Below are 57,671 nucleotides of genomic sequence, written 5' to 3'. Positions count from 1 at the left end.
TTTCGACAAGGTCCCGCGCAATCCAACCGGTAAGATTGAGAAACCGCGTTTAAGGGAAAAATACGGAGCAGCCACCCTGATTGCCGCCCAGACAGAAAATGGTCTATAATCAATGAGATGAAATAGCATCATTAATAATCATTGATAAAATTAATCATAGCTAAAAGGAATTATCCATGAAATAAAACGAGGGGATTAACGTGTTGAATGATTGTGTACTCAATTTTCTCGTGAAAGATTTTCAGGAGAAAACAGCCGAACTGGCTCAAACCGCCATGGGTATCCTGAAAGCGGACACGGTGATCAGGGGCGGCCGGATCATCAATGTAAATACTTGTGAAATCGAAGAAAACAAGGACATTGCGATCAAACACGGCCGGATTGTCCTGGTCGGTAATGCCGCGCCTGCCATCGGGGAACAGACGGAATTCATCGATGCCTCAGGCTATACACTGGCACCGGGTTTTCTGGACGGACATCTGCATGTTGAGAGCAGCATGGTCACGCTGAGGGAATTCACCAGGGCTGTTCTGCCGCAGGGAACGACGTGTATTGTTATGGACCCGCATGAAATTGCCAATGTCTTCGGCCCGGAAGGCGTTAAGATGATGGTCGAAGAAGGACAGGCCATGCCGCTTAAAGTATTTGCCACCATGCCGTCCTGTGTACCTGCTGCCCCGGGTTTTGAAGATGTCGGAGCGGTGATTGGTCCGGCTGAAATCAAAGAAGCGCTGCAGGACAGCCGGATCATCGGACTCGGGGAAATGATGAATTATCCGGGAGTCATCTCTGGTGATGTGCATGTTCATGCCGAATTAAAGGTAACGCTAAGCACCGGCAAGCCGGTTACCGGGCATTACGCTTCTGCTGATCTCGAAAAAGGATTGCAGGCTTATGCAGCAGCCGGAATCCTGTCCTGCCATGAAAGTACGACCAAGGAGGATGCCCTGGCCCGGATGCGTCTCGGTATGTATGCCAAACTGCGGGAAGGTTCAGCCTGGCAGGACGTTAAGGAAACCGTCCGGGCCATTACTGAAAACAAAGTAGATTCCCGGTATGCCGTGCTGGTGACGGACGATGTGCATCCGCATACCCTTTTGGCCAAAGGACATCTCAACCATGTGATCCGCCAGGCGATTCGCCAGGGTGTCAATCCGGTTACGGCGATTCAAATGGCAACCCTTAATCCTGCTCAGTGTTTCGGGCTTGACCGGCATCTCGGGAGTATCTCGCCTGGCAGATGTGCAGATATTGTTTTTCTGCGTGACCTCGCGGAAGTCACCGTAGAAAAAGTAATGATAGACGGGGAAATCATAGCAGAACAAGGACGGATGCTGGCTGAAATTTCGTCCGTCAGCTATCCGGAGAAGTTCCGCAGTTCCGTTCATCTGTCCAATAAACTGAAATCCGGAGACTTCATCATCAAAGCTCCGGAAGGAAGAACGACGGTCAGGGCACATGTCATCGAGATCAAAGAAGCCCAGGCCGGAACCCTTCATCGCGTGATCGAGATGGGAATAGCGCAAGGGCAGGTATGTCCTGACATTACAGCCGATATTGCCAAGGTTATGGTCCTGGAAAGGCACGGCGGCCCGGGAAATTATGGCCTCGGGTATGTCAAAGGTTTTCAGCTGAAGAGCGGGGCAGTCGCATCAACAGTGGCTCATGACAGCCATAATCTGATCATTATCGGTGTAAATGACGAGGATATGGCGCTTGCCGGCAACATACTGGCTGACCTTGGCGGCGGGATGGCCGCAGTGAGAGACGGGAAAGTGCTGGCCATACTTCCTCTGCCGATTGCCGGCTTAATGTCGGACAGACCGGTCGAAGAAGTGGCTGGAATGGTAGCTCAGCTTGATGAAGCCTGGAAAGAGCTTGGATGCAGTTTGGTCTCGCCGTTTATGACCATGGCGCTCTTAAGTCTGCCTGTTATCCCGGAACTGCGCCTGACGAACCGTGGACTGATTGATTGTCTAAACTTCACATTCCTGTCTTTGCTCGAATGATACGCTTCAATGATTCGCTCCAATGATACGACTTCACCCAATGAACATTTCATGTTAATAATCCAGGGATCTGGTCCATTTAATAGCTTCCACATATAAAAGCATAAAGCGCTTAATGCTGAGCTTGTCGATTAGATTCTGATTCTCAACTTTGCTCCATTGCGCATTTTCAAAGTCGAAACATCCATTGATCTATCCTCCATGACAACGAAATATATTTCCACAATTGGCCAGTACTACCATTATATTTAAAATTTACGTATAAGTAAATTATCTGATAGCTGCAGAAAATGTCTTAATCGAGCGTAGAGCGTATGCTGCCGTAACAGCTGCCGTAAAAGATGGTTGACACATCATTATTCCTTCTATATAATACATTTCGGAGTATTTTTACGGATATCAAGATTTCATTTACGTCATTGTATAACTGAATTCTGAAATATTGAAGTAACACTCCCTGAAGTATTGGAGCATGTGAGAAGGAGGTGTTTTTTTTATGCGTTTTTGTCATGAACTTAAAAAACTAGCGAATGCTTTTGAAGCGGATCAATTTGTGGCCGTCAAAAATGACGTACTCCTTGTCCTCAAAAGTATGTATGGCGAAACTTCCAGAGAGTATAAAGTTGTCAAACAGACATCTTCTCCTGCAACCATTATCAAGGTTTTGAATCATATCGCCGAAAGGTCAGAGGATTTATCCCTTCATGCGCTTGCTGCAAATATGTAATCTAAATCCATGACGCGGACTACGGCCTCCTTTCTGCAAGGAGGTCGTATTTATTTAGGTTGCTACTATGCATTTAACGTTAATAAGGCACTTGGAAGAAAGAATAAAGGAATTGATTCCTGATCTGCAGAAATAATACTGTATAGAATAATAATAGTAGATCGATTCGTAAATCGCATTACTATTTTTAATATCATTTTGTTAGAGCTAATCTGTGGGGCACAATACCGCTTTCCGGCTGTTGCGCCATCCTTGGCGAGTCCGCTCCTTGCCATCCATGGCATCGCGACATTAGGCCATCCGTGGCCGTCAAAAAGCCGCGCTTCGCATCGTGCTCCGCTCACAGCGGAACTGTGCCCCCCAGACTGATCACTAACTCCAGACTAAGTCAACGTAATGGATGGACAGCGTCAAGCGGAGCATGGATTGCGAAGCGCGGGATTTTGTGTCAGGATGACACAACGACCGAAAGCGGCCATCCATTACGTTGACTAACCCGAGTAAATCTAAAAATTTATACATATTCCTGATGAGAAAGAGATGATCGTATGCATGAGGCTTCTTTTCAACGCTATCCGTTAAGTCCGGAAATATTAAAAGCCCTTCACCTGCTGAATTATAACAAGCCTACCAACGTCCAGCAGCAGGTCGTCCCATTGTTTCTGGCGCAAAAAGATGTGATTGTTAAATCTCAGACCGGCAGCGGCAAGACGGCTGCTTTTGCTATTCCGCTTTGCCAGCTGGTGGATTGGGAAGAAAATAAACCTCAGGCCCTGATCATCACGCCAACGAGAGAACTGGCCATCCAGGTCAAAGAGGATCTGTTTCATATCGGCCGTTTTAAAAGACTAAAAATTGCTGCAGTATACGGTAAATCTCCTTTCTATTATCAGGAGAAAGAGCTGAAGCAAAAAACGCATATTGTGGTGGGAACGCCTGGCCGGCTGATCGATCATCTTCAGAAAGGAACGCTGGATACTTCTTGTGTCAAATACCTGGTTATTGACGAAGCGGATGAACTGATGAATATGGGCTTTCTGGAACAGACGGAAACCATCCTTGGCAGCTTGTCTGCCGACCGCGTTACAGCCCTGCTGTCGGCCACGATGCCTTCTGATGTCAGAACACTGTGTGATCACTATTTGCGCGAGCCAGTCTATGTAGAAACGCAAGAAGAAACATCCGCCGCGGAAAGAATTTCCCAGGAAAGATACCTCCTTACCCGACAGGATAAAATAAAGCTTCTTAAAGATCTTTCAGTCACTGAGAACCCCGATAGCTGCCTGATCTTCTGCAATACCAAACATCAGGTGGATGAGGTCTATGCGGAATTGAAACTGCTTGATTATCCCTGCGCCAAAATTCATGGCGGAATGGAACAAGGGCACCGTCTGAGTGTCATGGATGATTTTAAACGGGGTTATTTTCGGTACCTGATTGCAACAGATGTGGCAGCCCGGGGGATTGACATCGAAGATATTTCACTTGTCATCAACTTTGATCTGCCGCAGGAAAAGGAAAGCTATGTACACCGGATTGGCAGAACAGGGCGTTTGAATAAAAACGGCAAAGCAATCTCCTTTGTGACCGAAGAAGATGACAGTTACCTGCAGGATATACAGAAATATATTGGACAGGAGATCCCGCTGAAACAAAGACCGTCTCAGGATACTGTCCGCAATGCAGAAGTCGGCTTTCAGGAAAAAATAACCGTTTTGCCGGATAATAAAGCCATGAAAGGCACCCGGATCAATTTGGAAATCATGAAGCTCCAGATCAATGCCGGAAAGAAATCCAAGATCCGGCCGGCAGATATTGTGGGCGCACTGACGAACATTGCGGGTATGACTGCAGCTGACATCGGGATTATCAATATTTTGGATGAATTGAGTTATGTGGAAATCCTAAACTTTAAAGGGCCACTTGTCCTTGAAGCCTTGCAAACAACGCCGCTCAAAGGTAAACTGCGGAAAGTAAGAAAAGTGAATCGCTGAATGCTCAAATGGCACAATAAAACTGTATTTATTGAAATAAACCGAAATAATTAATTGAAGAAAAGACGAATTCTGAAGGATTTTGGAACTTCTTTAGCGAAAAATACAAGATATAAATACTCCAGGGAAGAGGAGACAGACGATGCAGGACGATAAAGGAATTTTGCTGGAATCCGGAACCAATGAGTTTGAAATTATCGAGTTTACCGTAGACGGGAAATTCTATGGGATTAACGTCGCCAAAGTAAGGGAAATTATCAACAATGTCAAGGTGACACACCTGGTAGGTTCACATCCATATATAGAGGGACTATTTACTTTACGGGATAAGATCATTCCGCTTGTTGATCTGACGCGATGCCTAACCGGCGTTAAGCAGGCCACAGATAACCAGCAGATCATTGTTTGTGAAATCAATGGTGAAATGATCAGCTTCAGAGTTGATGAAGTCACGAGGATATACCGCGTATCCTGGACCCAGATGGAACCTTTGTCGGATATTGCCGGTTCGGACTTTGCGGTCGGTGTCGTTAAGCTGGAAGAAAAAATCATCGTTCTGATCGATTTTGAAAAGATTATTTCTGAGATTGATCCGACCATGAACAAAAGGTTATCAACGATACCCGCGGTAGCTGAAGAAATGGACGACCTCAGAAAGACAAAAACGATATTAATCGCAGAGGATTCCCGTGTTCTTAGGGAACTGTTAATCAGAACACTTAGCGCTGCAGGTTATCATGTGGTTCCTAACGATAATGGTCTGGAAGCATGGGATAGTCTGAACAAAATGATTGCTGACGGCAGCTCGATCGAAGATAAAGTGCAGCTGGTCATTACAGACATTGAAATGCCCCAAATGGATGGTCATCATTTGATCAAAAAAATAAAAGAGGATGACAAGCTTAAAGAGCTGCCCGTCATTATCTTCTCCTCGATGATCAGTGAAGAGCTAAGAAGGAAAGGGCAGTCGCTCGGTGCCTATGCCCAAATCACGAAGCCGGAAATCGAACAGTTGATCGTGTTTGTTGATAAAATACTGCTTTCTTAACAACAAAAGATGCATGTCTACGGTTTGATTACATTCCGTAATAGAATGAACACGCATGATTTAAATTAGAAGTGGTGCTTCCTGGTGAACTTTTCGTCCGCCGGGAAGCACCACTAAATATTAGACATATGATTTATTCTTCACTGCATTTTTGATCTTTGACTTTATTCACGATCTCGGGAACCATATCGATTAGTTTTTCGAGCCCTCCTGATTTTTCAATCGGCAGCAGTTCGACCTGATCGCCTCTGATAACCAGAACTGCTGTTGGCGAAATACGGCCGCCACTACAGGCGCCGCCACCCGAACCCTGGTTGCTTTTCTGTTCAATGCCGTTTCCGCCGCTCGTACCCAGACCGAATGTAAAATCGATGAATGGAACAAGAATGATTTCTCCGACCTGCATAGGTTCGCCGACGACGGTCTTGGTCTTCAGAAAGCTTTCCAGTTTTTCAAAGATGTTGGTGATATTTTCGCCAATGTTAAAACTATCCGACATAGGGCGATCCTCCTTTAAATTTGATTTTTAAGTTCGTTAACATGATATTGCGAATTGGTTTCGTGACCAGAAGCCCGATGATTACAGAGAGCAAATAGGGCAGCCAGATCCTTCCGCCAATGAAAAACCTTCCTTCCAGCATTTCCTGACCAAATACAAGTTCGACAGCGATATCAAATCTGTCATACCAAAGGTATCCCTGAGTCAGCAGTACCGACAGGAAACCGGTATACATTGGATCAGAAAAGCCTATTTTGGCGTTCACGATCAGCTGATCCGGCAGGATATGCCTGGCGATTTTCCTCAGGGATGCCAGGATTTTTTTCAAAACATCGGTCCGCAGGAATTGACGAATACCAAATTCATTTTGATGTCTTTTTTGGGCAGATATTGAGTCTTTTACAGAATCAGTGTGCAGATTTTTTTTGGCATTGTTCTTGGACGCTATTCCGAATTTTTTTTGATCTTCTTTCTTAGAGTCTGGCCGTTCCTGGAATTTTTTAGTCAGACCCAAAATTATCAACGTCGTTTCAGCCTTGCGTTTAGGATATTTGATAAACTCCATCCTGATTCCGCCAAAGAGCCAGGAAACGGACCCCTTCATTTGAGAATGGCCAAGATTCTCCGCAACAGCCTGATAATGGTACGGGATAAAGATCATAGCTGCCAGAATCATCACGAAACCCAGCAAAATATAGCCAATAATTGTTAACAAAAACATAGCACCTGATCATCCCTTTTCTTATTTACATTTATTAATACACATGAAATAATAAAAAGTTTCAGCTTTCAACAGAAAAGCTGACATTTTCTATCCCAAAGTACCGGTTAATTTATGCTATACTGAGTATTATGGAAAATTAAGCTAAACTTTTTCTCAGTGTTACATGCATTTTAGAGCTAATAGGGTACTTGATGTCTGTAAGATTCATAGGCAAAGAAAATGATACGGAAAGAAGATCCTATGGAAAGAATACTGATTATTGCTGAAAAACCGGCTCAGGCCCGGGAATATGCTGCAGCCCTGGGGGTAAAAGGCAAAGGACAAGGCTGGCTCGAAAATGACCAGTATGTGATAACCTGGTGTATCGGTCATCTTCTGGAGCTGGAAAGGCCGGAAGGCTATATGGATCTAGAACGCGTCGGGAAGCGCTGGAGTCTTAAACGTCTGCCCGTTCTGCCAGCTGTCGATTCGTTTCGGCGTACAATCAAATCCCAAACGCGCCAACAATTTCAAGTTTTACAAAAATGGCTGAAATCTTCTGAAATCAAACAGGTTATTTGCGGAACGGACGCCGACAGGGAAGGGCAGCTTCTCTTTCAGGAAGTCTGGGACTTAGTGGGATGTACAAAACCGCTCTCCCGGCTCTGGATTTCTTCGCTGACGCGAGAGGCTATCCTGGAAGGAATGAATCAGTTAAGGCCGGGTCAGGCCGTGGAAGGTCTGTCAGCAGCAGGCAATGGCAGAGCCTTTGCGGACTGGGACTTTGGGATGAATCTGACCGAAGGCTTCACCTCTTTGTTTGGCAGCTTCGATACAGTCCGCAAAAAGCCAAATGTGATTTCCATCGGCAGGGTACAGACACCGACACTGGCGCTGATCGTCCGTAGAGAGTGGGAAATTGAGCAATTTGTTGCTGAAGCCTATTTTGAAATCAGTGCAGCCTTCTCTGCGGAGCAGGGACAATACACCGGACGCTGGTTTGATCCCGCTCAGGAAAACAGACGCCTGACCGACAGGGAAACTGCCGAACACATTGCTGCGAGAACACAGGGGCAGCCAGGGAAAATCATCCGGGCTGAACAAAGAAAGGTTTCCGAAGCTCCGCCCTTGCTTTTCGATTTGACAAGCCTGACTGTCACAGCTTCCAGACGATTCGGATTTAGTGCCGAAAAGGTCCTGGAACTAGCCCAGTCTCTTTATGATAAAAAGGCCATCACCTACCCACGTACGGATTGTGCTTATTTGCCCGCGGATATGATTCCAAAGCTGCCAGCCCACCTGAAAGCCCTGCGTCAGGAGCCTTATCAGGAAAATGTAGATGAAGCAATGACCTATGGTGTGCCTCAAAACAAACGGGTCATCAACACGATTACGGCTCACCATGCGATCATTCCAACGACAGAAACTGTTCATTTGAATAAGCTGCCGGAAGCCGAACGTCAGCTTTTTGACCTGATTGCACGGCGTTTTCTGGCTGTCTGGTTTCCTCCTGCCTGGTATCAGCAGACGGAAATCATTACGGAAGCGGCCCAGGAACATTTTCGTACCAAAGGCAGGATTCTGCTCAGCTCAGGCTGGAAAATGGTCTACGATTTCGAAGACGCTCAGGATCCTCAGGCTGAAAGCAGCGGAACAACAGGAAAGACCAGGAGAAAAAATAAGAATCGCGAGAACCAGCAAGAAGAAAACACAGAACTTCCGGCGGTCAGTCAGGGTGACTCTGTTCAGATAACCGAGGTCCGGATCGACGAAAAGAGTACCAAACCTCCGAAACGTTTTACCCAGGGTGATCTGCTTAAAGCGATGGAGAGTGCGGGTAAACAAATTGAAGACGATGTTCTGCGCCAGCAGCTGAAAGGGAAGGGTCTCGGGACAGTGGCTACCCGGCCCGCGATCATTGAAAATCTGCTTCAGCGTGGCTATATCAGACAGGAGCAAAAAACGCTGCGGCCGACAGAAAAAGGGACCCAGTTGATTTCTTTAATTCAAAACAGGCTTCCGCATGCCGCCCTTCTGATCAGCGCGGAAATGACCGGTCAGCTGGAGTATGACCTGGCGCAGGTTGAAAAAGGCGAACTGGCACTGGAAAAATACATGTCTGAGGTCGAGGAAGCGGTGATACGAATCATCAATGAACTTCGGGCTTATGAACAAAAATATGGCAAAACGCCGTTGGCCCAGGCTCCGGCCAGGTCTGCCAGATCTGCCGAATCTGCGAAATCTTCCAAGAAAGTTCACACATCTTCGGAAGATCAATCAGATCAAACAGACAAGTCGGCTAAAAAAACAAAGGGCGCCAAAAAAGAAAATGGCTCTTCAGCAGCCCGGGAAAGCGGACCTGAAAAACTGGGTCCCTGTCCGCGGTGCGGGGAAGGTGTCATTGAAGGCAATAAAGGTTATGGCTGCTCCAATTGGAAAAGCGGCTGTGGATTTGTGGTCTGGAAAACACCGATTTGCGGTAAAACACTTAGCCAGACCCAGATGAAAAGCCTGCTAAAGAAAGGTAAAACACCCTTGATTAAAGGATTCAAATCCAAAAGCGGAAAATCTTTCAACGCCTGTTTGGTTTGGGAAGATGCCGCCAATGGAAAACTTAAATTTGAGTTTGATCATTAAATTAATATCATAAATTCTTTCAAGGAACGGCCGCTAACAGGCCGTTTCTTTATAAAAAACTCCTTACAAATTTATGCTATAATGGTACATAGGATATCTAAATCGGAGGAATATGCATGAAATCGTTGGTCCTGGCTGAAAAGCCGAGTGTGGCCCGGGAAATTGCCCGGGTTCTTAAATGTAATATTAAAAACAAGGGTTTTATCGAAGGACCACAATACGTCGTTACTTGGGCTTTAGGACACCTGGTCACTTTGGCCGAACCTGAGGATTATGACCAAAAATATAAAGAATGGCGGATGGAAGATCTGCCAATGCTTCCGGAACAGTTAAAGCTCAAGGTGATTCGCCAGACTTCCCAGCAATATCAGACGGTAAGCAAACTGATGAAACGAAACGATATCAAAGAACTGATTATAGCCACCGATGCCGGACGAGAGGGCGAATTGGTCGCACGCTGGATCATGAAACTGAGTAATTGGAAGAGACCTTTCAAACGTCTCTGGATTTCATCCCAGACCGATGCCGCCATCCTGGAAGGCTTCGCGAGATTAAAGCCCGGACCCGAATATAATGATCTTTACGATGCCGCTGTTTGCAGAGCCGAAGCGGATTGGCTGATCGGCCTGAATGTGACCAGGGCTTTAACCTGTAAGTATAATGCCCAGCTGAATTCCGGAAGAGTGCAGACCCCGACGCTTGCCATGATCGTTCAGCGGGAGGACGAGATCAGAAAGTTTGTTCCGGTTGATTACTGGACAATCCGAGCGGACTTCGGCGACTTTTTTGCTGACTGGCGTGGCAAAGACGGCAGCCGGATTTATGATTACCAGCAGGTTGAAGCCCTGCTGGGCAAGCTGGAAAAGCAATCTGCAAGAATTATGCAGGTCAAGCGCGAGAGCAAAAGCGAACCAGCCCCACTGGCTTATGACCTTACTGAACTGCAGCGTGATGCGAATCGCAAACTTAGCTTTTCCGCCCAGAAAACTTCCAGTACGCTGCAGAATTTATACGAACGGCATAAACTGGTTACCTACCCGCGTACAGATTCGCGCTATCTCTCCGCCGATATTGTACCGACTCTGCCGTCCAGGCTCAAAGGGCTGGCCGCAGGGCCTTATGCCGAAACGGCCAAAAAGCTGTTGGCACAGCCTTACAAGCCGACGAAACGACTAGTGGACGACAGTAAAGTAACGGATCATCATGCGATCATTCCGACTGAGCAGCCTTTGAAGCTCGGGGATCTGACCCATGATGAAAAATCTTTGTATGACCTGATCGTACGGCGTTTTCTGGCCATCCTCTCTCCGCCGTACCGCTATGACCAACTGACGGTTATCGCCGGTATTAATGGCGAAATGTTTTATGCAACGGGAAAAGTGATGAAAAACCAGGGCTGGCGCTCTATCACTTCCCATCAGACGGAATCAGAAGAAAGCAGGGAGGACGCTTTGCCTGAACAAACGCTCGGGAAACTGGAGCAGGGCGAGGAACGGACGATCAAAAGCCTGAAGCCCCAAAAGGGGAAGACGAAACCACCGGCACGCTATACGGAAGCCACCTTGCTCACAGCAATGGAAAATCCGGGGAAATTCATTGAAGATGAGGAGCTCCGGGAAACGATGAAGGGGAGTGGTCTCGGTACTCCGGCTACAAGAGCGGAAATTATTGAAAAACTGCTGCATACCAGTTATATTGAACGCAGCGGGAAAGAATTGGTGCCTACATCCAAAGGCCGTCAGCTGATCAGCCTTGTGGCTCCTGAGCTTCGGAGTCCCGAGCTGACTGCCCAGTGGGAACAAGCTTTAACAGACATTGCTAAAGGGAACGGAAGCAAGACTGAATTCATTAAAGGGATCCGGACCAAAGCCAGTGAACTGGTTCACAGTGTCGCCTCGGACAGCGCCACATACCATGCCGACAATATGACAAAAACCAGATGTCCGGTCTGCAAAAAATACATGCTGCTGGTCAATGGTAAACGCGGCAAAATGCTGGTTTGTCAGGACCGGGCCTGCGGCCACCGTCAGCCGGAAAAAGAACGGGACACCGGCTTTACCAGTTCCAAGCGAGCAAGCCAGGTCAACCAAAAACTGATTGCCCAATACAGTGACCAGCAAAATATTGGCAGCAATCTTGGCGATTTGCTTAAAGAGGCTTTGAATAAACAGAACAAAAATCATTAACAGCGGCACTGTGCCCCCCAGACTGATAAAAGTAAATTAATAAAATAAGATATATGAAAAAATGTAAGGAGAATGCGTATGGAAAACGATAAAAAAATTGCCGTACTGATTGACGCAGACAACGTCTCAGAAAAATATATCAAATACATCTTCGATGAAATTGCGAATCACGGCACCCCAACCTATAAACGGATCTACGGAGACTGGACAAAACCGAACCTCGCATCCTGGAAAACCGTGCTTCTGAATTATTCGATCACACCGATACAGCAATACAGCTACACAACAGGGAAAAATGCCACCGACGCTGCCTTGATCATTGATGCGATGGACATTTTATATTCCAAAAGCGTTGATGGCTTTTGCATCGTCTCCAGCGACAGCGATTTTACCAAACTAGCCTCCAGGCTCAGGGAAGCCGGCATGTATGTGATGGGTATGGGCGAGAAGAAAACGCCGCAGCCGTTTATCGCTGCCTGTGAAAAGTTCAAATACCTTGAGGTTCTAGGTGTCATTCCGACAAGTCCTTATGAGACAAACGAACAGGTTAAAACGCGGGTGCAGGGGACACCTCAGGAAGGAATGGCCAGCATTGATGAACTTATTGAAGCAATCAAAATTATCGTCACTGAAAGTTCCGATGAAGATGGCTGGGCATTTTTAGGTGAAGTCGGCATCAAGCTGAATAAGCGCTATCCTGATTTTGATACCAGAAACTACGGCCACGTTAAGCTGACACCGCTGATTGCTTCCTTAAAACAATTTGAGATTCAATCCCGCAGAACCAGCAATCCCAACATCAGCCATAAATATATCCGTAACAAGGCTGAGGCTGAAACAGGCATCAAAAAGACACGAACGCCCGAAGCAATCGTGTCTCCTGAAGACTATCGCGTCAAACCGAATGTCCGCTCCCGCATGAAGTCCATCAAACGTTAACCTGAATATTTTTTCTCCCGATACATGCGGAGATCAGCTGTTTTCAAAAGTTCGTCAGGGGTCATTCCATCGTCCGGACATATACTAATCCCAAACGACATTCCAACCCGGCAAATCTTATTGTTTATCATGATGGGTTTGACAAGCTTTTCCTGCATTCTCTGCATAATTCCGTCAAGCTCTGTCTTATTCTGCAATCTGGAAAACAATAGAACAAATTCGTCGCCGCCCAGACGCGCTATCACATCCTGCCGTCTGACCACCCCGGCCAGGAGCGACGAAACCTTCATCAGCATTTGGTCACCGATGTCGTGGCCAAAGGTATCGTTAATGACCTTAAACCCATCTAAATCGATAAATACCAGCGCAAATTGCTGATCATGCTTATGGTATTTCTCAATGGCCTTCTCCAATTTATTGTAGAACATCCTGCGGTTCGGAAGATTGGTCAGTTTGTCGTAATTGGCCATCTTTTCCAGTTCTTTGGACATAGCTTTGTATCCTGTAATATCATGAAGATTGCCAACAACGCCGACAATTCCGTCAAGCTCGGTTTCGGTCACCGAGAATGATGCCATAATACTGATAACTTTGCCTGACGAATCAACCATATCAAACTCAATATTACGCAAAGACTTGTTTTTAAACAACAAATCTGTTCTTTGCAGGTTATACTTTTGAGCTTTAAAAAAATCGGAGAATCTCCGGCCGAGCATTTCACTGGCATCATATTTCAGCAGGTCAAATGTCGCCTGGTTGCATTTACGGATAATTCCTTTATTATCAAGCAGAACGATCGGATCCATCACTGTCTCCAAAATAATGTCCGGTGTCACCGCTATATTCACATCCATCAGTTTATACCTTCGGATCATATAGATGCCGCCTAATCCCCAGAAGATCGAGAAAAAATGAAATAAAGGCGGAATAAACGGGGTGATCAAAGGGAGGATCAAATCAGTGCCGATCCCGATCAACATCATGACGCCCGCCAGAATCGAAATGCTTTTGGCTTGTTTAATGAACCTCGGTCTTTGGCTGTTTTTGCCCCACCTTATGGTAAAGAACAGCGCAACGCCTAAGTAAGCAAAAAGCATAAGCCAATACAACCAGAACCAGACTGAACCAATATTGAGTTCATACGTCCAGCCCAGGCCACTTGTACTCTGGACAAAGACTTTGGCCACCAGTGATTCATTTGTCAACAGTGTTTTAAACAGTAAAATTGCCGGCAGGCCATACAAGGGGATATACCAGTGGATACCATGAATATTTTTTGTTTTTTCCGATAGAACCAGAAAAAAGTGAGTGGCCAGCGGACAGAACATCACCCAACCAATCGCAGCGATCCGATGCCAGAATAAAGCACTCTCGGGACTTGGGGCGAGATAAAGGAATGAATAAATGAACGACCAGTATGCAAAACAGAAATTCAGAGAGGCTGATAATCTGTTTAAGGTTTCCTTATGATTCAATTTTAAAATATAGAAACCAAATAAGACAAAGGTATACGCCACAATCATCGATATATAAGACATGGCCAACATAAATCTCACCTGCGCTCTCACCTGAATGCAATAATTCGACTAATTCCAGGATATTTCAACATTATACTGCTGTCAAGTAGATTTCATTTTCCTGAATATATTAAAAATACGATTGCCTGAATGCAATCGTATTTTTTCAATAATCATATTTTCTCAGATCAATTCAATTTTCTTATTATTCTGCAACGGGATACTTACGAAGAAGGAAGATCTCGACGCGCCTGTTTTCTGCCCGGCCTTCCTCAATCGTATTATCGGAAATAGGGGAGTACTGCCCGTAGCCCTGGACTGAAAATCTTTCAGGATTCATTCCGCCCTGATCAACCAGGAAATTCATGACGTTGATCGCGCGAATTACGCTTAATTCCCAGTTGGAACGAAACTTCTCAGTATGGATGGGCCGGTCGTCCGTATGGCCTACGACTTTTATATCGTTGTCCATACCATTTAGCATTTTCCCGATCTGCAGAAGGAGAGGGGAGAACGCATCGAGGATTTCCGCGTCACCCGACGCAAACAGCATCACATCCTGAATAACGATCTGCAAACCTTCCTTATCCAGATTTACTTTGACGTTATTATAATAACCGCTTTCATAGATTTCCTTTTCGAGTTGTTTCTTTATCTCCGCCATCTTATCCTGTTCAAGAGCAGAAGCAGAAACATTCTCAGAACTGGATGGTTCAAGTTCTACCACTTGGTCGCTTTCCTTTTCTAAAAAGCTGGCCCCGCCTGCAAAAATTTCTTTGAAAGACTCGCTCAACTGCTGCAGTTTTACTTTATCAACTTGACTAATGGCAAACATAACGATAAAAAGCGCAAGCAGAAGCGTCAGTAGGTCGGAATAAGGCAGCAGCCAGGATTCATCAACATGTTCTTCATGGTGTTGCTTTTTCTTCGACATCCTTATTCACCGCTGCCTTGTTTATTTTTTTCCTTTTCCTCTAGGATTTTTCTTTCTTTCGGATCGAGCATGCCAGTCAATCTTACTTTAATACTGCTGGGGTTCTCTCCGGCCTGAAGAGCCAGAACTCCTTCAACAATAATGCGCATATTCTTAGTTTCGGCAGCTGATTTTCTTTTTAAGCGGGAAGCGATCGGGTGACAGACAACATAGCCGAGAAAAATTCCGAACAATGTCGCGACGAATGCGGCGGCGATCATATGGCCAAGTTTTTCCGTATCATTTAAATTGCCGAGCGCTCCGATTAGGCCCACGACTGCACCTAATACTCCCAGCGTCGGAGCATAGCTGCCTGCCGCCGAAAATATCGAGGCATTGGCACGGTGACGATCCTCCATATTATCAATTTCCATTTCCATGATCTCTTGAATATAATCATGCTCCAATCCGTCAACTACCAGGCTTAGCCCTTTTTGCAAGTAACGGTCTTCAATTTCCATAATCGTCTGTTCAAGGGACAATAAGCCGTCTTTACGGGCTGTCATCGCCATTTCAGTGATAAGTTCAATCAACGACACAGCATCATATGGTTGTTTTTCTCGAAAAAGGGCAGCTAATACTTTGGGAATGTTCAAGAATTCTTTTCTTGGAAATGAGTTCATCACGGCTGCAGTTGTCCCGATCAGAATAATAATGGCCGCAGCTGGATTCAATAGCACAGCTACATTGGCTCCTTTGACAATCATGCCTACGACTACGGCAAGAGCACCTACAATGATTCCAATAATTAAAAAAATGTCCATTCTTACACCCTTTATCAAATTTTTATCTACAAATAATCTGCGAAGGATAAAAATATTGTAACATTATGCGGATTTTTTAACCAGATAATTAATTAAAATTTTTAATAAACCCGTTATCAGATCAACACAACAAAATGCGTCTAATTAAAAAATATCCTTAAAAATATGATAGCAAAACTATTCTTCTATTAAAAAGAATATATTATGGAGAGAATATATATAAGAATATATGAACGGTGAATGAAGAAATTTATTGTATTTCGCGAAAGGGGATTGAGGTATCCAGGAAATAAATATATGGGAAGGGGTGGGCATCATGTTTATGAGAGGAGGTTTTATTTGCCGTTTATCCGTTATCATCCCTCTCGTTATCCTTGTATCCGTTTGTGTTCATTCCGTTCAACAAGCAGAAGGTAAGTCTGCTGCCGTTCAGGAGATTCCCGCGAGTCAGGGCATCCTGCCAGAAGACCCGCAGGGCACGATCCGGAATCTTTGTGAGGAAAACGATTTATCGTATGCGTTGGTTTTAGCAGTTTATCAGGCAGAAGGAATTGATAATATCCCAATTGACACCACCGCAAAGTCAGATATTGAAAAGTTGGCATACTACAGGAATTACTGGGCTGCTCAGGGGTATGCCGATGAGTTCGTCTTTGATCTGATGCTGCTGTCTAATCACTACGGCCTTGAAGGCTGTCAAAAGCAGATGGAAGACGGCGGCTCAGCTGATCCAGATAGTTATGTCCAGCGCGTCGCAGATTTCAAATATAATCTTGAGCAAAACCAAGGTGTGCAATAATAAATAGCATAATAATAAATAGCATAATATCGAGATTAACGCCACGTAATAAATACGAGGCGTTTTTTATATCCTCATTTCATGTAGGACTATTATGTAATTTCAACAAACAATTTAGCAGGAAATACCAAAGGTACATAGAATTATATTATATTTAGATGGCTATATTTTCTACATTATCCACAGAAAGGTAATTGATCTTATCATTTTCTAAAACAAAGACTGGAGGATGGGTGAACAATTGTTTGATCTCGAGGGTGTTGCACATCATTTGACAAATCGTATGGTAAAAGGTGAAGAAATGGACGCCGTCCATAAAGTGAAAATAGAATATAGTTTAGCCTTGCTTCTTGGGGTAATGATTGAATTAGTTCTAACCGTAGGGGTATCTGCAATATTCGGTACCATTGTGTATACGTTCGTGATAATGTTTTCTGCTTTGGCTTTACGGGTGTTTACCGGCGGTTCTCATTGTTCCAGCTACCGGCGCTGTCTGTTTTTTTCCATGGTTTTCTTTACCGGGTTGTCATTAGCTGCCAGATGGATCGCATCTCAAATTAACGTATATCCGTTGATCGAAGTGATCCTTATCCCTGCAAACCTCGGAATTCTTTTTCAGGCGTTTATGCAGACAGCTATCGGCAAGAATTTTGTATTAGCAAGTGACAAGCTGATGCAAAAGATTGGGATCTAATTAAACTATCAAGAGTTTCCATTATCGATGATTATGCAAAAAAGACATGCACGGATTATGCCGTACATGTCTTTTTTATCTTTCTTTGCAGATTTTAGAAGTCTCCGGTGGTAACTGCAGCTTGTTCAAATGTAGCCATTTCATCAGCGACTTTAAGGGCTGCCTCCACCATCGGGAACATTAGGGCGGCACCTGTGCCTTCTCCAAGTCTCATATGGAAGTCAAGTCTGGGTTTAAGCCCAAGCTGATGAAGCGCTAGATGCTGTCCAAGCTCTTCTGAACTATGAGAAGCAATCATATAGGAAGTGGACAGGGGTGCTAGTTTTGCTGCGGTTATTGCTGCAGCAGATGAAATGATGCCGTCGAGGATAATCGGTACATGTTGATAGGAAGCTTCGAGGATTGCTCCAACGAGCGCAGCAATTTCGAGTCCGCCGATTTTAGCCAGGGTGTCAATTGGCGCGGCAGGGTCACACTGATTAATTTCGATTGCGCATTTAATCACGTTTTGCTTATTAATCAGGGCATCATCTTTTAAGCCTGTTCCGCGGCCGGTAACATCCTCAACAGAGTGACCGGTAAACACAGAGATCAAGGCGGCGCTCGGTGTTGTATTGCCAATACCGACTTCACCTGTTGCTAACAGATTAACACCAGAGTCAATCGCATTGGCGGCAATTCTTGCACCTGTCAGTATTGCAAGCATGGCCTCTTGACGACTCATTGCCGGTCCTTTCGCCATATTGTCTGTTCCATTTTTAACCCGGTAGGCCATAAGCTCAGGAGCATCCAACGGGGTGGCAATGCCGATGTCCGTACTGATAACATCTGCTCCGGCATTCCGGGCGAGGACATTGATACCTGCACCGCCATTCAGGTAACTATAGAACATTTGTTTCGTGATTTCCTGAGGTGCAGCACTGACGCCTTCGACGACAACACCATGATCTCCGGCCATAAGCAGGACTGCTTTTTTATTGATTTTTGGATGCGTGGTGCCAAATATGCCTGCGAGCTGTTGTGCAATATCCTCTAAGACACCTAAGCTTCCGAGGGGCTTGATTTTCGCGTCTACACGGCTTTTCATGCCTGCCAAGGCTTCCTGATTGAGCGCTTTGATTCCACCCATCAGTTCTTGCAAGGCAATTTCAAGTTCCTGCTCAGTCGCATTTTTCAGATTTTCCAAACCATGAAATTTTGTAAGGCTGCTCATTTAAAAACCTCCAATTAAATATTAAAAAATAAATAAAACCCCACCACAAATATGCTTGTGGTCGGGATTTTGCCGTCATCACCGCCGCTTTCCATTACCCAGGAAAGACTTTTACCTCTTAGGCAGGCCTCCTGACTCAGACTCGAACGTCCTGAACGCACCTTCCCAGCATACGCCAGTGGATCAGCGAGGACTCGTCTACACAGTGGTGGGTCCGTATCGGATTATTACCGATTTTCCTATTCTCCCCTTAGTGGGGCACCTAAGATTATATAAATATATTCAACTTCTATTAAGATAACGAAAATCATAAATAAAGTCAAGTCAAATTAATTTTTAAATAATCACTCAATCTGGCAATTGCTGTTAAATAATGGTTATTTGCAATGATCTATGGTATAATATGATTTGCTAAATCATCCAAAGAGATATTGGAGAAGAAATGTTTAAATATGACTTAACACCAAAAGTTTTCCGTATCTGTGACATGATTATCGGTGGCCAACCTGGAGATAATCCGCCTCTGCTTATATCCTCAATGTTTCATAACGGAGACCGTATTTTGGAAAGCCGCCGTGACAGGAAATTTGATCGTGAAAAAGCCCGCTCATACATTCTCAGGCAGGAAGAGCTGTCCGATCAGACAGGGATACCTGCCATAGTAGCTTTGACAGCGGTTTCCGCAGATGAGATGAAGGAATATATTGATTTTTACCTTACAATCAGCAACCACCCTTTTGCTATTGACATTTGGGGAGAAAAAGCGCGTCTTGATGCGGCAGAATATGCTGCCGGTCTTGGTATTCAGGACAAAATTTTATATAACAGCATTACACCCTGGGATAAAGACATGATCGGCCAGGCAGCGGCATTAAAAGAGCTGGGAATTAAACACGTGGTCCTGCAGGTCTTCGATGAAACGAACCAGACTCCTTCCGGCAGGGTACATACATGCCGTGAAATGCTGACAGCCATTGGAGCGAAAGATTTTGCCTCGGTCTTGATCGATACGACAGTCATGAATCTTCCGTCTATTTCTTTTTCAGCCTTGGCAGGTAAACAAATCAAAGCGGAAACCGGCTGGCCGGTTGGATCAGCTCCTGCTAATGGGACGTATATGTGGAAAGAAAGCCGGGAAATGTGGGGTGGGGAAGGCTTTTCCGCCATGAATGCTGCAGTACATGCAGTATCGGCCGTCCTGTGGAGCGATTTCTTATTCTATGGTCCGATCAAAGCGGCGCCAAGCGTACTGCCTGCTGTAGCGGCAGCTTCAATGATAGTTTCAACTTTGGCTTATGACGAAAGCCAGGAGCTGCCGGCTAATCCAAAGCATCCGCTGTATAGATTTTATGGTGATTTTGCTCAGAAACTGATAGAATTTGATAAGACCAAATAAAATACAATATTGTACATTTTGTAAGTGAATGTATTAAACAAACAGCTCCTTTCTGAAGTGGATCCTGTGTTAAGGATACTGCCTGGAAGGAGCTGTTTATATATTTGTATATTAGAAATTATTTAAAATATTCCACAAGGAGTAATTTTTGACTATATCTTACCATATATTGGTACTGATGTTGTAATCGGACAAAAGTGAGGACAATAATTTGATTGCAAAATGCGGAATCTTAATAGGGATAGCTTGTGGTACTGTTTTAGGAACCATTTTAGGAGCAGTGATCATAACATGCTTTGGCACATTTGAAACGTTTTTGTCTAAAACACTTTATCAGGTAAAACGGTTAAATGCCAGACAAATATGGGGGATATTCATCGCACTGATCGCAATATTTATTGGCTTTTATTTCTGTGAGGAGTTATTTCTAAGTAATCCTGTAGGGATAAATACAAATCATTTAGGTGTCTTTGCCCAAATTCTTCAAGCACCCGTATTTCAAGGGATAAGAATCGTCTTATATATTTTATTATGGTTATTAATGATTAAACTGCCGTTTCTAAGTTTTAAAACGATTGGCATTAAAACACCTTACGGAGAGCTTAGCATGGAGGCTATATTGTCTGAGTCTGCCGTTATTAAAAATGCCATGCTGAATGAAGTCAGTGTTGCCTTGATGGGGATATTAAGAATCTTAAATAACGCATCGATAATGGAAATGATTGAAGATATCAAAAACATTGGAAAAGAAATTACGGATCCATATTTTATTAAAAGTATAACAAAGGTAATCAATATCCAATTTAAACTATATACTATTAGAAAGACACACTGCGATTATCTGATTGTATCTGAAGAGATTGCCTCATATCATAAAGTACCGATTGTGAATAGAGCCACATTAAAGGAGCTGGCTCAGGAATCGATTATTAATAAGGACTTTAGGATCAGCGACGACGCATCAATCATGGCTGTTCCCTTATTCTTTAGAAGTGAGATATGCGCCATCATCTACGTTCAAAGCGAAAAGTATCTGTTTCAGCAGGTCGATGCTATGATCATCGATAGTATCTGGAACAACATCTGTCATAACAACGAAGCCTATACGGAATTGGTAATTAATCGTGAACGAGATATTTAAGAGGGGGAGGGGATTGATGAATATGCGAAAATCTTATAAGGTAAAGGAAATGATCGGAACAGCTGAAAAAGAAGACTACGGGTTCCTCAAGATTCTGCCTCAATTGCGCGAAAACAAGGTAACCGTGAAGCCTAATCTACAGTTTAAGAAACAGTTAAAAGAAGAATTCAAGCAAATTCTAGGTTTATAATTAAACTAATAGGCTCTTTTTACCCCAGTTAATTCAGCAGAGAACGTATCAAGCGCCACTAAGTCGCTAGGGCTTAGCTCTTTGATAGAAGTTTTCCCCAAGCCACGAATGGCTTGTTCCATTTCGACGGCCATAGAGCGTAAGACATTGGATACCCTTTCAGCGCTTAAGTTTATGTTCAGCTTTTTGTTATATTTCGATGCATAGCTAACAAGGACCGTAGGAGGTTCCCAGGGGATTACTTTTTTATGCTGCTTGTTGGCTAAGGCATATAAGGGGACGGTACCCAGATAAATAGCATCAGCACCAAGCGCAAGTGCTTTTAAACAGCTTCCAGGATTAAAATAGCCGCCAGATACAATCAGACTTATCTGTTCTCGAATTCCGCGGTTTTGTAAGTAACGGACCGCGCGGACTAACACATGGAGACTGGGAATTCCAAAGTCATCCTGCATCGTGGGGTTGGAAACAAGAGATCCGCCTTGCGTTCCGTCGACTGCAATGACATCAAACCCTGCATCTACAGCTAAACCTAAATCTTCTTCAATTTTGTCCGTGGCCATCAATTTCAGAGCAATGGGTATTCCATTCGCTTTATTACGCAGGTTATTGACCAATATGGGCCAATCTGCGGCACTTTGTACACCTGGAGGAGCAGGTAGACCCGATATCCCTTGATTGCGGGATAAACCCATGAGTTTACGTGCTTTGCCTTTAATTTCATCCGGAGCTACATAGAAGACGCCTTTCTGCCCTCCTTGCGAAATATGTACTTCCAGCATGTCCGCAGAAGCAATCTCTTGATCCGTGCGTAAGCCCCATGGCCAATTGGCAATTTGCAAAATATATTTATCCGCTTCGTCGCGTTCTTCTTTCAGATAGGGGCCTTCACCGGAGTTTGTAGCTGTCCCTGCTAGCTTTGCTCCCCTGGCTAAAGCTATTTTTGCGGGCTCACTTAGAGCGATTCCATAAGCCATTCCAGAAATAAGAAGAGGTATATTGACTGTAAGAGGCTTGGCTGCCTTAGGGCCCAGTGTCACTTTCATATCAACTGCGGTCTCGCCTGATTTAGAGAGCATCGTCATTTGAGGTGGAACAAACATAAGATTATCGAACCCGTCAAACCTTTTTGAACTGCCAATTGGCCTGTTAATCGTTGTCCCTTGTGTTGCCCTTAAGTTGTTTTCAACAATGTTTTGAACACCGGCCCGATGAATGGCAGTCCATAGCTCCATGACGTTTTTGCCGTATTCATCTGTTGTTAAAATAGTAATGGCTTTTGCTACATTTTTTTGAATTAACTTACGCGTTAGTGGTCCGGTAGTTAATAAAGCTAGCGGCAAAGATGCCAGCATTATTCTTCGATTTCTTGCCCGGCGTATTATTACGGACTTTTGCTCTTTGTGATGTCCTATGGCGTAACCAGCTGTTAAAATGGCTGCAATAGAGCCGAGAGCCTTAAAAGAAAAACTGAAGTCTCGCGAATCTTTATTCATGTAATGTCACCTCACGTGTAATGCTTAGTTCAAGAGTTCAAATACCTTTTTATTATTTTTGATGAACAGTATTATTCTTATCCTAAATTTTAAAAAAATACCTTTTTATTATTTGTCACTTCTAGATATCGATAATATTTCGTGTTTAGATACCAGTAAGGAAGACTTGTCAAAAAACATAACAAAATAATAAATAACATAATCGTCGGCATACTAGAATGTTCATTGATTAACGAAAGCCCGGCTGTTATAGTAAAGAAAATATTTTTATGTTATAATGAACTTAGATTAATAAAGCAAAGCTAAGAGGTTCGATTCCGAACCCTTTTTCTTTTCCCTTATTAAAGAACTTGGATTTTGGATAAAATAACATTAACTTTTTTTGTGGAAGTGAAAAAATGAGACATCAAAAATTAAGACGACGTAATGCTCAAGGCTATCTTAAAGGTCATCAGGATGCTGAATTTCAACGATGTGAATTATGTAATGTACCGATATTCCGTAACGCTTGCAGTGATGAAAGAAGTATTCGTGCTTTTCAAGGTAAAGGAAAGATACTATGTAACAAATGTGCTGCCTTAATTGAGAATATGCCTGAAGAACAAGCACTTCAGGCTTTGAATAACGCATCTGAGACCTACCCCAAAAGAGTACCCTAACCCAAAAAATAGCACCGTATAAAAATAACAGTGCTATTATAAAGATATTTTTTTAAGAAAGCGTTACATTTGTTGCCTGGAGTCCGCGTTGTCCTTCTTCTACATCAAATTGTACTTTTTGACCTTCATTGAGTGATTTATATCCTTGGGATTTAATGGATGAAAAATGAACGAACACATCCTGTCCGCCATCTCCCTCGATAAATCCAAATCCCTTTTCGGAGTTGAACCACTTAACAGTGCCATACATGGAATACACCTCCAAATTATTTTGTTTCATTATTATTATTATTATTATGTTGATCGTTGTAGTAAGTTATTCTAGGGATAATTAAGACATCTTACAAAAATATAGAAAGGCAGACTCAAAATGAGAAATTTAAGAATGACAATCGCCTATGATGGGACCAAATATAAAGGTTGGCAAAAACAAAAAGATACCGATCTGACGATTCAAGGTAAAATCGAAACAGTCTTAGCAAAAATGGCAGAGGAGAAGATTCAGATTATCGGTTGTGGAAGGACAGATGCCGGTGTACACGCCGAAAATTACATCGCTAATTTCCATACAACTTCTACCTTTAAGACTAAGAGAATCTTAGCCTATTTGTATGAATTTTTGCCAGAAGATATTGTTGTAAAATCAATGGAAGAAGTATCTGAAAGATTTCATGCCAGATATAACGTTAAAGCAAAAACGTATGTTTATACCATCAATAATAATAAATTCAGGGATGTATTTAACCGAAAATACACCTATCATTTAGCGGATAAGCTGGATCTGGAACAAATGAAGACCGCTGCGGGACTGCTCATTGGAACGCATGATTTTCAGAGCTTCACCAATGAGCGCAGTCATAAATCCACGGTAAAAACGATCAATTCTATTTTGATTCACGAAAATAAAGGCCTTATTAAAATCGAATTTAACGGCAATAGCTTTTTATGGAACATGCTCAGGATTATTGTTGGAACTCTGCTCGAAATAGGAAAGGGCACGCTGCAGCCAAATGATGTCGAAAAAATCTTACAAGAAAGGAAACGTTGGGAAGCCGGACCTTTGGCTCAAGCCAAAGGTTTATGCTTAACCGATGTTCAGTACTAACCATTATTATGGCAAAGAGGATAAAACCGAAGATTTATATAAACTGAGGAAACAAATATAAACCGAGTAAGCAAAAGGCAAGAATCAACTGTATGGTTCTTGCCTTTTTTACAGATGGCCTTATACCTCACTACCATGGATGGTAAGGAGCGGCGATTATGTAATCATAATGAATTAATTGAATTGAACTTTTTCGCTCATACTAAGCGAATGAACAAAAAATATTTAAATATTTGAATGCTTCTAAATAAATGGAGGCACTTGCTAAACGGGAGGCACCTGAAATGAAGACAAAAAGAAAATCAAAAATTCGCAAATGGATGATTTATAGCTTGATCACCCTTGTCGTTATTAGTGCTGCGTCGGCTTACCTCTTACGACCAGAACCTTTTTCCTATGATAGTGTAACTGCCCAAAAGAGGGATATCACGACCAATTATACATTTTCTGGAAATATCGAAACAAAAAACCGTCAAACCGTCATGTCAGAAAAAATAATGCAGGTTACAAAGCTTAATTTTCAAGAAGGAGATACGGTTAAAGAAGGAGATATCTTACTTAAAACAACAACCGGTGAGGCGATAAAAGCCAAAATTAATGGTGAAATAACAAACCTGACCGTGGAAGAGGGGTCCCAGGTCATGGCCGGTACAATTCTCATGGACATCGTTGATTATGACAACCTTCAAATTAGTATCAAAGTCGATGAATATGATCTCCCTGCCATAAAGACAGGCAATGAAGCAAATATTGAAATTGCCGCTATTCAAAAAAAACTGAAGGGAACAATCTGCAGTATTTCCAGAGAAGGTACGGTTGCAGGTGGTGTGACCTACTTTACGGCAGCTGTAGACATTAATAAAGATCCAAGTCTACGCATCGGCATGACGGCAGAAGTAACCATCCAAAATCAAAAAGCAGTCGGAGTGGTTACCTTGCCCATGTCCGCGATCCAGTTTGACGCTAACAACACGCCCTTCGTCTTCAAAGAAGGGGAACGCAATACCGTCGTGCATACGGAGATTACTACCGGTGTTAATGACGGCCAAACCGTAGAAATCAAAAAAGGGGTAGCCGTAGGAGAAACCATCTATTATCCCAAAACAACGACAGCAAATAATTTGACCTTTGGCGGCAGAATGCAAGGAGGCCAGATCAATGACGGAAATCTTTAAGATGCAAGATGTTTGTAAAAGCTACTTCATGGGAGAAGAAGAACTTGAAGTTTTGCATCATGTCAATCTTACTGTCCGTTCAGGCGAATCCTTATCCATTCTTGGTCCCTCCGGTTCAGGAAAAACTACGCTGATGAATATCATCGGCTGTTTGGATGTCCCGTCAACCGGCAAATATTTTCTATCCGGCAACGATATCGACGATTTGAATGAGGTTGAATTGGCCAGAGTACGGAACAAAGAGATTGGCTTCGTTTTTCAAAACTTTCAACTTTTGCCGCGCATGACTGCCCAGCAAAATGTTGAGCTTCCACTCATTTATAGCGGTCTGTCTCCCGTGGAACGCCTAAAACGCTCCAAGGCCATTCTCACGCGTGTTGGGCTTCAAGACAAGCTAGAAAGCCTCCCCAATCAACTTTCCGGCGGACAACAACAACGGGTGGCCATCGCCCGGGCGATCGTTACCGACCCGACTATTCTGCTTGCAGATGAACCAACCGGAGCCTTGGACCAAAAAACCGGCAATCAGGTCATGGATCTTTTCGAAAAATTAAATCATGAAGGCAGAACCATCATTATGATAACCCATGATCAAAATATTGCGCGTCACGCCAAACGCCTTGTTCATATTTTGGATGGAAACTTAACAGAGGGGGAGGGAGCTTGATATGCTTTGGGAAAGTATCAGGATGTCCTGGAAAAACATCGTCACCAATAAACTTCGCTCGTTCTTAACTATGCTGGGTATTATCATTGGCGTGGCCTCAATCATTGCCCTTATAACCATTGTTCAGGGTGCGACCAACAGCATCAGTCAACAAGTGACCTCCCTCGGCGCTAATAAAATTACGGTCAATGCAATGGGTACTCCGCTGAAACAAGGACTAAACGAGGATGATATGAAAAACATTGCTCACCTTAAAAATATCAAAGGCGTATCACCAACTGTGTTAACCAAAACCAATATTGTTTACCAGGACCAAGTCAAAGAAGATATCAATGTTCAGGGAAAAAATGAGGTGTACTTTCAATCGAATAAAAGTCTGCTCAAATCTGGCAGAGCCATCAATATCCTGGATATTCAGAGTAAAAACCAGGTTGCCGTTATCGGGCAGGAACTTGTAACCGCACTCTTTTATGGAGTCGACCCCCTTGGAAAAAACCTGATCATCAACGGGACAACTTATCAGATCATTGGTACAATGGCTCCATCAAGCGGTTTTAGCGCCACCTCCACAAATGACACGATCGTGATCCCGTATACGACTGCACTTCGCAGTCTGGGTGTAAAAAATATCACTGCTCTTGATGTCTTTTTAGTGGATACAAGCTTAGCCGATGATACGGTATTGGACATTAAAGGGGTTTTAAACGCTGCTTTTAACTATAACGATCAGGCTTACTCTGTGTTTAACATGGGAGATATTATTGCTTCTTTTCAGTCTATGATGGGGATGATGTCACTGCTCTTAGGAGGAATTGCCGCTATTTCCCTGGTTGTAGGCGGGATTGGGATCATGAATATGATGCTGGTATCGATTACCGAGCGCACGACGGAAATCGGTTTGCGCAAAGCCCTGGGAGCCACCCCGAATAGAATCCAGGTGCAATTTTTAATCGAATCGATCTTTCTCTCCATTTTTGGCGGGCTCATCGGCTTGATTTTGGGAAGTGTCATCGCCTTTATTGCTTCTACCCTGATTGGTGTCGGTTACACCATGCAATTATCCACCGTTATCTTAGCGGTAGGGTTTTCAGCTGTCGTCGGAATTATCTTTGGCTATATGCCTGCGAGAAGAGCCAGTAAATTAAATCCGATTGACGCTCTGAGAAGTCTTTAGTTAAAGATTAGAGTCTCGCCAAACGCGCAAAGTCAGGCAGCGGAGACTTCCTCCCCCAGCTAATAAGGCTTCAGGATGGAAGGGAATCATTTCCACCCCTCTGCGGCTCAGCTCATTTTGAGTCCTAAGATTTAAGGCAATATCATAATGGATGAGAATATTGGCATCCACAGAAACAAAACTGCAGCCCCATAACTGCTGTTCTTGGTCGGAAATATCAATAAGTTCCATTTCCCGGCGAGCAAGATAATCCCGTATATTAATTTCCGTGCGCTGCTTTTCGGTTATCAGATATGTTTTCAAAAAAGCCGGCAAATAAGCTAAGGCTAGACTTTCACTGATTCTGCCAAAAATCATATCAGGGTGCATATACCGTCTTTCCTGGGGAATCTCCGCATAGATGATCTGCGGAAAAAGATGGAGTGCTTTATTAAAAAATTCTTCCAGTGTTTTTTGAGCATGCCGCTCAGTATCCGCTAAAAAAAGAATTTCAGGCGAAATTGCCAGACACCCTTCAAATTGATCCTCACCCTCAAAGGCATGAAAGATGGGAATGCCGAGATTCTCCAGAGCTTCTCCGACAACCGTTTCTTCGCCTGCGCGGCTACCGGGGCACATCTTGGAGAGGATAGCTCCTTGACTTGTAATCAGGCAAGTATCATTAAGATAGGGTAAATTTGGTAGAGAATCCATGAGCGTTCTATTCTTCTGTACATAATCCTGAAGGTTAAGTACCTCAATTCCTTGAGAGCGCAGAAGGTCGGCATACCGGTCATGTTCCAACTGATATTGAAAAATATCAGGGACAAAATTAAATAAGCATTCCTGATAATTTGCCGGATTGACTAAATTCAGAGACTGTTGGGGCTTATGAAGAATGACTTTACGTAAACGAGCTAATTTTTCCGTACCAAATACTTCAATATGTTTCAAACGGAATTCCCCCTTAAAAAGCAAAATTATATGGATGTAGTATTCACAATAATAGGTATTTTAGAAGTGTATTTTGAACAATAATAGACAAGTGGTGTTTAACATTATATGATAAAAAAGAAAAATAATTGTCGAAATAGAAAATAGGCCAATAAGAAAGTGAGATAAACAGATGGCAGTACAGGTTCTAACTGACAGTACAAGCTATATAAGTAAGGAAATCAAAGAAGAACTAAATATTAGAATGGTATCTTTGAGCCTTTCATTTGGGAGTGACAGTATACGAGAAGCAGATATCGATAACGATCTGTTTTATAAAAAAATGGCTTCTTATGGAATTCCGACATCTTCACAGCCTTCTATTGGCGAGTTATATAATGAAATGCTTGCGGTAATCGAGAAGGGAGATAGCCTCTGCTGTATTTTCTTATCTTCAGAAATGAGCGGTACCTTTTCAACAGGTCAATTAGTGAAAGAGATGGTATTAGAGAAGCATAAAAATGCCAGGATAGAGATCATTGATTCTAGGTCAAATTCCATGCAGTTAGGGTTAGCGGTCATTATGGCTGCAAGAGAAGCAAAAGCGAATAAAACGTTGGAGGGGGTCAAAGAAGCAGCGTTAGAAAATATTCAAAGAAGTAGGTTCTTATTCATTCCTGAAAATCTCAAATACCTAAAAAAAGGCGGCAGAATTGGTGGGGCCAGTGCTTTAATTGGTGATTTATTTGGGATTATTCCGATTCTGACTGTGGAAAACGGCATAACAACCGTTGTAACAAAAGTAAGAACGAAGAAAAAGGCAGTTTTATCGATGATTAATATCATGCTGGATAACATAAGCAAATATGGTTTAGGAGAGATCATTATTCATCATATCGATTGCCTGGACGAAGCAAAGGAACTTGCACAATCGATTAAAGATAAGTTGAAAGTTAACATAGATATCATAGCTATCGGACCGGTCATTGGTCTTCATGTTGGTCCAGGTACCATTGGCATTGTTTATTACACGCAAAAAGCATTAAGGTAATAAAAATAGCTAACTAAAGCCAAAAGATTCTTGAAAGAGCATTATTTACTCTTTTCATGTTTGCCATCATGTACACCAATTTTATTGCCGTCAATAATTCCTACATCTGCGTTATCTTTTGGTTTCATTTTTCTTAATTCAGCATTGCTTTTTTCTCTGTCTTTGATTCTATTTTTATTATTATCCATAATAATCCCTTCCTTTCAGTGAATGAAACTAAGTCAATTTAATATTCGTATAAAAGAAGTGAATTATTCAAAGGAAAATAACAAGGAAACTTGATAGGGCAGGGGCCTTATATTATTTTATTTTGATAAGCCAGGGAAAATATTAATAATTTCATTTTTATATAGATTTGAAAGTAAAAAGACATATTGAAATTCAGATGAAAAGGAAGTATTATTAAAATAAGAACTTGTGAAATATATCACTTATAAAAGAGGGGAAACTTAAAACAATGAGATCTCTTAATCAAAATATAATATCCTTTTTGATAATTTATCTAATTGACCTATAACGATGAAATAATTAATCCTATCGACTGGCGTGTTTATATGAGGATTAAAATTACTCTATATTTAATCTAACGAAAATTATCAAACTATATCCTAAAGTTTAAGCGTTGCAATTAGACCAGAATCTGGTTACAAATCACAAAAGAACTAAAATTGCCTCGATATTGATTAACTCAAATAAGCGTACAAAAATCCCAAGGTACAAATACCTTACCCAATATATTTTAATGCCTTACAAGGCAAATATGAGGCTGCTATTCAGAAGCATTTTTGGGCAAAAACAATAAGCAAACAGAACAGCAATTAATACGATAAAATTACAATAATAAAAAACTGATAAAGTAAAACAGGCAGATAAAGCAGAGATGAATATGAAAAATACAAAAGCTATGAAAAAGATATGCGGGCGACAAAATATAAGCTATATAATTTAGTAAGTCATAAAATAAACAGAAGCTGAGTGAAACAAGAATCCAAGCAAGAGCAAAGAATAATATTTATGACAAACAATAAATATAAAACACTGGAACAGTGCGATCGCTACTGATTTATTGCTGAATACAAACCTAAACGCATAACCCCATCTTTGCATTACACTTTACTTTACATAATATTTATTATCGGACCCAGATAGTTTTAAATAACACCTTACACCATCAACAAACCTTTTTGGTGAATTATAAAAATCTCAAAATACAGGTAGCAATAATCTTAGGTTGGCTGTATACCGATCTATCTCCTATCTGTTTAGACGACTGTTAAATTCCCAGACTTTTAACCAAGAGTATGGATTGATCCATTTGCCATTCGGCAGTTCGATCCCGAAATGCAAATGATCAGGAGTTGTAATTGCATCACCTGTGTTCCCCATTGTTCCGATCAGTTCTCCTTTGGAAATACTGTTCCCGACAACCAATGCTTCATTGACCGTGTCCAGATGGGCATAGTAATAATAGTTTCCGTCCTGGCCTCTTACGCCGACCCTTTCTCCACCAAGCCTATTCCATCCAATTCTTTCAAGAGTGCCATTGCATACACTGAATATTAGCGTACCCTTTTGATTAAAAATATCTGTACCTTCATGCTTTCGCTGTCCCCCCTCCCTATCGGCACCATAGGTATCTGTATAATGCGAAGATTCCTGAAGCGGGAACTGATATTCTCCCGGGGTAAAGAATAGATACTGATCAAGTAAATGACGGCAGTATTTTACTTGTTTGAATTCTTCACTATTTAGTTCGGACCAGTCAAGGTTATTGAAGTTAATTCCATTATCCAGCTGCTGAACGAGGTGATTTGCTGTTGGACCGCAAACATGAATAATAGCCACATAATCCTTCCATGAGTCCGGTTTTACTTTCTGGAAATGAATAACAACTTCCGAAGATATAAGTGAAAGATCGCTATAGGCGTCTGATTTTGATTCATCATGGATAACTACTTGCTTGACAATAATGGCGGTGATAGCAATCATCACAAAAATGATCAATATGATAGAATTAGGCCATATTGTCTTTCTGAATTGTTTAATGAGTTTCATATGACAATAACCTCCATAGTTGTATATATGGAGGTTATATTAAAATATAGACTAAAATATAGACTAAAATATAGACAATATAGAGACATAATTAAAGTTCGTAAGAATTGAAAGATCGTTATCGTTAATGATAAACTAAATTCTAAATTATGACCGAACCGGAATATAGATCACCTGTCCTGGTTCAATATACGTGCTGCGTAGGTTATTATAGCGCATGGTTTTATCCACCAGTGCACTGATATCACTGCTGTAGTTGGATTCTGCAGCAAGTTCCCACAACGTATCTCCCTGTTGTATTATGATCGCCTTATATGATGTAGGGTTGGAATTTTCAGCAGTTAGATAATTTACCACCAGAGACATTAAAAGTGCAGCAATAATTGTTAGGCACAGCCCCAATACAAATACAATTTTAGTTGAATTTCTTCTATAACGCATATAGGATCTGGATACCGCAATCATGATCATCAACCTCCATTAGATCAAACATATGTTCTATTTATATTTCGATTATAATACGAACAAATGTTCGTGTCAAGAAAAATCACGAACATTTGTTTGCTTTTTTCCAATTTTTATGTTACGATCTAGCTAGATCAAATATGGATTCAAAATAAATAATCAGGAGGGATGTCATGACTTCGGATCTGTCCTCACGTCAAATGCAGATTTTGGATATTATCAAGAAGGAGATTGCCTTAAAAGGTTATCCCCCTTCGGTCCGTGAAATAGGCGAAGCTGTTGGGCTCTCATCAAGTTCGACTGTGCATAATCATCTGAACATTCTCGAAGAAAAAGGATATATCAGACGAGACCCTACGAAGCCCAGGGCCATAGAAGTCCTCGATTCCTTCGGCGAATATACTTCCAGAAAAATCGTTCACGTTCCGGTAGTCGGACATGTTGCCGCCGGTGAACCGATCCTAGCCATAGAAAACATTGAGGATTCCTTCCCTGTTCCGTATGATATGGTAAAATCGGACACGGTCTTTATGCTCAAGGTTCAGGGCGAAAGCATGATCGATGCCGGTATTTTTGACGATGATTTAATTCTGGTCAGACAACAGCAGAATGCCAGCAACGGCGATATTGTTGTTGCTTTAGTCTCAGACGGCCCGGAAGACGGAGCCACAGTCAAGCGTTTCTACAAAGAAAAGAACCAGATCCGGCTCCAGCCGGAGAATCAGTATATGGAGCCGATTTATTCCGATCACGTAACCATTCTCGGCAAAGTGATCGGACTGTTCCGAGATATCCACTGATACATAATATGCGGGAGAAAGCGAGGGCGCAGCAGAAATATTTATCTGCTGCGTCCTTTTTTGGCGGGTAAGACTTAAAGTATTACCTGTATATCATTTTATATGATTATCTTAATTTCAGATAAGAAGAAATTCTTGTTTGAGGTCACCTGATTAAGGATAGACTCCCTTAACTCCCTTTAGAAGATGTGCTCAGGAAAGTCTTCTGTCGGCATCATCCCTGAATTTTTCGAATCCGAGTCTGATCAGTTCATCAAGAAGTAGGCTGTAACTTAAGCCGCTGGCTTCCCACAGTTTTGGGTACATCGAAATTTGCGTAAAGCCAGGCATCGTATTGATTTCATTAATAAAGATTTGCTCGTCTTCAGTAACGAAGAAATCAACTCTGCTTAGCCCCGAAGCGCCGACGGCCTCAAAGGCAGTCACTGCATGGGACTGAAGCTGTTCGATCAATTTCTGGCTCAATATGGCTGGAATGATCAGTACTGAGCTATTATCCAGGTATTTAGCCTCATAATCATAAAAATCTTTGGCCGGTTTGATTTCACCGGGAATGGAGGCTTTGGCACTTTCATTGCCAAGGACGCTCAGTTCAACTTCTCTTGCCTTCACACCTTTTTCGATCACAATTTTCCGGTCAAATTTTGCTGCGTAGATCAAAGCTTCCAGCAGTTGCTTATCATCTTCAGCTTTGGAAATTCCGACACTGGAACCGAGATTGGCTGGTTTGATAAAACATGGGAAACCAATGCTGTCTGAGATGCGTTTCACCGCTGCTTCGGGTGCAGCATTGATTTCACTTCGAAGCAAGGTAAGGTGAGGTACAATCGGCAGCCCGGCTTCTTTGAAAACAGCCTTCATCCGGTCTTTATCCATTCCGAGAGAAGAACCCAGCACACCTGAACCTACATAGGGGAACCCCGCCATTTCGAAAAGTCCCTGAATCGTACCGTCTTCCCCTTTGGGGCCATGCATGACCGGAAAAATAATATCACATCTGCCCTGATCCGGCAGTTCGCTTCCGTCTATAGCCTGAAAGTAAGGTTTTTGCGGGTTTAAAACGACTGCAACCTGTTTGGCGCCGTCCGTGATATCGGCTTTGGCTTCCTTCCACGCTTCCGGCCTTGCCCCCCAATACCAGCTTCCTTCTTTGGTGATCCCGATGGTCTGAATCTCATACCGGTCAGCATGCAGCGCTTTGATGACTGAAGCTGCAGAAATGACCGAAACTTCATGTTCCCCCGATTGACCGCCAAAGATAACAAGCACTTTCGTTTTGTTGTTCATTTTGATTGTACTCCCTTCAAGTCATACCGTGTCTAAATTACCGGTTATTTTTTACGATAGATTCCAGGTAAAATTACCCTTAATCATTCTTATTCATATGTTCCGTTCCTTACATCTTGTTAAGTAAAAATAGTACCTTGTCAATCTAAAATGATGGATCGACATGGCCCTACAGGATTTGAACACTGCTCAGTGGCCAGTAGCAGAACAGGGCTTTGCCTTCTATGCTCTGAATCGGGACACTGCCGAATGAACGGGAATCATTCTTACTCGCCCGATTGTCATTCAACGTAAAAACATGGTCTTCCGGCACAACAACCGTTGAAAATGTATATGTCTTTGGTGTATTGGCATAAGGTTCGTAAATTGGTTTGTTATTAACATACGTATAACCGTTTTTAATTTCTACTTTCTCACCTGGTAAGCCGATTACCCGTTTGATGCTCTCTACACCGTTATCTGAATAGAGAATGACATCTCCCCTGTCCAAAGCGTCAATGCTGCGGTAAAAATATTTTTCAACCAGCACCTGGCTGTCCAGCGAAAGTGTCGGCATCATTTCCGCTCCTTCAAGATGGGCAAACCCGATCAGATAAGTTTTTAGCAGCCAGGACAAGGCAAAAACGATCAGGATAATCTCAATGATTTCCTGAAGAAATTGGCTATACGGATTGTTCATCATATCGCGTCTTATTCTTACCATATTGACGATCCCTGCTTCCGGCGCATTATTGGCTTAGACCGTTATAACAGATGATTTTGTTCAAGCATTTGCGCAGCTGAAATATTAGCGTTCTTCACATAGATATGAGAAATCGCGCCCTGCATATAGACGGCATAAGGGGCTCTAATCGGACCATCGGCAGAAAATTCGCTCGTGGCTCCCTGAATGAAAGTTCCTCCGGCCATGATCACTTCGTCCGTATATCCTGGCATCTCCGAAGGCAGCGGCAGAACATGCGAATCGATCGGCGAACCTTTCTGGAGACCCTGGCAAAAGGCCAGCATCTTTTCTTTGGAATTCAATTTTACCGCCTGAATGATATCCGTCCGTAAATCCACCGGACCCGGATGGACTTCAAAACCCAGTCTGGACCAAAAGGCCGAGGAAAAAACGGCAGCTTTGATCGCTTCACTGACCGTCAGCGGGCTGAAGTACAGTCCCTGGTACATGAGCCGAAGATTATCGAGGGTTGCTCCCACATCGGCATTGATGCCGGGTGCGGTAAACCTGGCCGCGGCTTTCGTGACCAAATCTTCTCTGCCGGCAATGTAGCCGCCTGTCGGGGCCAGCGTGCCTCCGAGATTCTTGATTAGTGATCCTGCCAGCAGGTCTACGCCCACATGTCCGGGTTCCCGATCCTCAACAAGCTCGCCGTAGCAATTATCGACGAAGATATTAATCTCAGGAAAATGCGTTTTGGCATAGCCAACAAATTCACTGATCTGGGCAATGGAAACAGAGTTTCTCCATTCATAGCCTTTGGAACGCTGGAGGATAAACAGCTTCGTTTGCGGATTCACCATCGCAGCCAGTTTTTCCATTTGAATCTGACTATCCGCATCCAAAGGCAGGATATTAAAGGACACGCCCCAGTCAGCCAGGCTACCGGAAATGTTGTTTTTAATTCCGATCACCTGCTGAAGCGTATCATATGGCATCCCGGTAACAGAAATAAAATGATCTCCAGGCCGGAGAACACCAAAGAGCGCTGATGCAATCGCATGGGTACCCGATACAAACTGGTGCCTGATGATGGCTTTTTCAGTACCCATGATGGATGCGGTCACCGTATCAAGTTTTTCTCTCCCGGAATCGCCGAGTCCGTAGCCGGTTGTTCCGTTCAGATTATAAGCTGAGACTCTGGCCTCTTGGAAAGCTTTGAGGACACGTTGATGGTTCTTCTCAATGATTGGATTTACGATACAGGTTTGTTTTGTCAAAACCTGTTCAGCATAGCACAGGGCGTCCGCAATTTTCGCAGATAAATTCAAATCGGACAAAAAACGATCCTCCATAAAGTAAAGTTCTTCTAAAATACTACATCGAATTGGCTTACTTTTCAATATACAAAAAAATATTACTTGACGATCAAGGCAGAGACACATAGGACTTCATATTCACTCTGCATTTGAGCTCCAGTATTTTTTCTTCGATGATTTTGGCCGTCTTAATATATTCCTGCTTATCTTTCCCCGTTGGGTCTTCAAGACCCCAATCTTCTCTGAATTTGCAAGGCACAAAAGGACAATTCACATTACACCCCATGGTAATAACGATATCGACCGGTGGGATATCCGAAATAAGTTTTGGTTTTTGCGATAAGCTCATGTCCATGTTGTAGTGTTCCTGAATTACAGTAACAGCCACGGGATTAATTCCATTTTTAATTTCTGTACCTGCTGAATAGGCTTCGAAGCTATCCGATGCAATTATCTTGGCGATGGCCTCTGCCATTTGTGAGCGGCAGGAGTTGTGAACACAGACAAAGGCTACTTTTATCTTTTCCGGCATTGGTTAAATCTCTCCTTTATGCCTACGTGGCCAACCCTGCTGGTCATAAAATTTGAGCTTTAAGGCAAGTGCTGAATTCACCAGGCCAATCATGACCGGCACCTCTACCAATGGCCCAATAACGGCTGTAAAAGCTACGTCGGAGGCAATGCCAAACACCGCTACAGCTACCGCAATCGCCAGTTCAAAGTTATTGCTTGCTGCTGTAAAAGCCAGTGTTATTGTCTGGTCATATTGAAAGCCGCCTTTGTAAGACATAAAGAAGCTGACAAAAAACATAATCGCAAAATAGATCAATAAGGGAATGGCTATTCTTACGACTCCCATTGGATTGGTGACAATCTCCTGCCCTTTGGTCATAAACATAATAACGATTGTATAGAGCAGGGCGATCAAAGCTAACGGTGAAATTTTAGGGATAAATACATTCTCGTACCATTCTCTTGTCTTAACTCGAATCAGTCCAAAACGGGTAATAAAACCCGCTGCAAAAGGAATGCCCAAATAAATCAGAACACTTTTAGCAACATCCCATATTGAAATATCCACGATTTGCCCACCCCAGGAAAGGCCAAGCCATTTCGGAATTAAAGTAACAAAAAGATAGATATAAACCGAATACAAGAGTATTTGGAATATGGAGTTCAGGGCCACGAGTGCGGCACAATACTCGTTATCACCCTTCGCGAGCGTATTCCAGACAATGACCATGGCAATACACCGGGCTAAACCGATGATGATCAAACCAATAGCATAACCTGGCATATCTCTCAAAAACACGATAGCCAGCACAAACATCAAAACCGGTCCGATAATCCAGTTCTGAAGCAGTGAAAAACTGAAGACCTTTTTATTTTGTACGACTTTGCCGATCTCTTCATATTTTACCTTGGCCAGTGGAGGATACATCATTACAATGAGTCCGATGGCAATCGGCCAGGAAATCGTACCCGTGCTGAACTCACCCAACGATACAGCAATGTTTGGGAACAGATAACCTCCGAAAACACCAATAGCCATCGCAATAAAGATCCAAAGCGTCAAAAATCGGTCTAAAAATGATAATCCTGATTGATTTCCATTTTCCATTTTATTCCTCCAGATTTATGTGGTTATAGGCATATTGTATCTTGTTCTCATTGATATGTAAAAGGGCAAACGCCCCCCGATCAAGAAAGATCCACTTCTTTGATACACATTAAATCTTCCCTGGACAGATTCGCCTGCCTGTAGAGTCTGACGGCCTGCTTGCGAACCGCTTTTTCCACGAAATTGCGCACCATCCGGGCATTACCGGAATAAGGCTGCATGTCATTCATATCCTGCAGGTTTCTTCGGAACACAATTTTTGCCTGCGGAGAAAATGTATATTGCCTGTCTGTCAGCATCTGCTCACCAATAGACATCAGTTCATCCAGAGAGTAGTCCGGGAAATCGATATGGAGCGGAAAGCGCGACCGCAAACCAGGGTTTGTCTTTATGAATGCATCCATTTCAACCTTATATCCGGCAAGGATAAGGATGAGGTTATCCTTATGGTCTTCCATCGCTTTGACTAAGGCATCAATTGCTTCCTTGCCAAAATCCTTTTCCCCACCCCTTGCCAAGGAATAGGCTTCATCAATAAACAGGATCCCGCCGAGGGCCTTTTTAACCAATTCTCTGGTCTTATTGGCTGTATGTCCGACATACTCTCCGACAAGATCTGCTCTTTCACATTCGATAATATGTCCTTTCGGTAAGACGCCCATTTCCTTAAACAATCTTCCGATCAGCCTTGCGACTGTAGTTTTTCCTGTACCCGGATTGCCGCTGAAAACCGTATGTAAGACTAAAGGCTCCGTATTCAGTTTCTCTTTTTCCCGTCGTTTACAGATTTCTACAAAAGCATACAACTCATGAATCAGTTTTTTTACTGACTCTAAGCCAATTAAACTATCGAGTTCCGTGATGATCTCTTCAGTCTTTTTGTTACTGCTGCCGGCATAGTCCGGCAACTCAGGTTCTGATGTCATTGGCTGGGTCTGGAGCACCGGCGGAAGATTTGATCTGAAGGTTATCTTAATGGACACAAAAGAAGCACCCCCTATAAGAACGTCATTATATATATATAGCGCAGCGCAAAAAAGGTGAATCATTAATCTGGAAAAATATAAATAATAAAAAAATAAACATCGTGCTATGTCGGGTACACAACACGATGTTCACTTCATTTCATTTTATTTCTGTTCTAGGCCTCAGTGATATCGATCCGCTATATCTATCAGCTATATGTCCCAGCCCAAAGATGGCCCCATCAGGAAATTACTCAGTCATTTCCCCGACTAAGGCATTTAAATTGACTTGTCTCATTGGCATTATGGTAGAAATGGCATGTTTATATACCATTTGTTGTTTGCCTTCGTAGTCCAGAACAACCGTAAAATTATCAAAACCTTTGACTAATCCTTTAAGCTGGAATCCATTGACCAAATAGATCGTAACAGGTATGTTATCTTTGCGGATTTGGTTCAAGAAAACATCCTGCAAGTTAATCGGTGATTTATTCATTTTATTTTTTACCTCCATCACCATTTTTCTTATTGTCTAATTTTACCTTAGTTTCCATCACTGTGCAAGTCAAGAGAATCGCAAATTTCGTCAAGAATTTGTTGAGCCGAACATTCTGTGACGTCATACCATTTGATTCGAGGATCCCTCCTAAACCAGGTTAATTGTCTTTTGGCAAAGTGTCTGGTATCTCTCTGAAGCAGACGCAGCATTTCTTTTTGGGTGACCAAACCTCTCAAAAAATAAACGACATGACGGTAGCCGATGGTTTGAAGGGATTTTAGCCTTGGTGAATAGCCCTCCTGGAGTAAACGTAAAGTTTCTCCGATTATACCACAATCTACCATTTTATGGCAACGCTCATTGATTCGTTCATAAATCACGTCTCTTGGAGCCGTCAGCCCTAAATAAATGACTGATTCATCCAATTCAGCGTACATTTTTTCCATGTATGACCTTTGTTCAGATAATGGTTTGCCGGTTAATTCAAAGATCTCCAGGGCCCTGACAATTCTTGCCGTATCGTTCACATGGAGTTTTTCGGCAGAAGCCCGATCACATTCCGCGAGTCTTTGATGCAGCTCCTTATTGCCATGCTGATTGGCATAAGCCAGCCACTTTTGCTTGATTGGGTCCGATCCTTCTTCCGGAAATTCAAATTCATCCAAAATTGAACGAATGTAAAGTCCCGTTCCGCCAACGACAATCGGGATTTTCCCTTTGGCTTGAATATTCTCAATCCATTTTCTGGCCTGAGACTGAAATCCTGCCACTGTAAACGGTTCAGCCGGATCAAGAAGATCGATCAGATGATGCGGCACACCCTTCTGTTCAGCCTTCGATGGTTTTGCTGATCCGATATCAAGCTTCCGGTAAACCTGAACGGAATCCCCGGAAATGATTTCTCCGTTCAGTCTGAGTGCCAGTTCGACGCCAAGAGCACTCTTGCCGACTGCTGTCGGTCCGATAATAACGATCAGGGGCTTCATCGGAAACCCTCCCCCACCCTGGCTAAATCAATGATACCAAAATCCACAGGGCTGTATTTATTCTTCTCTTCAACATGAAAACCAAGCCGGGCAAATTCGCTGCTGCCTTTTCGTTCTTTCAGCACAACTCTTTTCCTGGCCACGCGGCATGCTTCCCGGATTGTGCCTCTGTCCAAAGGATTCGGGTCGGACCATTTCTTCAACGGCCGGATCGAGGAAGATTCTTTAACCGTAATACGGAACATTGGGTCAAAATAGACGACATCCACAGATGCATCCGGCTGCCCTTTCAATATCCTGGTATGATCTGCCCAGATCGTTTCAATGCGGGAAGCGGCTCGGCTCAATTCTGTCCAGGCTTGAGTTTTTTCCTGAGATATTTTCTTGGCAGGTTTAAACTGGTTGACCTGAGCCAGACCATCCTGAACCAGAAAGTGGATCAGCGGCGAGCTTTCCACAGCAATCACTCTGCCTTTGCCACCTGCCGCATACGCAGCAATCAGTGTATCCGACGCAAGACCCATAGTCGCATCAAGAAAAATATCCCCAGCCTCAAGATTCACTGCCTGAAGAAAACGGTCCGGCACGCCGCGTAAGATATTGATCATCCTTAACAATGCCATACTTGGATGGAAAAAGAGTCTTTCTCCATCATCTTCAAGACAGAGCTTCTGTTTAACGTAACGAAGTATCGGGAGACCATCAGCTTCTGATAAGGCATCCATCGGAACAATTTTTATCCCGGATTGCATACTGAGCTTTTCAAGCCGCAGTTTAAGTTTTTCATCTGACCGTTTATAGGCAATCACATTATCCGTTTGATCCATTCTACTATCCTATCAATCTATTTTTCTGTCTGCGCTCATTGATCTTATTTATTTGATCACCTTTAATTGATCATTATTTCGAAATTAAATTCTTTTTATTCCCTCTCAAACTTATGATTGAGTTCTTTCTCAGATATCTGAATGACCGTAGGGCGGCCATGGGGACAGGAGTAAGGATTATCTGCTCTGCCTAATTTTTGGATGATCTCATCCATTTCCTGAACCATTAAGCGCTCTTTGCCTTTGACAGCCGACCTGCAGGCCAGCATCATGATCCACTCTTCCAGAAGTTTCTCCAAGGATGGAGAAAAAGATGTGTTCAGGATTTCATCGATAAAGGCCTTGAACATCTTCCCCGGTGATTCCAGGTTATCCAGCAGCGGAATCCCTCGCAGAAAATACGTCCTGTCTCCGAAGTGTTCAAAAATGAAGCCCATTCCATGCAGTTCGTCAAAATGCGCAAGCAGGATCTGCTCCTCTTGAACCGTAAGCTCCACCGTTTCCGGAATTAAAAGGAGCTGGCTTGCTGTCTCACGTTGTTTGGCAAGCTGAAGCAGGCTTTCATATCTGATACGTTCATGGGCTGCATGCTGGTCTATAATATACAGATTCTTGTCGTCTGCAGCAAGAATATACAGATGAAAGACTTGTCCAACAGCTTTCAGTTCCAGGAATTTCGAGACGGTCTCCTTATCCTGCTGCAATGTCGGAGATACTTCAGCAATTCCGTCCGGGACGCTCTCCTGAATATTGTCCGTAATGCGCCCAAGATTGCGGTCCGGGATAATCTCTGGCTTACGGTCAGAAATTGTATCAGAAATACGCTCTGGAACCTGATTAGGCATACTATCTGGCATACCCCCGGATAATCTGTCAGAAATGTATTCTGTCTGGTCTGACTGCGGTTCAGACAGTTGTTCTTTAAGGTATGGGTAATGATGTTCTTTTATCTTCTCTACATCTCTGAAAGACTGAGTTTTGGGGATAATTGGTGTATCAGGATCGTACGCCGGAGAGCTTTGATCTGACCTATTCGGTTCCAGCGGCCGGTATAATATTTTGAGTTGTTCCCAGTGAGACGGACTGGATTCAGACGGAGCGGATTCTGAGGTCCTTGTTTTTCCCGTAAAGGAATATTTTCGCATTGGAAAACTGTCCAGAAGGTTTTTCCGGATAACCTCCGTAATCTTCCTGCTCAATTCTTTTTCTTCTTTAAATTTGATTTCCAGTTTGGCGGGATGGACATTCACGTCATAATCCGAAGGAGGCAGGTTCAGCGAAATAACGCATACCGGATAGGTATTGGCGGGAATCAGTGTATGATAACCGTCTTTAATGGCCTGATTCATTAACTGGGAACGGATCACCCTGCCGTTAACAAAAAAGGTAAGACCGCTGCGTGACGACCTGACATGCTCCGGCATGCTGACATAACCGAAAATCTCAAGGCTTTCATCCTGGTAGGATATCGGCAGCATTTTACGGGCAGCATCATTGCCACTGACGGCTGCTATGGCCTCGAGAAGACTGCCGTTTCCAGGCGTATGCAGTAAGATATTATTCGGGTGACGCAGGGAAAAAGCAACATCAGGTCTGGCTAGGGACAGTCTGCCGACCATGTCGGAAATCCAGCCAAACTCCGTAACGGCTGAACGCAGGAACTTGTGTCTGGCCGGTGTATTATAAAACAAGTCTTTAACAGTTACGACTGTACCCGGCGGGCATCCGATTTCCGTCATGGAAAGAAATGTGCCGCCCTCAACTTTTAATTCCTGTCCTGCAACATCATCCGGTGTCCGCGTCATAATACTCAATTTGGATACCGAAGCGATGCTCGGCAGCGCTTCTCCGCGAAATCCCAATGTTCTGAGGTCATCGAGATCTGCAATTGCCGATATTTTACTGGTAGCATGCGGAAGAACTGCCAGACGCAAATCTTCGGCCAGAATTCCGGCGCCGTCGTCTTTCACTCTGATTAGCGCTGTACCTCCGCCCTCTATACTGATATCTATTTTTCGGGCACCGGCATCCAGTGCGTTTTCAACCAGTTCTTTGACTACGGAAAGAGGCCTTTCCACAACTTCGCCGGCTGCAATTTGATTAATGCAATGCTCATCAAGGAGCTTAATTCTAGCCACCAAATGGATTCACCTCCCTGCCGTCCGTCCATAAATGGACTTGATCTCTCAATTGATTTTGCAGTAGAACGGTTTTTTCCAATTTTTGAAAAGTCTCTGCCAGATCGTATCCGGCCTGTTCGCAATTGGGACATGCTTCAAACGGAATTCTGACAAGCACCGCTTTTTGAAAAGCCGACGGTTTTCGGGATATCATCAGCACCGTCCCCCCGCAATGACTGCATTTGCGGATGTATTCCCTGCGGTTTTCTTTAAATCCATCCGTATCATAATAAATACTTTTTTCGGAATATGCCCAGTCACCTGCCGGCAGAAACTGTTCTTTACGAAAAACCCAGGAAGGCCGGACAGCTTCATTCGTTCTTTTCAGATCGGTCAGAAAAGAACGAATCGTATCTCCGCCAATTTCAGTATGCTTAGGCTTCTGCGACTCCACCACCCCGGAATAATCTTCTCCGGCCAGCGCCAAAAAAATAGCCATATTAATATAGGGCAGTGCGCCTTCAATCGCGTATCCGCCTTCCAGTACTGCAAGATCGGGCTTGATCATTTCAGTGATTTTGCCATAACCTCTAGCCGTCACATTCATTGAAGCCAACGGATCCGTGAAATGGTTGTCCTGTCCGGCGGAATTGATGATCAGATCCGGTTTAAATGCTTCCACTGCAGGCATAATCCAGTTTTCCAGCGCATAGAGGAAACCTTCATCACCAACTCCCGGCAGAAGTGGGATATTCAGCACCGATCCCCAGGCATTCGGCCCACCTTTCTCTTCCGTAAATCCGGTTCCGGGAAATATGGTTCTGCCGTCCTGATGGATCGATATATATAAGACATTCGGATCATGATAAAAAATATCCTGCGTCCCATCACCGTGATGAACATCCGTATCTATGACAGCAATTTTTTTGATGCCGTATTTGGTCCGAAGAACATTAATTAAAATAGCTTCATTATTTAGGGTACAGAATCCTCTGTTTCCCCAAACTGTCGCTCCGGAATGATGGCCAGGCGGACGTACCAGCGCAAAGCCGTTCGTAATTTCCTTTTTCATCAGCGCGTTGCCGAGTACGAGCGAACTTCCAACCGCAATCAGATGGGCATCGAGATTATGCTGCTGGAGATCCGGATAAATCGCCTGGGTTCGTAAAACATCAAAGAGATCCGCCACCCCGGGAGAGTATTGCCTGACCTGGGGAAGATCCATGATCCCTTCTTCAAAGATCTGTTCCTGGGTGTAAAGCAAGCGTTCTTCCCGTTCCGGATGGAATTCCCCAAGAGACCAGTCAAAAGCCGGAAAGAAGATAATTCCTGTCTTGTTCATGACCGTATCCTCCCAATGACTCCCGGCGGAACATGCATCGCACCTTTGACAATCTGGCCGACCGTATGATAATTCTCAACCAGCGGAAAATAATCAAAGATCTCTTTCTCCAGGTCACCTGTTTCTATTCCAAGGCCGACTGCCTGTTTTTGCGCTAATTCTTTCAAGAAATCTTCTACTTCCCGATGGGGTTTTTTGGGTCCGCTCCAAATACCCTGCTCCCCGGTTTCCTCTATCCTGTAAATGGAGAACTTCGTATCCAGGTGGAGCGTCCAGGAAAAGGTTGGTTTAGCCATCGCTGCTCCGATCGCATTCGAGACTTCCGAGAATTCACTCAGAACCGTCCGCAGCTTCATCCTGTTCTCCAGCGCTGCTTCAAGCCCCGGTGCTCCTCCTCCGCTGAGCTGAATATAGAATTTAAATTCATCATGATGATGGATGACTTCCCAGACCTTATAGGCCGGCTCGGTTTTCCATTCCTCTAATAGCTGCTCAATGGCACGGGCAATTTTTTCAACCATTTTCTCAACGATGGTTTCTGCTGTCCGGCGCAGATCAGATGCTGTTCTTTGGTTCTCGGGAAGGAGCATGCCAAGCGCTTCTTCAGCCCGCTGCAGATCACCGTAATCCGTCAGATTTAGGTAGCGCAGTGCATCCGTAGGTGTCGGGCTGATTCCTCCTATGCAGTAGGCAGGACCTAAGCGGTGGTCGGCCAGCATAACCTCTCCCTGATCCAGACAGACAGCTGAATCCCCTCCAATAGAGACTGAACGCACAGCCAGCGAGCGGACATTCGTCAGGAAGGGTCCAATCTGCGCTCCATGGGTGCTGATTAACGGAGATCCGGATAATACCAGCCCTATATCGGTCGTGGTTCCACCGATATCGACAACGACATAGGATTCCTCCGGATTGCTCTGGGCGAGCGTTCCAAGTACACTTGCCGCCGGTCCGGAGTAAATCGACTCAACCGGTCTGATCTTTGCCAGCGGCAAGACCCCGCCATCTGCCTTTAGCACCCGGATCGGCGCCCGGCATCCCCTTGCCTCAACCGCCATCTTCAACTGATAAGCAAAATTCTGAAACAATTCTGTTGCGGCCAGGTTCAGATAAGTCGTCAGACTTCTGCGGTAGAAATTGGCCTGTCCGGACTGACTTCCGAGAGCCGTTGTAATTCCGGGCACCTCTCGATGCAAATAGGCCGCCAGCTGCTCCTCAAAGACATTGTTGCGATGGGAAAATTTACTGACAATGGCCGTAAGCGGCTTAACAGACTGTTTGTTCAATTTTTCAGCAAGCGTCTGCCACTCTGATTTATCCGCTGGCACAACGACCCTTCCGCGATAATCCAAAACACCGGTTGAGACACTGTAATCCACGGGCCACGGCAATGAGGAAAGCTTCATGCCGGTCCCCGGAAAAAGGATCAGTTCGACCTTAGGCAGGTGTTTTTGCATAATTGCGTTCGTTACCAGCGTCGTACTGACGGTGATGGTTTCGATGTTTTTAGCCTTGGAAATTTGGAGATAATCCAGGGCGCTGATGATCGTGTTCAGAATGTCATCCTGATTGGTCGGAATTTTACCCTTGCGCTCGATCACGCCATTCGTAATCATGACAGCATCGGTAAACGTTCCGCCCACATCGATGCCAATAAGGCTGGCCATGTTATCTCCTCCTTCTGTTATGATCTTTATTATATGGGGTTGGTCTGCGTAATCAGTAACGTTTTCGGCTATTGCGCCCTCCTTGGCGCAAAAAGCCGCGCTCCGCATCGTGCTACGCTGACACTGTTACTGATTACGCAGACAGTATTATTTTAAATTATGTATTACTTTGGGTTTTGGCTGTTATACGACGTTTTCCCGGTCTTTGTTTTGCACATTCAATGGATCAAGAATCAACTCTTTAATGTCCTTATCATAGTCTGCGCTAATACAATGTAAGATGTACAGGGCTATCAAGATTAAATAATTAACTCCAACATTAGTCGTAATAATTTCTGTCCAATTTAAATTACTATCTACATGTGCGCCCCCGTCTTTTTCGGCAAATGTTTTAATAAGGTCTTTAACTGAATAATAATTCTTTGAGTCATACTGAATAATAATTTGATTTACCCATTCACCTAACGCTACTGGCTTAGAGTTATCATCGAATAGATCATATACAGTTCTTCTTTCTCCATTTAAAAACTTATAGGGGTCAGTAATATTCCCAAATGAAAGTAGAAGTGGTTCATCAACAACCTTGGGCAAAAGGGAATTGTCTTTACCGCGGTTAGAATCACATATCAGAATTCTTAGTTGCGTAGCAATTACGTTAATAAATGAATCTATTTCCAATCTGTGAACAAGAAAAAGGCTAACTTCTAGCATCTCTACGCACTGTGTGAACTTCTCAAAATGATTAATATCACTTCTTAGATATTGTTCCTTCTCTTTCTTTGGCTCCATGACTACTCCCCATTCATATCAAATCTATTTAGACTTTCTTTCAAGGGAAATGTCGTATGACAACATTTATCTGCAATACATTGATCCGAGTCTAAGTATATTCGTATATGTATAATGATAGATTATTTCTAGGCTGTTAGGCATTTCTTAAAGCTACAAATATCATTCATTAAAGGGAATCTACATTAAGACACATTCTGGCAAGAAAACTACTCTAACATGCTTGTAATTAGTCTGGGTGCCACAGTTCCGCGACAAGCGGAGCATGGAGTGCGCAGCGCGGCTTTTTGCGCCAGGGAGGGCGCAATAGCCGAAAGCGGTATTGTGGCACCCAGACAGGCCACAAACAGGGTTATTCGTTGTCTAAAAAGGCCACAACATAATTACCGATTTATAGAAAGCTGAAAAGCCTCATCAAGATATATCAATCATCATTGCAGAAATGCCGTTAGATAATCTTCGTCGCCTTAACGCGGCTGACGAGATCATAGAGGTAATCCATCGCCTGACGCGGTGCAAGATTATCCAGATCCAGCTCTTCAAGCTCCTTAAATATCGGATGCGTGCTTTGGGTATCAAACAGTGACGGCTGCAGCATATTGGCATCGACAGCTTTCACAATCTTGCGCTGGGTCGGGGAATTTTCGAGTTCACCGAGAATGAGGGCTGCCCTTTTTAAGAGATGGGGCGGAAGGCCGGCAATCTTCGCCACATGAAGGCCATAGCTCCGGTCAGCCTTGCCGGGAAGTATTTTATGCAGGAAAACAACGTCGTCTCCCTGTTCCCTAACAGCCACATGCAGATTAAAAACTTCAGGATAACGTTCTTCCAATTCGGTTAGCTCATGGTAATGTGTCGCAAATAATGTTTTGGCTTTAATGTCGGTGTTTTCAACCAGATACTCGGCAATCGCCCAGGCCAGACTGAGACCGTCAAACGTGGCTGTTCCCCTGCCGACTTCGTCTAGAATAATCAGACTGTCCGCCGTGGCATTTTTGAGGATATGGGCAACTTCGTTCATTTCGACCATAAATGTGCTTTGCCCTGCGGCCAGGTTATCGGCGGCTCCTACCCGGGTAAAGATACAGTCGGCAATCGAAATGGCAGCCTTCTGGGCAGGCACGAAGCTGCCGACCTGGGCCATTAAAACAATCAGGGCTACCTGGCGCATATAGGTCGATTTCCCAGCCATATTGGGGCCGGTAATCAGAGCAAGGTGCTTATTACGGGTAAGATAAGTATCATTCGGAACAAACGTATCACAGATTCTTTCCACAACCGGATGCCGTCCCTCAACAATATGAATGATCCCATCGGAACGTATTTCCGGTTTGACATAATTGTTCTGAATGGCGGTTCCAGCCAACGAGACAAAAACATCGATTTCAGCCAACGACTGGGCAGCATTAATGATCAGCAGCGAACAAGCCAGAACCTTGTCCCGAAGCACAGAAAACAGCTGATATTCGAGATCACTGAGTTTGTCCTGCGCAGTCAGGACGCGCTGCTCGTATTCCTTTAATTCCGGGGTGATGAATCGCTCGGCATTAACCAGCGTCTGTTTTCGCTGATAATCATTCGGAATCAAATGGGCATTCGCATTGGTGATTTCAATAAAGTACCCAAAGTTCTTATTAAAGCTGATCTTCAACGAACGGATTTTGGTGCGTTCTCTTTCCTGATTTTCGAGGCGGGCAATCCATTCTTTGCCACCGGACGATATCGCCCGCAAACTGTCAATTTCTGCTGAATAGCCGTTCTGAATAATATTTCCGTCCTTCGGAGAGTACGGTGCTTCAGGATTTATGGCCGCAAGCAGTTCCTGCGCAAGGTCATCAAGCCCGGCCAGGGACGGCAGGTATTTAGCCAGCTTTTGAGAACCGTTGTCAGTGATGCAATCCCTGACCTTAGGCAGGCAGGATAACGTGCTGCCCAGCGCCAGCAGATCCCGGGGACTTGCTTTGCCAAGGGACAGTTTTCCAAGCAGCCTTTCCAGGTCATACACTGCTGTCAAAGCTTTTTGTATATCTTGGCGTAAAAAAGTATTCAGCGTTAACTCTTCGACGGAAGCCAACCGTTCATTAATGCTTTCAGGATCGCGTAAGGGTTGCTGCACCCAGTTTCTGAGCAGTCTGGCTCCAAAGGCCGTTTTGGTTAAATTCAGGGTGGAAAATAAGGTCCCCTTCTCATCGCTGGTTCGCAGTGATTCGACAAGTTCAAGATTCCTTCTGGTCCATTTATCGAGAACCATTGCCGTACTGCTTTGGCTCACCGAAATGCGCAGGATATGTTCCTGTCCCGAGTTGGGGATATTCTGACTGATATACTGCCAAAGTCCGGCGGCAGCTTTGCAGGCAACCGGCATTTGCTGCAAAAGTTCTGCCTGCTTCTTAAATCTTTCACTAAGTTCAGCCGTCCTCAGGAACAAATTTTTTTCGATCGCTGTCAGATAATAATCCGTAAATAGTTTGGGCAGCATCACAATGTCCTTGGACAGGATAAGTTCGGAAGGTGCAATACGGTTTAATTCCGCCTGCAGTATCTGAATGGAAGGCGTCTCCATGATCCGGAAATCACCCGTTGTGATGTCGAGATAAGCGAGCGCCCACGTTTTCTCCTTATAGACACACGCCAGAAAGTTGTTCTTTGTTTCCGAGCTGATACTGTCCAGCGTACCCGGCGTCACAATCCGGACAATGTCTCTTTTGACAATTCCTTTACTGGCTTGAGGATCTTCCATTTGTTCACAAATGGCAACTTTAAATCCGGCAGCGACCAATTTCAGAAGATAACCGTCCACGGCATGATGCGGAACTCCGCACATGGGTATTTTCTGGCCCTTGCCTGCGTCCCGCGCCGTTAGCACGATTTCCAGAACAGGAGCAGCTGTCTCGGCATCCTGGCCAAACATTTCATAAAAATCGCCAAGCCTGAAAAACAGGATCGTATCCGGTACCCTGTTCTTTATCTCTTGATATTGCTGCAGCATGGGTGTATTCATGGCTCACTTAGCTCCCCAAAAAGCGTCCAGGAATTTGCAGATCTGATTGTAACCGAAACAAGCGAACCGACCAAGTCCTCCCTGCCTTCAAATACAACAATCTCATTTCCTCTGGTACGGCCTGTTAAATATTTAGGATCCGACTTGCTGGGTCCTTCCACCAAAATTTCATAGCGATTGCCAATCAGTTCCTGGCGCCAGCTCAGACTCCGGGTATTTTGAAGTACCATCAGTCTCTGCAGACGATTTTTCTTGATATCGAGCGGAACCTGATCCGGAAGCGTTGCCCCCGCAGTCCCGGACCGTTTGGAAAACATGAAGGTAAAGGCCTGATTGAAAGGCACTGTATTGACAAGATCAAGCGTCTGCTCGAAATCTTCTTCCGTTTCTCCGGGAAACCCAACAATAATATCGGTTGTCAATCGGGCCTCGGGTACAATTTCCAGAATACGCGCAATTCTTTCCAGGTAGTATTCCCTGGTATACCCTCTGTTCATCGCCGTCAGCACTTGATTGCTTCCGGCCTGGAATGGCAGATGGAAGTGTTCACAGATATGCTCGCCGCGGGCTACCGTCTCGATCAGCTTATCACTGAAATCTTTCGGATGAGAGGTCATAAACCGGATTCGGTAAAGCCCTTCAATTTGATCGATTTCAGTCAGCAAATCGGAAAAATCATACGCAAAACCGTCTTTTTTTCCGTAGGAATTGACATTCTGGCCAAGCAAGGTCACATCACGGCAGCCATTTTCGACAAGTGTCCTGATTTCGTCCAGAATAACGTCCATCGGACGGCTGCGTTCTCTTCCCCTGACATAAGGAACAATGCAATAGGCACAATAATTGTCACAGCCATACATGATGTTGACATTGGTCCGAAGCTTTCCTTTTTCAGCCAAAGGAACAACCTCAGTGGTTTCACAGGCCGCCCCGGAAACAAGCGAGGCTTTTCCGCCCTGATCCGCTGTTTTCAGCAAACCTTCAAATTGATGATGATCAAAGGTCCCTGTCCAGATATCGACATGAGGGGCTTTTTTTTGGAGTTTTTCCAGCAGGCCGGGCTGTTGAATCATGCATCCGGCAACCGCAATCTTGAGCTGCGGTTTTTTTTCTTTCAGTTTTTTCAATTGACCGATTTTGCCAATAATTTTATTTTCGGCGCTTTCTCTGACACAGCAGGTATTAATGATAACCAAATCGGCCTGTTCAGGGTTCTCGGTGCGCGCGTACCCGTTTTTTTCCGAAATGGCCGTCAAGGTCTCGGCATCCCGCTCGGACATTTGACAGCCATACGAAATCGTACACACTTTCTTATTCATTTTGTTCGACATGTATTCAATCAATCCTCTATTACATCTTCGGAACGGACTGGTAATACAGCGCCAGCGTTCCCGGTCCGACATGACTGCCTACAACACAACCAATATCACTAATAATCACGTCTTTGACAGGCAGTGCATTTTTAATTTCTTCAGCCAGGGCTTCGGCTTCTTCCAGACACGCCGAATGAGAAATCCCGATTACTTGCTTTTCTGCTTCGACGATTTCATTTTTCATGATTTCGATGAGCTTGCGGATCGCAGCTTTTCTGGATCTGACTTTGTTGAATACATCAATTTTCCCTTCCGTATTCATGTGCAAAATTGGTTTAACATCTAGAAGTCCGGCAACAAATCCGGCTGTTTTGCTTAATCTTCCGCCTTTCACAAGGTATTCCAGCGTATCAATGGTAAAAATGTACCGCATTTTATTTCTAATCTCCATGATTTGCGGTTCAATCTCCTGCCAGATATCGGTATGCAACAGTATTTCTGACGTAAGTACGGCCTGCAGCCCGAATCCCAAAGATGCACCAAGACTGTCGATGATATGTATTTTTTCCGGAGCGCTGCACATTTCCCGCACCATCACTGCCGTTTGGCAAGTTGAACTTAAGCCGGAAGACAGGTGTATGGCAATAACTTCTTTACCTTCAGCCAATACTTTTTCGTAGGCATCCTTTAAAAGATTCAGATTAGGCTGCGAAGTCTTCGGGAGTTCTTTATAATCTTTGAAATTAGCATAAAACTTGTCCGGAAAAATATCGATCCCTTCTGCATAGGTAACCCCATCAATATTTACCGGCATCGGGACAACAATAATCCCAAGTTTCTCAGCTAAATCTCTTGGAATATCTGAAGCGCTGTCTACTACGATCTGAAATGGCATGCTATCACTCCATCCAAAAAATGATACTATAAATAATCCTACCAATTACATCCTGTTTGTCAAGTTTTTTAGAAAACTTAGGTTGCACTTATATCTATCGGAAAATGTACAGCTTTTCAATAATTTAGAAACTTAAAAAAAATAGCGCTTGTCCAAGCGCTATTTCATTCCTGTTTTAGAGATAGTTCAAAGGATTTACAGTACTGCCGTTAATGATTACTTCAAAATGCAGGTGCGATCCTGTTGAATTTCCGGTTGAGCCTACATTGCCGATATTTTGGCCTTTCGATACAGTTTGTCCGACACTGACAAGCAGTTTGGATGAGTGACCATACCGGGTAGATACGCCATTACCATGATCGATCATGATGCAGTATCCATATCCGCCATCCCATCCTGCTTCCACAACGGTGCCGGAAGCTGCCGCATAATAGGGCTGGCCGGTAACTCCATCAATGTCGATTCCAGTATGGAAGCTTCCATGACGAGAACCATAATAGGAGGTAATGCCTCCGCTGATGGGCCAGCTTAAACCGGAGATACTGCCCGATCCGCGGGATGTCCCAACATAGACAATTGAGCGGCCAGGTCCTTTGGCAACAATCTGATTTACAGGTTTACTGACAACTTCTTCCTTGACAACCTGCTTTTCGATCATTTTACCATTTTCCTCAACATACGAATATGTAACGGCCTTTTCACCATCTTTACCGGCCTGCTTAATAATACTCTTACCGTAGCCGAGACTTCTGTCCGTCTTAGAAACCACATCAAACGGAACAACCTCACTGACTACCTTCGTACCTTCACTTCGTACTGTAAGGTAAGGCTTTGTTTGAACAAGCTTAATTTTCTGTCCTGGCTGAATGATTGAGTCTTCAGTAAATCCCGGGTTAGCAGCAATCACTTCGTCTGTCAGCATATTGTTCTTACGGGCAATCAGCCATAAAGAATCATTTTCTTGAATGGTATACGTGGTTTCTGCTACATCGCCTTTAACCAAGATTTCCAAAGCAGCATCAACTGTCTTGACTTCACCCGGGTGAACTTTTGATGCAATTTTGGAGACCGGTTCGACAATTTTGACTGAAGAAACAGTATTATTTTTCGAAGGCTTGGTCTGATAATCCTCATACTTTTTCAACAAAGTATTGATGTCTTGTTCACTGGCTAAAACAACCACGACTTTGCCATTCACCTGTAACCCATATCCATTGACATACGGTGTAATGGCCTTTGCCAAAACATCTTGAGACACCGGCCCGGTATAATCTTTATTCTTTAATCTTACACTTTTATATTCTATCGTATCGCTGGTCTGAGCAACGGTTCCGGCTGTGTTCCCCTGCTGGGTAAGAACCTCTTGAACCAGTTGTTTAGCCTCAGATTTACTTGCTGCATAACCAATGTTTTTGCCGTTTACAACAATACCTACTGCCGGAGTTGTCGCGCTAAAATAAAAACAACCACTGAAAATCACTGCCAAAGCCAGCGCGGTGATCCCGATCGTCTTTGGAGATTTCCAGGAAATATTTTTAATCTTTGCTGCTGTCTTCGAAAAAATTTCTTTATATTCGATTTTATTTGCTAAGTTCACGACGCCAAATTTTATTCTTTTCGCTTGCTTAGCCAAAGCCTCTGCAGTATTCACTTTTTTAAATTTTTGTATGATTTTGTCCAGATAATTTTTGTTTATCTTTCTACTAATCATTCTCGCCCCCCTTGGCTTGTCATTCGTACACTGCTATATGATACCATTAATTAAGCCTTAAGAAAATACAGGAATTTTCCAATTCATTGACGCACACGTTTATTCCTTGAGAAATTCCTTATATTCTAGGCAAAATTTCTTTTAATTTTATTGATAAAAGACAAGATTCCCGTGGACCTTTCATGGGTGACTCTTTTCCCAAGAAGCGTTTTGGCGATGCTGAGGACCTGAACTGCATATTCAGAATTAGGCTGGGATAAAAATAAGGGGTTTTGACTCTTTAAGGATTTTGTGACTTTTTTGTCATCATAAATCCAGCCAAGCAGTTCCGGCTGCAGCTTGAGATACTTGGACGAAGCTTTCTTAAATGTTTCACAGCACTTTATCGCTTCAGCTTCATCTTCACAGCGATTGATCACCAGGTAAGGACGGATATTCGAATTGCGGTACGCCAGCGCTTTGGTCAGTCCGTATGTATCCATCATCGCGTGCGGTTCTGTGGTGGTAATCAGCAGCAGGTCATCCGCCGCCTCCAAAAATTTAAGTACGACTTCCGAAATACCCGCTCCGGTATCGATCAGAAAGATATCACATTCACCTTCCAGATCCGCAAATCCGGATATGATACGGTTAAACTGAAGAGGACTGAGATTTGTTAACGATGAAATGCCGCTTGAACCCGGCAGAAGCTTAATTCCTCCCGGGCCGGGAGTCAGAATGTCCTTTAAGGTGCACTCTCCTTTCAGGACATGGGTAAGGTTCAGCGGATTATTTAATTTCAACAATAATTCGACATTGGCCATCCCAATATCAGCATCAAGGATGATAACTCTTTTACCAAGCTGGCTTAAAGCCATACTCAAATTGATGGTGAGTGAAGTTTTACCAACTCCGCCCTTACCGCTGCCGATCGCAATGACTCTGGATTTTTTTTGCTGTCTCTGGATAGTTGGAATCGTAACGCACCAACTCTGCTGAGCGGGCTGCCGGGAAATCACTTCGGATGTAAGGACGATTTTCGAATCGGAGACCAGCCAGCGTATCACGGTACCAATCGGGATCAGCAGCAGATAACCTTTATGTAAAGTGATTGCCAATTCCAAGTGGTCAGGGAATACATTCTTTATTTCTGCAGTATAGATGTCGTGAAATAATTCGGAGTTTGTCGTAAAATTAAGTTTTTGTCCTGCAAAGAATTGTGGCTGATTCATTAATTTCCTCCCGAATTCTGAACTGCTATATAATTTTCTACAACGAAGGACAAGTTCCCTTCTGGCTTATAAAAAAAAATGACTGCAATGGGCAATCATTTTATATTACCGTAAGCAATTTCCGGTGCCAACGTGTAAAGAACGGTAAGGCTGAATTATGGAAGCAATACTTTAGGAGAAACAATAATGACTTCTACACCGTATTGCTTAATTTTATCAATTTGTTCCGGAGAGGCCCCGGCATCGGTGATAAACTTATTCACCTTTTTCCATTTGGCAAACGTATGGTAGAGAATATGACCGAGTTTCGCGCTGTGAGCGACAAGAATAACTTCCCTGGCCGAAGTAATCATGGCCTGTTTGACTTCGGATTCGATCATGCTCGATGTCGAAAGACCTTTTTCCGTGCTGATGCCTGTCGCCGACAGAAACAGTTTGTCCGCGTAGAAACCATCCAGATTTTCCCTGGTCATCGGACCCAGCAGCGAATAGGTCGTGCTTTGCACTTCCCCGCCTGTTAGGACAGTCGTGATATCTTCACGCATACTGAGAATTTCGGCAACGGCAAGGGAATTCGTTACAACCGTGCATTTTATGTCAAGGGCGAGCGCAATCGCCAGCGTCGTCGTTCCGGAATCCAGAATCACGGATTCTCCTTCATTAATCAGACCAGCAGCTGCTCGGCCAATGCTAAGCTTTTCACTTTGGGCTTCGCCGATCCGGGTAGTAAAGACGGTATTCTTAATTTGAGGGTTTTGAGGATAAACGGCTTTGCCGTGTTCCCGCTGAATCAAGCCCATCAAAGCAAGTTGTTTAAGATCACGGCGTATGGTCATTTCGGAAACATTAAACTCAGCAGCCAGTTCCGCTACCGTCAAATGCCCGTGTTTTTGGAGCAAATATCTGATTTTTTCCTGTCTGCCTGCTGTCAACTACCCACCTCCAGCTTTACATATGCATTTTATGCTATTGTCACGTTAAAGTTAATTTAAGTTTAACAGATACTAGATCTGTCAGGTCAGTTCTTTATTTATAGTATTGCAACAGAACCCTCATAGACAACACCGGACAATGCGTCTACAGTAATTAAAACACCTTCCTGAATCTTCTGTACAGCGTCATCCGCTCCGACGATTGCCGGAATCCCATATTCCAAAGCGACAATAGCCGCATGTGAAGTCAGTCCTCCGCGTTCAATCACAACTGCACCGGCTTTCGCCATAACCGGAAGCTGCTCGGCATCCGTGAAAGGGGCTATAAGAATATCTCCTTGGCTGAATTTCTCCGGATCGCTAACTTTGCTTGCTTTCCCCGAATAAGCTCTTCGTCCGATTCCGGTACCTTTTGCCAGCACATTCCCGACCACCTGGACTTTGATCAGATTGGTCGTGCCAACTTTGCCGACTGGGACACCCGCAGTCAGCACCACAACATCGCCGGTTTGAATCAATTTCTGATCCAAAGATCTTGTCACGGCAACGGAAAGCAGTTGGTCCGTTCCTGTACTTTCCGGGACAATGATGGTATGAACACCCCAGCTGAGGGTCAGGCTTCTCGCTACTTCGGGATAAGGCGTTGTTGCGATGATCAGCGACTTCGGTCGGTAACGGGAAATCATTCTGGCTGTTTTGCCGGACTGGGTTGGCGTAATGATTGCGGCCGCGTTCAGATCCGCTGCTATGGTATAACTGGCATGACCGATCGCGTCGGCAATATTACGTCCTTTTTCCAACGGGGCACTGGTCTTAAAAAATATCCCTTCAGCCTTGTGCGCTATTTTATCCATTGTCTGTACCGCTTCGACCGGAAATTCACCGGCTGCAGTCTCACCAGAGAGCATGATCGCGTCCGTGCCGTCTAAAATGGCATTGGCGACATCACTTGCTTCCGCTCTGGTCGGACGCGGCTGGTGCGTCATCGATTCCAGCATCTGCGTCGCTACGATGACTGTTTTGCCCAACGCATTGCATTTGCAAATAATCTCTTTTTGATAAATTGGGACTTCTTCCACCGGAATTTCTACGCCAAGGTCTCCCCGGGCTACCATAATACCGTCGGCAACTTCCAAAATACTGTCGATATTACGTATACCTTCATGACTTTCGATCTTAGCGATAATCTTTACCGCAGCGTTCGCTTCCTCGACGACCTTCCGCACTTCCAGAATATCTGAAGCCTTGCGGGTAAAGGAAGCCGCGATAAAATCAATCCCGTTTCGCAGCCCGAACTGAATATCTTCGATATCTTTCAGCGTGAGGGCCGGCAGCTGAATACTGGCGCCGGGAACATTGACCCCTTTTTGGGATTTTAGCAGGCCCCCGTTCCTGACGATCGTCGTGATTTGTCCATTTGCAGTCGAGGTTACTTCCAAGTCAAGCAGCCCGTCACTCAGCAGAATATGATTTCCGGGCACAACCTCGGTCCAGAGATCCGGATAGGTCACAAAGACCCGCTCCGCAGAACCGA

52 protein-coding genes and 1 riboswitch (2 of these 53 running past the window's edge) are annotated in these 57,671 nt (G+C 43.8%); of the genes, 20 read left to right on the top strand and 32 right to left on the bottom strand.

Going from position 1 to position 57,671, the window contains the following annotated elements; all coding sequences use genetic code 11:
- The 5 genes from AAH944_RS07350 to AAH944_RS07330 form a co-directional block, all read left to right on the top strand.
- Positions 1 to 109, top strand: the final stretch of a protein-coding gene (locus AAH944_RS07350) for a class I adenylate-forming enzyme family protein (protein WP_415537686.1). Its footprint begins 1,532 nt before the window's first position; the window shows 109 of its 1,641 coding nt (coding positions 1,533–1,641); its start codon lies off the left edge, out of view; its stop codon occupies positions 107 to 109.
- 91 nt (positions 110 to 200) lie between these two features.
- Positions 201 to 2,009 (top strand): adenine deaminase, encoded by a 1,809-nt coding sequence (gene ade, locus AAH944_RS07345; protein WP_415537684.1) that lies wholly within the window; start codon positions 201 to 203, stop codon positions 2,007 to 2,009.
- 496 nt (positions 2,010 to 2,505) lie between these two features.
- Positions 2,506 to 2,736: a hypothetical protein gene (locus AAH944_RS07340; protein WP_415537682.1), complete on the top strand. Its 231-nt coding sequence runs from the start codon at positions 2,506 to 2,508 to the stop codon at positions 2,734 to 2,736.
- A 548-nt stretch (positions 2,737 to 3,284) separates the two neighbouring features.
- Positions 3,285 to 4,730: a DEAD/DEAH box helicase gene (locus AAH944_RS07335; RefSeq protein WP_415537680.1), complete on the top strand. Its 1,446-nt coding sequence runs from the start codon at positions 3,285 to 3,287 to the stop codon at positions 4,728 to 4,730.
- A gap of 142 nt (positions 4,731 to 4,872) precedes the next feature.
- Positions 4,873 to 5,778: a chemotaxis protein gene (locus AAH944_RS07330; RefSeq protein WP_415537678.1), complete on the top strand. Its 906-nt coding sequence runs from the start codon at positions 4,873 to 4,875 to the stop codon at positions 5,776 to 5,778.
- Positions 5,779 to 5,911: 133 nt separating this feature from the next.
- Here AAH944_RS07330 and AAH944_RS07325 read toward each other — a convergent pair whose 3' ends face one another.
- Positions 5,912 to 6,277 carry a GerW family sporulation protein gene (locus AAH944_RS07325; RefSeq protein WP_368292391.1) on the bottom strand — a complete coding sequence of 122 codons (366 nt, stop codon included), beginning with the start codon at positions 6,275 to 6,277 and terminating at the stop codon, positions 5,912 to 5,914.
- Entirely contained in the window at positions 6,267 to 6,998 is a 732-nt protein-coding gene (locus tag AAH944_RS07320) for a hypothetical protein (RefSeq protein WP_415537676.1), read from the bottom strand. Before AAH944_RS07320 ends, AAH944_RS07325 begins: the two co-directional genes overlap by 11 nt.
- Positions 6,999 to 7,241: 243 nt before the next feature.
- On the opposite strand from AAH944_RS07320, the gene AAH944_RS07315 reads away from it, so the two are divergent.
- From AAH944_RS07315 to AAH944_RS07305, 3 genes are all read left to right on the top strand, one after another.
- Complete coding sequence (locus AAH944_RS07315) at positions 7,242 to 9,617, top strand: DNA topoisomerase 3 (protein WP_415537674.1); 2,376 nt, start codon at positions 7,242 to 7,244, stop codon at positions 9,615 to 9,617.
- A gap of 116 nt (positions 9,618 to 9,733) precedes the next feature.
- Positions 9,734 to 11,803, top strand: coding sequence for a DNA topoisomerase III (locus tag AAH944_RS07310; RefSeq protein ID WP_415537672.1), 2,070 nt, complete (start codon positions 9,734 to 9,736; stop codon positions 11,801 to 11,803).
- Positions 11,804 to 11,881: 78 nt separating this feature from the next.
- Positions 11,882 to 12,742, top strand: a complete 861-nt coding sequence (locus AAH944_RS07305) for an NYN domain-containing protein (RefSeq protein WP_415537670.1) — start codon at positions 11,882 to 11,884, stop codon at positions 12,740 to 12,742.
- Here the strand turns inward: AAH944_RS07305 and AAH944_RS07300 are convergent.
- The 3 genes from AAH944_RS07300 to motA all read right to left on the bottom strand — a co-directional run bounded on the left by AAH944_RS07300 (position 12,739) and on the right by motA (position 15,996).
- On the bottom strand, positions 12,739 to 14,289 hold the full coding sequence (locus AAH944_RS07300; RefSeq protein ID WP_415537815.1) for a diguanylate cyclase domain-containing protein: 1,551 nt from the start codon (positions 14,287 to 14,289) through the stop codon (positions 12,739 to 12,741). The two genes, AAH944_RS07305 and AAH944_RS07300, sit on opposite strands and share 4 nt — an antisense overlap.
- Before the next feature lie 175 nt (positions 14,290 to 14,464).
- A complete protein-coding gene (locus AAH944_RS07295; protein ID WP_415537668.1) occupies positions 14,465 to 15,193 on the bottom strand; it encodes a flagellar motor protein MotB in 729 nt (242 codons plus the stop codon).
- A gap of 2 nt (positions 15,194 to 15,195) precedes the next feature.
- Positions 15,196 to 15,996 carry a flagellar motor stator protein MotA gene (gene motA / locus AAH944_RS07290; protein ID WP_020492508.1) on the bottom strand — a complete coding sequence of 267 codons (801 nt, stop codon included), beginning with the start codon at positions 15,994 to 15,996 and terminating at the stop codon, positions 15,196 to 15,198.
- Positions 15,997 to 16,312: 316 nt separating this feature from the next.
- Here motA and AAH944_RS07285 point away from each other — a divergent pair, with 316 nt between their 5' ends.
- Entirely contained in the window at positions 16,313 to 16,795 is a 483-nt protein-coding gene (locus tag AAH944_RS07285; RefSeq protein WP_415537666.1) for a hypothetical protein, read from the top strand.
- Positions 16,796 to 17,024: 229 nt separating this feature from the next.
- Positions 17,025 to 17,489 carry an accessory gene regulator B family protein gene (locus AAH944_RS07280; RefSeq protein ID WP_415537664.1) on the top strand — a complete coding sequence of 155 codons (465 nt, stop codon included), beginning with the start codon at positions 17,025 to 17,027 and terminating at the stop codon, positions 17,487 to 17,489.
- A 94-nt stretch (positions 17,490 to 17,583) separates the two neighbouring features.
- Here the strand turns inward: AAH944_RS07280 and cobT are convergent, their stop codons facing one another.
- On the bottom strand, positions 17,584 to 18,702 hold the full coding sequence (gene cobT / locus AAH944_RS07275) for a nicotinate-nucleotide--dimethylbenzimidazole phosphoribosyltransferase (protein WP_415537662.1): 1,119 nt from the start codon (positions 18,700 to 18,702) through the stop codon (positions 17,584 to 17,586).
- Between the two features lie 103 nt (positions 18,703 to 18,805).
- Positions 18,806 to 18,983, bottom strand: a riboswitch (cobalamin riboswitch).
- A 161-nt stretch (positions 18,984 to 19,144) separates the two neighbouring features.
- On the opposite strand from cobT, the gene AAH944_RS07270 reads away from it, so the two are divergent.
- The 3 genes from AAH944_RS07270 (at position 19,145) to AAH944_RS07260 (ending at position 21,429) form a co-directional block, all read left to right on the top strand.
- On the top strand, positions 19,145 to 20,098 hold the full coding sequence (locus AAH944_RS07270) for a tetrahydromethanopterin S-methyltransferase subunit H family protein (RefSeq protein WP_415537660.1): 954 nt from the start codon (positions 19,145 to 19,147) through the stop codon (positions 20,096 to 20,098).
- 211 nt (positions 20,099 to 20,309) lie between these two features.
- Complete coding sequence (locus AAH944_RS07265) at positions 20,310 to 21,239, top strand: hypothetical protein (RefSeq protein WP_415537658.1); 930 nt, start codon at positions 20,310 to 20,312, stop codon at positions 21,237 to 21,239.
- Between the two features lie 16 nt (positions 21,240 to 21,255).
- Positions 21,256 to 21,429 (top strand): hypothetical protein, encoded by a 174-nt coding sequence (locus AAH944_RS07260; RefSeq protein ID WP_415537656.1) that lies wholly within the window; start codon positions 21,256 to 21,258, stop codon positions 21,427 to 21,429.
- Between the two features lie 5 nt (positions 21,430 to 21,434).
- Here AAH944_RS07260 and AAH944_RS07255 read toward each other — a convergent pair whose 3' ends face one another.
- Positions 21,435 to 22,925, bottom strand: coding sequence for an FMN-binding glutamate synthase family protein (locus AAH944_RS07255; protein ID WP_415537654.1), 1,491 nt, complete (start codon positions 22,923 to 22,925; stop codon positions 21,435 to 21,437).
- 398 nt (positions 22,926 to 23,323) lie between these two features.
- Between AAH944_RS07255 and AAH944_RS07250 the strand changes: the two genes are divergently transcribed.
- A complete protein-coding gene (locus tag AAH944_RS07250; RefSeq protein WP_415537652.1) occupies positions 23,324 to 23,584 on the top strand; it encodes a hypothetical protein in 261 nt (86 codons plus the stop codon).
- Positions 23,585 to 23,636: 52 nt separating this feature from the next.
- On the opposite strand, the gene AAH944_RS07245 is transcribed toward AAH944_RS07250, so the two are convergent.
- A complete protein-coding gene (locus tag AAH944_RS07245) occupies positions 23,637 to 23,834 on the bottom strand; it encodes a cold-shock protein (RefSeq protein ID WP_415537651.1) in 198 nt (65 codons plus the stop codon).
- 120 nt (positions 23,835 to 23,954) lie between these two features.
- On the opposite strand from AAH944_RS07245, the gene truA reads away from it, so the two are divergent.
- From truA to AAH944_RS07225, 4 genes are all read left to right on the top strand, one after another.
- Positions 23,955 to 24,689, top strand: a complete 735-nt coding sequence (gene truA / locus AAH944_RS07240) for a tRNA pseudouridine(38-40) synthase TruA (protein ID WP_415537649.1) — start codon at positions 23,955 to 23,957, stop codon at positions 24,687 to 24,689.
- Positions 24,690 to 24,973: 284 nt separating this feature from the next.
- Positions 24,974 to 25,864 carry an efflux RND transporter periplasmic adaptor subunit gene (locus AAH944_RS07235; protein ID WP_415537647.1) on the top strand — a complete coding sequence of 297 codons (891 nt, stop codon included), beginning with the start codon at positions 24,974 to 24,976 and terminating at the stop codon, positions 25,862 to 25,864.
- Positions 25,848 to 26,531, top strand: coding sequence for an ABC transporter ATP-binding protein (locus AAH944_RS07230; RefSeq protein WP_415537645.1), 684 nt, complete (start codon positions 25,848 to 25,850; stop codon positions 26,529 to 26,531). Before AAH944_RS07235 ends, AAH944_RS07230 begins: the two co-directional genes overlap by 17 nt.
- A 1-nt stretch (position 26,532) precedes the next feature.
- Positions 26,533 to 27,705, top strand: coding sequence for an ABC transporter permease (locus AAH944_RS07225; protein ID WP_415537643.1), 1,173 nt, complete (start codon positions 26,533 to 26,535; stop codon positions 27,703 to 27,705).
- Here the strand turns inward: AAH944_RS07225 and AAH944_RS07220 are convergent, their stop codons facing one another.
- Positions 27,706 to 28,638, bottom strand: a complete 933-nt coding sequence (locus AAH944_RS07220; protein ID WP_415537641.1) for an arginine deiminase family protein — start codon at positions 28,636 to 28,638, stop codon at positions 27,706 to 27,708. It abuts the gene before it with no gap.
- A 172-nt stretch (positions 28,639 to 28,810) separates the two neighbouring features.
- On the opposite strand from AAH944_RS07220, the gene AAH944_RS07215 reads away from it, so the two are divergent.
- A complete protein-coding gene (locus AAH944_RS07215; protein ID WP_415537639.1) occupies positions 28,811 to 29,668 on the top strand; it encodes a DegV family protein in 858 nt (285 codons plus the stop codon).
- A gap of 41 nt (positions 29,669 to 29,709) precedes the next feature.
- Here the strand turns inward: AAH944_RS07215 and AAH944_RS07210 are convergent, their stop codons facing one another.
- From AAH944_RS07210 to AAH944_RS07200, 3 genes are all read right to left on the bottom strand, one after another.
- Positions 29,710 to 29,856, bottom strand: a complete 147-nt coding sequence (locus tag AAH944_RS07210; protein ID WP_015042691.1) for a hypothetical protein — start codon at positions 29,854 to 29,856, stop codon at positions 29,710 to 29,712.
- 1,066 nt (positions 29,857 to 30,922) lie between these two features.
- Complete coding sequence (locus tag AAH944_RS07205) at positions 30,923 to 31,723, bottom strand: M23 family metallopeptidase (RefSeq protein ID WP_415537637.1); 801 nt, start codon at positions 31,721 to 31,723, stop codon at positions 30,923 to 30,925.
- A gap of 147 nt (positions 31,724 to 31,870) precedes the next feature.
- On the bottom strand, positions 31,871 to 32,188 hold the full coding sequence (locus AAH944_RS07200) for a LysM peptidoglycan-binding domain-containing protein (protein WP_415537635.1): 318 nt from the start codon (positions 32,186 to 32,188) through the stop codon (positions 31,871 to 31,873).
- A gap of 173 nt (positions 32,189 to 32,361) precedes the next feature.
- Between AAH944_RS07200 and lexA the strand changes: the two genes are divergently transcribed.
- Positions 32,362 to 32,988 (top strand): transcriptional repressor LexA, encoded by a 627-nt coding sequence (lexA, locus tag AAH944_RS07195; protein ID WP_415537633.1) that lies wholly within the window; start codon positions 32,362 to 32,364, stop codon positions 32,986 to 32,988.
- A 192-nt stretch (positions 32,989 to 33,180) separates the two neighbouring features.
- On the opposite strand, the gene AAH944_RS07190 is transcribed toward lexA, so the two are convergent.
- From AAH944_RS07190 to pyk, 20 genes are all read right to left on the bottom strand, one after another.
- Positions 33,181 to 34,275, bottom strand: coding sequence for a D-alanine--D-alanine ligase family protein (locus AAH944_RS07190; protein WP_415537631.1), 1,095 nt, complete (start codon positions 34,273 to 34,275; stop codon positions 33,181 to 33,183).
- A gap of 169 nt (positions 34,276 to 34,444) precedes the next feature.
- Positions 34,445 to 34,978, bottom strand: coding sequence for a signal peptidase I (gene lepB / locus AAH944_RS07185; RefSeq protein ID WP_415537629.1), 534 nt, complete (start codon positions 34,976 to 34,978; stop codon positions 34,445 to 34,447).
- A gap of 41 nt (positions 34,979 to 35,019) precedes the next feature.
- On the bottom strand, positions 35,020 to 36,294 hold the full coding sequence (locus AAH944_RS07180) for an aminotransferase class I/II-fold pyridoxal phosphate-dependent enzyme (protein ID WP_415537627.1): 1,275 nt from the start codon (positions 36,292 to 36,294) through the stop codon (positions 35,020 to 35,022).
- Positions 36,295 to 36,367: 73 nt separating this feature from the next.
- On the bottom strand, positions 36,368 to 36,790 hold the full coding sequence (locus AAH944_RS07175; protein ID WP_415537625.1) for an arsenate reductase ArsC: 423 nt from the start codon (positions 36,788 to 36,790) through the stop codon (positions 36,368 to 36,370).
- A gap of 3 nt (positions 36,791 to 36,793) precedes the next feature.
- A complete protein-coding gene (arsB, locus tag AAH944_RS07170; protein WP_415537623.1) occupies positions 36,794 to 37,879 on the bottom strand; it encodes an ACR3 family arsenite efflux transporter in 1,086 nt (361 codons plus the stop codon).
- An 80-nt stretch (positions 37,880 to 37,959) separates the two neighbouring features.
- Positions 37,960 to 38,862 carry an AAA family ATPase gene (locus AAH944_RS07165; protein WP_415537621.1) on the bottom strand — a complete coding sequence of 301 codons (903 nt, stop codon included), beginning with the start codon at positions 38,860 to 38,862 and terminating at the stop codon, positions 37,960 to 37,962.
- A gap of 232 nt (positions 38,863 to 39,094) precedes the next feature.
- The gene (gene hfq, locus AAH944_RS07160; protein ID WP_015045117.1) at positions 39,095 to 39,340 is read right to left on the bottom strand and encodes an RNA chaperone Hfq; all 246 of its coding nucleotides are present in this window, start codon (positions 39,338 to 39,340) and stop codon (positions 39,095 to 39,097) included.
- Between the two features lie 47 nt (positions 39,341 to 39,387).
- Positions 39,388 to 40,329, bottom strand: coding sequence for a tRNA (adenosine(37)-N6)-dimethylallyltransferase MiaA (gene miaA, locus AAH944_RS07155; protein ID WP_415537618.1), 942 nt, complete (start codon positions 40,327 to 40,329; stop codon positions 39,388 to 39,390).
- The gene (locus AAH944_RS07150) at positions 40,326 to 41,156 is read right to left on the bottom strand and encodes a class I SAM-dependent methyltransferase (RefSeq protein WP_415537616.1); all 831 of its coding nucleotides are present in this window, start codon (positions 41,154 to 41,156) and stop codon (positions 40,326 to 40,328) included. Before AAH944_RS07150 ends, miaA begins: the two co-directional genes overlap by 4 nt.
- A gap of 95 nt (positions 41,157 to 41,251) precedes the next feature.
- On the bottom strand, positions 41,252 to 43,297 hold the full coding sequence (gene mutL, locus AAH944_RS07145) for a DNA mismatch repair endonuclease MutL (protein WP_415537614.1): 2,046 nt from the start codon (positions 43,295 to 43,297) through the stop codon (positions 41,252 to 41,254).
- Entirely contained in the window at positions 43,287 to 44,618 is a 1,332-nt protein-coding gene (locus tag AAH944_RS07140) for a histone deacetylase (RefSeq protein WP_415537613.1), read from the bottom strand. Before AAH944_RS07140 ends, mutL begins: the two co-directional genes overlap by 11 nt.
- Positions 44,615 to 46,285, bottom strand: a complete 1,671-nt coding sequence (locus tag AAH944_RS07135) for a hydantoinase/oxoprolinase family protein (protein WP_415537611.1) — start codon at positions 46,283 to 46,285, stop codon at positions 44,615 to 44,617. Before AAH944_RS07135 ends, AAH944_RS07140 begins: the two co-directional genes overlap by 4 nt.
- Positions 46,286 to 46,468: 183 nt before the next feature.
- Positions 46,469 to 47,074, bottom strand: a complete 606-nt coding sequence (locus tag AAH944_RS07130) for a hypothetical protein (RefSeq protein WP_415537609.1) — start codon at positions 47,072 to 47,074, stop codon at positions 46,469 to 46,471.
- 448 nt (positions 47,075 to 47,522) lie between these two features.
- On the bottom strand, positions 47,523 to 50,075 hold the full coding sequence (mutS, locus tag AAH944_RS07125) for a DNA mismatch repair protein MutS (RefSeq protein ID WP_415537607.1): 2,553 nt from the start codon (positions 50,073 to 50,075) through the stop codon (positions 47,523 to 47,525).
- Positions 50,072 to 51,406, bottom strand: coding sequence for a tRNA (N6-isopentenyl adenosine(37)-C2)-methylthiotransferase MiaB (miaB, locus tag AAH944_RS07120; RefSeq protein WP_415537605.1), 1,335 nt, complete (start codon positions 51,404 to 51,406; stop codon positions 50,072 to 50,074). The genes mutS and miaB overlap by 4 nt, the downstream gene beginning before the upstream one ends.
- Positions 51,407 to 51,425: 19 nt before the next feature.
- Entirely contained in the window at positions 51,426 to 52,283 is an 858-nt protein-coding gene (locus AAH944_RS07115; RefSeq protein WP_415537603.1) for a DegV family protein, read from the bottom strand.
- A 175-nt stretch (positions 52,284 to 52,458) separates the two neighbouring features.
- Complete coding sequence (locus tag AAH944_RS07110) at positions 52,459 to 53,994, bottom strand: peptidoglycan DD-metalloendopeptidase family protein (RefSeq protein WP_415537601.1); 1,536 nt, start codon at positions 53,992 to 53,994, stop codon at positions 52,459 to 52,461.
- A gap of 125 nt (positions 53,995 to 54,119) precedes the next feature.
- A complete protein-coding gene (locus AAH944_RS07105; RefSeq protein WP_415537599.1) occupies positions 54,120 to 55,205 on the bottom strand; it encodes a MinD/ParA family protein in 1,086 nt (361 codons plus the stop codon).
- A 155-nt stretch (positions 55,206 to 55,360) separates the two neighbouring features.
- A complete protein-coding gene (locus AAH944_RS07100) occupies positions 55,361 to 56,137 on the bottom strand; it encodes a DeoR/GlpR family DNA-binding transcription regulator (RefSeq protein ID WP_415537597.1) in 777 nt (258 codons plus the stop codon).
- Between the two features lie 98 nt (positions 56,138 to 56,235).
- Positions 56,236 to 57,671, bottom strand: the 3' portion of a protein-coding gene (gene pyk, locus AAH944_RS07095) for a pyruvate kinase (RefSeq protein ID WP_415537595.1). Its footprint extends 292 nt past the window's final position; only the last 1,436 of its 1,728 coding nucleotides appear in the window; its start codon lies beyond the right edge, outside the window; its stop codon occupies positions 56,236 to 56,238.

The organism is Dehalobacter sp. CP, assembly GCF_047652685.1.
Classification (GTDB): domain Bacteria; phylum Bacillota; class Desulfitobacteriia; order Desulfitobacteriales; family Syntrophobotulaceae; genus Dehalobacter.
Note: the sequence above shows the minus strand (reverse complement) of the source record. Positions and strands in the feature narration are given on the sequence as shown.

Excerpts from the sequence above, each read along its gene's own strand:
- AAH944_RS07105 (WP_415537599.1), bottom strand. The coding sequence starts at position 55,205 with ATGAATCAGCCACAATTCTTTGCAGGACAAAAACTTAATTTTACGACA.
- AAH944_RS07280 (WP_415537664.1), top strand. The coding sequence starts at position 17,025 with ATGGGTGAACAATTGTTTGATCTCGAGGGTGTTGCACATCATTTGACA.
- AAH944_RS07230 (WP_415537645.1), top strand. The coding sequence starts at position 25,848 with ATGACGGAAATCTTTAAGATGCAAGATGTTTGTAAAAGCTACTTCATG.
- AAH944_RS07110 (WP_415537601.1), bottom strand. The coding sequence starts at position 53,994 with ATGATTAGTAGAAAGATAAACAAAAATTATCTGGACAAAATCATACAA.
- AAH944_RS07310 (WP_415537672.1), top strand. The coding sequence starts at position 9,734 with ATGAAATCGTTGGTCCTGGCTGAAAAGCCGAGTGTGGCCCGGGAAATT.
- AAH944_RS07190 (WP_415537631.1), bottom strand. The coding sequence starts at position 34,275 with ATGAACAACAAAACGAAAGTGCTTGTTATCTTTGGCGGTCAATCGGGG.
- AAH944_RS07235 (WP_415537647.1), top strand. The coding sequence starts at position 24,974 with ATGAAGACAAAAAGAAAATCAAAAATTCGCAAATGGATGATTTATAGC.
- AAH944_RS07175 (WP_415537625.1), bottom strand. The coding sequence starts at position 36,790 with ATGCCGGAAAAGATAAAAGTAGCCTTTGTCTGTGTTCACAACTCCTGC.
- miaB (WP_415537605.1), bottom strand. The coding sequence starts at position 51,406 with ATGTCGAACAAAATGAATAAGAAAGTGTGTACGATTTCGTATGGCTGT.
- AAH944_RS07215 (WP_415537639.1), top strand. The coding sequence starts at position 28,811 with ATGGCAGTACAGGTTCTAACTGACAGTACAAGCTATATAAGTAAGGAA.
- AAH944_RS07150 (WP_415537616.1), bottom strand. The coding sequence starts at position 41,156 with ATGGATCAAACGGATAATGTGATTGCCTATAAACGGTCAGATGAAAAA.
- motA (WP_020492508.1), bottom strand. The coding sequence starts at position 15,996 with ATGGACATTTTTTTAATTATTGGAATCATTGTAGGTGCTCTTGCCGTA.
- AAH944_RS07205 (WP_415537637.1), bottom strand. The coding sequence starts at position 31,723 with ATGAAACTCATTAAACAATTCAGAAAGACAATATGGCCTAATTCTATC.
- AAH944_RS07325 (WP_368292391.1), bottom strand. The coding sequence starts at position 6,277 with ATGTCGGATAGTTTTAACATTGGCGAAAATATCACCAACATCTTTGAA.
- mutS (WP_415537607.1), bottom strand. The coding sequence starts at position 50,075 with ATGAATACACCCATGCTGCAGCAATATCAAGAGATAAAGAACAGGGTA.
- AAH944_RS07255 (WP_415537654.1), bottom strand. The coding sequence starts at position 22,925 with ATGAATAAAGATTCGCGAGACTTCAGTTTTTCTTTTAAGGCTCTCGGC.
- lexA (WP_415537633.1), top strand. The coding sequence starts at position 32,362 with ATGACTTCGGATCTGTCCTCACGTCAAATGCAGATTTTGGATATTATC.
- AAH944_RS07115 (WP_415537603.1), bottom strand. The coding sequence starts at position 52,283 with ATGCCATTTCAGATCGTAGTAGACAGCGCTTCAGATATTCCAAGAGAT.
- cobT (WP_415537662.1), bottom strand. The coding sequence starts at position 18,702 with ATGAGCAGCCTTACAAAATTTCATGGTTTGGAAAATCTGAAAAATGCG.
- AAH944_RS07285 (WP_415537666.1), top strand. The coding sequence starts at position 16,313 with ATGTTTATGAGAGGAGGTTTTATTTGCCGTTTATCCGTTATCATCCCT.
- AAH944_RS07140 (WP_415537613.1), bottom strand. The coding sequence starts at position 44,618 with ATGAACAAGACAGGAATTATCTTCTTTCCGGCTTTTGACTGGTCTCTT.
- AAH944_RS07180 (WP_415537627.1), bottom strand. The coding sequence starts at position 36,294 with ATGGAGGATCGTTTTTTGTCCGATTTGAATTTATCTGCGAAAATTGCG.
- AAH944_RS07200 (WP_415537635.1), bottom strand. The coding sequence starts at position 32,188 with ATGATTGCGGTATCCAGATCCTATATGCGTTATAGAAGAAATTCAACT.
- AAH944_RS07130 (WP_415537609.1), bottom strand. The coding sequence starts at position 47,074 with ATGGAGCCAAAGAAAGAGAAGGAACAATATCTAAGAAGTGATATTAAT.
- AAH944_RS07315 (WP_415537674.1), top strand. The coding sequence starts at position 7,242 with ATGGAAAGAATACTGATTATTGCTGAAAAACCGGCTCAGGCCCGGGAA.
- AAH944_RS07330 (WP_415537678.1), top strand. The coding sequence starts at position 4,873 with ATGCAGGACGATAAAGGAATTTTGCTGGAATCCGGAACCAATGAGTTT.
- AAH944_RS07250 (WP_415537652.1), top strand. The coding sequence starts at position 23,324 with ATGAGACATCAAAAATTAAGACGACGTAATGCTCAAGGCTATCTTAAA.
- AAH944_RS07135 (WP_415537611.1), bottom strand. The coding sequence starts at position 46,285 with ATGGCCAGCCTTATTGGCATCGATGTGGGCGGAACGTTTACCGATGCT.
- AAH944_RS07245 (WP_415537651.1), bottom strand. The coding sequence starts at position 23,834 with ATGTATGGCACTGTTAAGTGGTTCAACTCCGAAAAGGGATTTGGATTT.
- AAH944_RS07260 (WP_415537656.1), top strand. The coding sequence starts at position 21,256 with ATGAATATGCGAAAATCTTATAAGGTAAAGGAAATGATCGGAACAGCT.
- AAH944_RS07295 (WP_415537668.1), bottom strand. The coding sequence starts at position 15,193 with ATGTCGAAGAAAAAGCAACACCATGAAGAACATGTTGATGAATCCTGG.
- hfq (WP_015045117.1), bottom strand. The coding sequence starts at position 39,340 with ATGAATAAATCACCGATTAACTTGCAGGATGTTTTCTTGAACCAAATC.
- truA (WP_415537649.1), top strand. The coding sequence starts at position 23,955 with ATGAGAAATTTAAGAATGACAATCGCCTATGATGGGACCAAATATAAA.
- lepB (WP_415537629.1), bottom strand. The coding sequence starts at position 34,978 with ATGGTAAGAATAAGACGCGATATGATGAACAATCCGTATAGCCAATTT.
- AAH944_RS07320 (WP_415537676.1), bottom strand. The coding sequence starts at position 6,998 with ATGTTTTTGTTAACAATTATTGGCTATATTTTGCTGGGTTTCGTGATG.
- arsB (WP_415537623.1), bottom strand. The coding sequence starts at position 37,879 with ATGGAAAATGGAAATCAATCAGGATTATCATTTTTAGACCGATTTTTG.
- AAH944_RS07210 (WP_015042691.1), bottom strand. The coding sequence starts at position 29,856 with ATGGATAATAATAAAAATAGAATCAAAGACAGAGAAAAAAGCAATGCT.
- AAH944_RS07300 (WP_415537815.1), bottom strand. The coding sequence starts at position 14,289 with ATGTTGGCCATGTCTTATATATCGATGATTGTGGCGTATACCTTTGTC.
- AAH944_RS07335 (WP_415537680.1), top strand. The coding sequence starts at position 3,285 with ATGCATGAGGCTTCTTTTCAACGCTATCCGTTAAGTCCGGAAATATTA.
- AAH944_RS07225 (WP_415537643.1), top strand. The coding sequence starts at position 26,533 with ATGCTTTGGGAAAGTATCAGGATGTCCTGGAAAAACATCGTCACCAAT.
- miaA (WP_415537618.1), bottom strand. The coding sequence starts at position 40,329 with ATGAAGCCCCTGATCGTTATTATCGGACCGACAGCAGTCGGCAAGAGT.
- AAH944_RS07305 (WP_415537670.1), top strand. The coding sequence starts at position 11,882 with ATGGAAAACGATAAAAAAATTGCCGTACTGATTGACGCAGACAACGTC.
- AAH944_RS07270 (WP_415537660.1), top strand. The coding sequence starts at position 19,145 with ATGTTTAAATATGACTTAACACCAAAAGTTTTCCGTATCTGTGACATG.
- AAH944_RS07340 (WP_415537682.1), top strand. The coding sequence starts at position 2,506 with ATGCGTTTTTGTCATGAACTTAAAAAACTAGCGAATGCTTTTGAAGCG.